This window comes from Pseudodesulfovibrio nedwellii (genome assembly GCF_027923765.1).
GTDB lineage: Bacteria > Desulfobacterota > Desulfovibrionia > Desulfovibrionales > Desulfovibrionaceae > Pseudodesulfovibrio > Pseudodesulfovibrio nedwellii.
Window position 1 is genome coordinate 2,094,556 of record NZ_AP026709.1, and the last position, 57,063, is coordinate 2,151,618.

General features: G+C 51.6%; 59 protein-coding genes (2 of these 59 cut by a window edge). 32 read left to right on the top strand and 27 right to left on the bottom strand.

The features are described 5' to 3' along the window. Positions 1-863 carry the 5' portion of an FAD-binding oxidoreductase gene (locus tag SYK_RS09805; RefSeq protein ID WP_281760080.1) on the bottom strand. Its footprint begins 526 nt before the window's first position, so the window shows 863 of its 1,389 coding nt (coding positions 1-863); the start codon lies at positions 861-863; its stop codon lies beyond the left edge, outside the window. A gap of 1,329 nt (positions 864-2,192) precedes the next feature. Next, positions 2,193-3,392 (bottom strand): Gfo/Idh/MocA family protein, encoded by a 1,200-nt coding sequence (locus SYK_RS09810; protein ID WP_281760081.1) that lies wholly within the window; start codon positions 3,390-3,392, stop codon positions 2,193-2,195. Between SYK_RS09810 and SYK_RS09815 the strand changes: the two genes are divergently transcribed. The 8 genes from SYK_RS09815 to smpB all read left to right on the top strand — a co-directional run bounded on the left by SYK_RS09815 (position 3,391) and on the right by smpB (position 10,073). Then, positions 3,391-3,783: a YraN family protein gene (locus SYK_RS09815; protein ID WP_281760082.1), complete on the top strand. Its 393-nt coding sequence runs from the start codon at positions 3,391-3,393 to the stop codon at positions 3,781-3,783. The two genes, SYK_RS09810 and SYK_RS09815, sit on opposite strands and share 2 nt — an antisense overlap. Beyond that, complete coding sequence (gene rsmI / locus SYK_RS09820; RefSeq protein ID WP_281760083.1) at positions 3,780-4,607, top strand: 16S rRNA (cytidine(1402)-2'-O)-methyltransferase; 828 nt, start codon at positions 3,780-3,782, stop codon at positions 4,605-4,607. The genes SYK_RS09815 and rsmI overlap by 4 nt, the downstream gene beginning before the upstream one ends. 419 nt (positions 4,608-5,026) lie before the next feature. Continuing rightward, complete coding sequence (bioB, locus tag SYK_RS09825; RefSeq protein ID WP_281760084.1) at positions 5,027-6,088, top strand: biotin synthase BioB; 1,062 nt, start codon at positions 5,027-5,029, stop codon at positions 6,086-6,088. 6 nt (positions 6,089-6,094) lie between these two features. Then, on the top strand, positions 6,095-6,646 hold the full coding sequence (locus tag SYK_RS09830; protein WP_281760085.1) for a biotin transporter BioY: 552 nt from the start codon (positions 6,095-6,097) through the stop codon (positions 6,644-6,646). 9 nt (positions 6,647-6,655) lie between these two features. Then, positions 6,656-7,444, top strand: coding sequence for a PTS system mannose/fructose/sorbose family transporter subunit IID (locus SYK_RS09835; protein WP_281760086.1), 789 nt, complete (start codon positions 6,656-6,658; stop codon positions 7,442-7,444). A gap of 49 nt (positions 7,445-7,493) precedes the next feature. Continuing rightward, positions 7,494-7,799: an HPr family phosphocarrier protein gene (locus SYK_RS09840; RefSeq protein WP_281760087.1), complete on the top strand. Its 306-nt coding sequence runs from the start codon at positions 7,494-7,496 to the stop codon at positions 7,797-7,799. Continuing rightward, positions 7,800-9,584, top strand: a complete 1,785-nt coding sequence (gene ptsP / locus SYK_RS09845; RefSeq protein WP_281760088.1) for a phosphoenolpyruvate--protein phosphotransferase — start codon at positions 7,800-7,802, stop codon at positions 9,582-9,584. A gap of 9 nt (positions 9,585-9,593) precedes the next feature. After that, entirely contained in the window at positions 9,594-10,073 is a 480-nt protein-coding gene (gene smpB, locus SYK_RS09850) for an SsrA-binding protein SmpB (RefSeq protein ID WP_281760089.1), read from the top strand. A 225-nt stretch (positions 10,074-10,298) separates the two neighbouring features. On the opposite strand, the gene SYK_RS09855 is transcribed toward smpB, so the two are convergent. From SYK_RS09855 to ffh, 8 genes are all read right to left on the bottom strand, one after another. Next, on the bottom strand, positions 10,299-10,940 hold the full coding sequence (locus SYK_RS09855) for a hypothetical protein (protein WP_281760090.1): 642 nt from the start codon (positions 10,938-10,940) through the stop codon (positions 10,299-10,301). A gap of 140 nt (positions 10,941-11,080) precedes the next feature. Continuing rightward, positions 11,081-11,722, bottom strand: coding sequence for a ribonuclease HII (gene rnhB, locus SYK_RS09860; RefSeq protein WP_281760091.1), 642 nt, complete (start codon positions 11,720-11,722; stop codon positions 11,081-11,083). Between the two features lie 631 nt (positions 11,723-12,353). Next, complete coding sequence (gene rplS, locus SYK_RS09865; RefSeq protein WP_281760092.1) at positions 12,354-12,704, bottom strand: 50S ribosomal protein L19; 351 nt, start codon at positions 12,702-12,704, stop codon at positions 12,354-12,356. A gap of 17 nt (positions 12,705-12,721) precedes the next feature. After that, positions 12,722-14,017, bottom strand: coding sequence for a tRNA (guanosine(37)-N1)-methyltransferase TrmD (gene trmD / locus SYK_RS09870; protein ID WP_281760093.1), 1,296 nt, complete (start codon positions 14,015-14,017; stop codon positions 12,722-12,724). Continuing rightward, entirely contained in the window at positions 14,014-14,619 is a 606-nt protein-coding gene (gene rimM / locus SYK_RS09875; protein WP_281760094.1) for a ribosome maturation factor RimM, read from the bottom strand. The genes trmD and rimM overlap by 4 nt, the downstream gene beginning before the upstream one ends. A gap of 13 nt (positions 14,620-14,632) precedes the next feature. Next, positions 14,633-14,866, bottom strand: a complete 234-nt coding sequence (locus SYK_RS09880; RefSeq protein ID WP_281760095.1) for a KH domain-containing protein — start codon at positions 14,864-14,866, stop codon at positions 14,633-14,635. 114 nt (positions 14,867-14,980) lie between these two features. Continuing rightward, positions 14,981-15,220 (bottom strand): 30S ribosomal protein S16, encoded by a 240-nt coding sequence (gene rpsP / locus SYK_RS09885; RefSeq protein ID WP_281760096.1) that lies wholly within the window; start codon positions 15,218-15,220, stop codon positions 14,981-14,983. A gap of 87 nt (positions 15,221-15,307) precedes the next feature. Further along, on the bottom strand, positions 15,308-16,846 hold the full coding sequence (ffh, locus tag SYK_RS09890) for a signal recognition particle protein (protein WP_281760097.1): 1,539 nt from the start codon (positions 16,844-16,846) through the stop codon (positions 15,308-15,310). A gap of 240 nt (positions 16,847-17,086) precedes the next feature. Between ffh and SYK_RS09895 the strand changes: the two genes are divergently transcribed. The 4 genes from SYK_RS09895 (at position 17,087) to SYK_RS09910 (ending at position 21,423) form a co-directional block, all read left to right on the top strand. Continuing rightward, complete coding sequence (locus SYK_RS09895; protein ID WP_281760098.1) at positions 17,087-17,893, top strand: hypothetical protein; 807 nt, start codon at positions 17,087-17,089, stop codon at positions 17,891-17,893. A gap of 139 nt (positions 17,894-18,032) precedes the next feature. Continuing rightward, positions 18,033-18,725 carry a potassium channel family protein gene (locus tag SYK_RS09900; RefSeq protein WP_281760099.1) on the top strand — a complete coding sequence of 231 codons (693 nt, stop codon included), beginning with the start codon at positions 18,033-18,035 and terminating at the stop codon, positions 18,723-18,725. A gap of 8 nt (positions 18,726-18,733) precedes the next feature. Continuing rightward, the gene (locus SYK_RS09905; RefSeq protein WP_281760100.1) at positions 18,734-20,353 is read left to right on the top strand and encodes a cation:proton antiporter domain-containing protein; all 1,620 of its coding nucleotides are present in this window, start codon (positions 18,734-18,736) and stop codon (positions 20,351-20,353) included. A 92-nt stretch (positions 20,354-20,445) separates the two neighbouring features. Next, positions 20,446-21,423: a 4Fe-4S binding protein gene (locus SYK_RS09910; RefSeq protein WP_281760101.1), complete on the top strand. Its 978-nt coding sequence runs from the start codon at positions 20,446-20,448 to the stop codon at positions 21,421-21,423. Positions 21,424-21,436: 13 nt separating this feature from the next. Here SYK_RS09910 and SYK_RS09915 read toward each other — a convergent pair whose 3' ends face one another. Beyond that, positions 21,437-21,772 carry a TraR/DksA family transcriptional regulator gene (locus tag SYK_RS09915; RefSeq protein WP_281760102.1) on the bottom strand — a complete coding sequence of 112 codons (336 nt, stop codon included), beginning with the start codon at positions 21,770-21,772 and terminating at the stop codon, positions 21,437-21,439. Continuing rightward, positions 21,772-22,929 (bottom strand): pyridoxal phosphate-dependent aminotransferase, encoded by a 1,158-nt coding sequence (locus SYK_RS09920; RefSeq protein WP_281760103.1) that lies wholly within the window; start codon positions 22,927-22,929, stop codon positions 21,772-21,774. The genes SYK_RS09915 and SYK_RS09920 overlap by 1 nt, the downstream gene beginning before the upstream one ends. A 52-nt stretch (positions 22,930-22,981) precedes the next feature. On the opposite strand from SYK_RS09920, the gene SYK_RS09925 reads away from it, so the two are divergent. The 4 genes from SYK_RS09925 to SYK_RS09940 all read left to right on the top strand — a co-directional run bounded on the left by SYK_RS09925 (position 22,982) and on the right by SYK_RS09940 (position 26,763). Further along, positions 22,982-23,731: an SDR family NAD(P)-dependent oxidoreductase gene (locus tag SYK_RS09925; protein ID WP_281760104.1), complete on the top strand. Its 750-nt coding sequence runs from the start codon at positions 22,982-22,984 to the stop codon at positions 23,729-23,731. Positions 23,732-23,809: 78 nt separating this feature from the next. Then, the gene (locus SYK_RS09930; protein ID WP_281760105.1) at positions 23,810-24,361 is read left to right on the top strand and encodes a hypothetical protein; all 552 of its coding nucleotides are present in this window, start codon (positions 23,810-23,812) and stop codon (positions 24,359-24,361) included. A gap of 6 nt (positions 24,362-24,367) precedes the next feature. Continuing rightward, entirely contained in the window at positions 24,368-25,312 is a 945-nt protein-coding gene (locus SYK_RS09935) for a phosphotransferase enzyme family protein (RefSeq protein ID WP_281760106.1), read from the top strand. Next, positions 25,309-26,763, top strand: a complete 1,455-nt coding sequence (locus SYK_RS09940) for a protein adenylyltransferase SelO (RefSeq protein ID WP_281760107.1) — start codon at positions 25,309-25,311, stop codon at positions 26,761-26,763. The genes SYK_RS09935 and SYK_RS09940 overlap by 4 nt, the downstream gene beginning before the upstream one ends. Positions 26,764-26,952: 189 nt before the next feature. On the opposite strand, the gene SYK_RS09945 is transcribed toward SYK_RS09940, so the two are convergent. From SYK_RS09945 to ahbB, 6 genes are all read right to left on the bottom strand, one after another. After that, positions 26,953-28,323, bottom strand: coding sequence for a hypothetical protein (locus SYK_RS09945; RefSeq protein WP_281760108.1), 1,371 nt, complete (start codon positions 28,321-28,323; stop codon positions 26,953-26,955). Positions 28,324-28,397: 74 nt separating this feature from the next. Continuing rightward, on the bottom strand, positions 28,398-28,808 hold the full coding sequence (locus tag SYK_RS09950) for a cytochrome c3 family protein (RefSeq protein ID WP_281760109.1): 411 nt from the start codon (positions 28,806-28,808) through the stop codon (positions 28,398-28,400). A gap of 169 nt (positions 28,809-28,977) precedes the next feature. Next, positions 28,978-29,724 carry a precorrin-3B C(17)-methyltransferase gene (gene cobJ, locus SYK_RS09955; RefSeq protein WP_281760110.1) on the bottom strand — a complete coding sequence of 249 codons (747 nt, stop codon included), beginning with the start codon at positions 29,722-29,724 and terminating at the stop codon, positions 28,978-28,980. Next, entirely contained in the window at positions 29,717-30,745 is a 1,029-nt protein-coding gene (locus SYK_RS09960) for a cobalt-precorrin 5A hydrolase (protein WP_281760111.1), read from the bottom strand. Before SYK_RS09960 ends, cobJ begins: the two co-directional genes overlap by 8 nt. A gap of 157 nt (positions 30,746-30,902) precedes the next feature. Beyond that, positions 30,903-32,162 (bottom strand): glutamate-1-semialdehyde 2,1-aminomutase, encoded by a 1,260-nt coding sequence (gene hemL, locus SYK_RS09965; RefSeq protein ID WP_281760112.1) that lies wholly within the window; start codon positions 32,160-32,162, stop codon positions 30,903-30,905. A gap of 28 nt (positions 32,163-32,190) precedes the next feature. Next, positions 32,191-32,667: a siroheme decarboxylase subunit beta gene (gene ahbB / locus SYK_RS09970; RefSeq protein WP_281760113.1), complete on the bottom strand. Its 477-nt coding sequence runs from the start codon at positions 32,665-32,667 to the stop codon at positions 32,191-32,193. Between the two features lie 141 nt (positions 32,668-32,808). On the opposite strand from ahbB, the gene SYK_RS09975 reads away from it, so the two are divergent. The 5 genes from SYK_RS09975 to SYK_RS09995 all read left to right on the top strand — a co-directional run bounded on the left by SYK_RS09975 (position 32,809) and on the right by SYK_RS09995 (position 37,735). Then, positions 32,809-33,801, top strand: coding sequence for an NAD(P)H-dependent glycerol-3-phosphate dehydrogenase (locus SYK_RS09975; RefSeq protein ID WP_281760114.1), 993 nt, complete (start codon positions 32,809-32,811; stop codon positions 33,799-33,801). 13 nt (positions 33,802-33,814) lie between these two features. Beyond that, entirely contained in the window at positions 33,815-34,093 is a 279-nt protein-coding gene (locus SYK_RS09980) for a hypothetical protein (protein ID WP_281760115.1), read from the top strand. 12 nt (positions 34,094-34,105) lie between these two features. Further along, the gene (locus SYK_RS09985; RefSeq protein ID WP_281760116.1) at positions 34,106-35,608 is read left to right on the top strand and encodes an SDR family oxidoreductase; all 1,503 of its coding nucleotides are present in this window, start codon (positions 34,106-34,108) and stop codon (positions 35,606-35,608) included. 7 nt (positions 35,609-35,615) lie between these two features. Then, positions 35,616-36,692: a cobalt-precorrin-5B (C(1))-methyltransferase CbiD gene (gene cbiD / locus SYK_RS09990; RefSeq protein WP_281760117.1), complete on the top strand. Its 1,077-nt coding sequence runs from the start codon at positions 35,616-35,618 to the stop codon at positions 36,690-36,692. 134 nt (positions 36,693-36,826) lie between these two features. Then, the gene (locus SYK_RS09995) at positions 36,827-37,735 is read left to right on the top strand and encodes a glycosyltransferase family 2 protein (protein WP_281760118.1); all 909 of its coding nucleotides are present in this window, start codon (positions 36,827-36,829) and stop codon (positions 37,733-37,735) included. A 71-nt stretch (positions 37,736-37,806) separates the two neighbouring features. On the opposite strand, the gene fsa is transcribed toward SYK_RS09995, so the two are convergent. Further along, entirely contained in the window at positions 37,807-38,454 is a 648-nt protein-coding gene (fsa, locus tag SYK_RS10000; protein ID WP_281760119.1) for a fructose-6-phosphate aldolase, read from the bottom strand. A 152-nt stretch (positions 38,455-38,606) separates the two neighbouring features. On the opposite strand from fsa, the gene cbiE reads away from it, so the two are divergent. The 6 genes from cbiE to SYK_RS10030 all read left to right on the top strand — a co-directional run bounded on the left by cbiE (position 38,607) and on the right by SYK_RS10030 (position 44,354). Further along, entirely contained in the window at positions 38,607-39,851 is a 1,245-nt protein-coding gene (cbiE, locus tag SYK_RS10005; RefSeq protein ID WP_281760120.1) for a precorrin-6y C5,15-methyltransferase (decarboxylating) subunit CbiE, read from the top strand. A 56-nt stretch (positions 39,852-39,907) separates the two neighbouring features. Next, complete coding sequence (locus tag SYK_RS10010; protein WP_281760121.1) at positions 39,908-41,182, top strand: MFS transporter; 1,275 nt, start codon at positions 39,908-39,910, stop codon at positions 41,180-41,182. A gap of 10 nt (positions 41,183-41,192) precedes the next feature. Then, entirely contained in the window at positions 41,193-41,750 is a 558-nt protein-coding gene (gene amrA / locus SYK_RS10015; RefSeq protein ID WP_281760122.1) for an AmmeMemoRadiSam system protein A, read from the top strand. Positions 41,751-41,925: 175 nt separating this feature from the next. After that, a complete protein-coding gene (locus SYK_RS10020) occupies positions 41,926-42,624 on the top strand; it encodes a flagellar brake protein (protein WP_281760123.1) in 699 nt (232 codons plus the stop codon). A 15-nt stretch (positions 42,625-42,639) separates the two neighbouring features. Then, positions 42,640-43,845 carry an HD-GYP domain-containing protein gene (locus SYK_RS10025; RefSeq protein WP_281760124.1) on the top strand — a complete coding sequence of 402 codons (1,206 nt, stop codon included), beginning with the start codon at positions 42,640-42,642 and terminating at the stop codon, positions 43,843-43,845. 56 nt (positions 43,846-43,901) lie between these two features. Beyond that, the gene (locus SYK_RS10030) at positions 43,902-44,354 is read left to right on the top strand and encodes a hypothetical protein (protein WP_281760125.1); all 453 of its coding nucleotides are present in this window, start codon (positions 43,902-43,904) and stop codon (positions 44,352-44,354) included. Here the strand turns inward: SYK_RS10030 and SYK_RS10035 are convergent, their stop codons facing one another. Further along, positions 44,355-44,627, bottom strand: a complete 273-nt coding sequence (locus tag SYK_RS10035; protein ID WP_281760126.1) for a cysteine-rich small domain-containing protein — start codon at positions 44,625-44,627, stop codon at positions 44,355-44,357. Positions 44,628-44,858: 231 nt separating this feature from the next. Between SYK_RS10035 and SYK_RS10040 the strand changes: the two genes are divergently transcribed. The 3 genes from SYK_RS10040 to SYK_RS10050 are packed head-to-tail and all read left to right on the top strand — an operon-like array spanning position 44,859 to position 47,602. Next, positions 44,859-46,148: a multiheme c-type cytochrome gene (locus SYK_RS10040; RefSeq protein WP_281760127.1), complete on the top strand. Its 1,290-nt coding sequence runs from the start codon at positions 44,859-44,861 to the stop codon at positions 46,146-46,148. 9 nt (positions 46,149-46,157) lie between these two features. Next, a complete protein-coding gene (locus SYK_RS10045) occupies positions 46,158-46,805 on the top strand; it encodes a hypothetical protein (protein ID WP_281760128.1) in 648 nt (215 codons plus the stop codon). Further along, a complete protein-coding gene (locus tag SYK_RS10050) occupies positions 46,802-47,602 on the top strand; it encodes a formate dehydrogenase subunit gamma (protein WP_281760129.1) in 801 nt (266 codons plus the stop codon). The genes SYK_RS10045 and SYK_RS10050 overlap by 4 nt, the downstream gene beginning before the upstream one ends. A 48-nt stretch (positions 47,603-47,650) precedes the next feature. On the opposite strand, the gene SYK_RS10055 is transcribed toward SYK_RS10050, so the two are convergent. From SYK_RS10055 to cobM, 4 genes are all read right to left on the bottom strand, one after another. Beyond that, entirely contained in the window at positions 47,651-48,322 is a 672-nt protein-coding gene (locus SYK_RS10055; RefSeq protein ID WP_281760130.1) for a M15 family metallopeptidase, read from the bottom strand. Positions 48,323-48,386: 64 nt separating this feature from the next. Further along, on the bottom strand, positions 48,387-48,785 hold the full coding sequence (locus SYK_RS10060) for a secondary thiamine-phosphate synthase enzyme YjbQ (RefSeq protein ID WP_281760131.1): 399 nt from the start codon (positions 48,783-48,785) through the stop codon (positions 48,387-48,389). Positions 48,786-48,797: 12 nt separating this feature from the next. Then, on the bottom strand, positions 48,798-50,432 hold the full coding sequence (locus SYK_RS10065) for a sensor domain-containing diguanylate cyclase (RefSeq protein ID WP_281760132.1): 1,635 nt from the start codon (positions 50,430-50,432) through the stop codon (positions 48,798-48,800). A 134-nt stretch (positions 50,433-50,566) separates the two neighbouring features. Continuing rightward, positions 50,567-51,334 carry a precorrin-4 C(11)-methyltransferase gene (gene cobM, locus SYK_RS10070; RefSeq protein WP_281760133.1) on the bottom strand — a complete coding sequence of 256 codons (768 nt, stop codon included), beginning with the start codon at positions 51,332-51,334 and terminating at the stop codon, positions 50,567-50,569. A 191-nt stretch (positions 51,335-51,525) separates the two neighbouring features. Between cobM and SYK_RS10075 the strand changes: the two genes are divergently transcribed. After that, positions 51,526-54,351: an FAD-binding and (Fe-S)-binding domain-containing protein gene (locus SYK_RS10075; RefSeq protein ID WP_281760134.1), complete on the top strand. Its 2,826-nt coding sequence runs from the start codon at positions 51,526-51,528 to the stop codon at positions 54,349-54,351. Between the two features lie 221 nt (positions 54,352-54,572). On the opposite strand, the gene SYK_RS10080 is transcribed toward SYK_RS10075, so the two are convergent. After that, positions 54,573-55,115: a 3'-5' exonuclease gene (locus SYK_RS10080; RefSeq protein WP_353618216.1), complete on the bottom strand. Its 543-nt coding sequence runs from the start codon at positions 55,113-55,115 to the stop codon at positions 54,573-54,575. 6 nt (positions 55,116-55,121) lie between these two features. Then, positions 55,122-55,826 (bottom strand): phosphoribosylglycinamide formyltransferase, encoded by a 705-nt coding sequence (purN, locus tag SYK_RS10085; RefSeq protein ID WP_281760135.1) that lies wholly within the window; start codon positions 55,824-55,826, stop codon positions 55,122-55,124. Between the two features lie 209 nt (positions 55,827-56,035). On the opposite strand from purN, the gene SYK_RS10090 reads away from it, so the two are divergent. Then, positions 56,036-56,782, top strand: coding sequence for a substrate-binding periplasmic protein (locus SYK_RS10090; protein ID WP_281760136.1), 747 nt, complete (start codon positions 56,036-56,038; stop codon positions 56,780-56,782). Between the two features lie 64 nt (positions 56,783-56,846). On the opposite strand, the gene cobA is transcribed toward SYK_RS10090, so the two are convergent. Next, positions 56,847-57,063 carry the 3' portion of a uroporphyrinogen-III C-methyltransferase gene (cobA, locus tag SYK_RS10095; RefSeq protein ID WP_281760137.1) on the bottom strand. The gene runs 1,292 nt beyond the window's last position, so the window shows 217 of its 1,509 coding nt (coding positions 1,293-1,509); its start codon lies off the right edge, out of view — the gene reads right to left on this strand; it ends in the stop codon at positions 56,847-56,849.

Genomic DNA, 57,063 nt, shown 5'->3' on the forward strand with positions numbered 1-57,063 from the left:
CCGTCCACCATCAATAACAGTGCGGCTTGGGCATCATCTGCCAGCGGGATATCGTCGCCCATGCGAATGGCCTGAATAGTGGGGCCATCCATGAATTCACAGGCCGCAGGCAGAACTCCCGCTCGAAACACAGCTTTGGCCCCTTCCATGGATGAAGCCAAATCAAAAAAACCAACCAGCACCGAGGCCGAAGCTTCGGGCAAGGGAATAAGTTTGACCGTCAGTTCCGTGAACAATCCAAGCGTACCATTGCTTCCAGCAAAAAGGCGTTTCAGGTCCAACCCGACAACATCCTTATGGGAACGGCCACCCATATGCAGCACTCTGCCACCCGGAAGGACCGCTTCAATTCCAAGCACCCAATCTCGCGTCACACCGTATTTCACGGCTTTGAGGCCTCCGGCGCAGGTTGCGATATTCCCGCCAATAGTGGAAATTTTCACACTGGCCGGGTCCGGCGGATAGAAAAGTTGCTTTGCCGCACAGGCAGCTTGAAGATCAGCCGTCACCACACCAGGTTGGACCACAGCCACGAAGTCGTCTTCATTCACGTCCAGAATTTGATTCATACGCAACATGGACACGACCACACCGCCGAGACTCGGTACGGCGCTTCCTACACGACCAGTGCCACGTGCGCGACCATAAATCGGCATACGCTCGACATCGGCCCACTTGAGAAATTCCTGCACCTGCTCACGAGTTTCAGGCCTGACAACAGCCCACGGCATGGCTCGTTCGCCGCTGGCGTCAGCAGAGAAAACAGCAAGGCCTTCGGGAGATAGGACGCATCCGTCATGAGGGAAGAGGTCGGACAAAAAAGCCTGATGAGCTTTGGTCAGGGATGGGGCGTATTTGGACATGGAATGAACCTACGAGGGTGATGGGGGGGTGTCAATCTGCTTTGAATAACGGTTTTAAGAATGAAGAAAAGATAAGGAAAGAAGAGAGGGACTTCTTTTTTGGTGGGTGTTGCGTGCTTTCGCAGTGAAAATGCAAACGGTATTATTGCAAAGATTTCGCCTTTACGGCGACCTGCTTTTTTTGAGGCGAAAAAAAGGAGGCAAAAAACACCTTTTCGGTGTGAGCCTGATAACGGACCCAAGAGCCTGTACGCGGCTCCACTGCCCGACAGGATTGTCTGTGGCACAGACTCGGTCGGGCTACGTTTCGCCGCGCGGGACAGGCTCTAAGGCCCGTTATCAATTGTTCGTCGATGTAAGGGGCTTCTCAGCGTAGGTGCTCATTTTTTATTCTAGGCTCTTTGATAACCATAAACGATTTTTATTTGAAAGAGTTGGCTGCTGACGGTGGGAAAAAACAATGAGAAAAGAAGAAAGAGGGACTTCATTTTTTGGTGGGCGTTGCGTGCATCCGCAGTGAAAATGCAAACGGTATTATTGTAAAGGTTTCGCCTTTATGGCGACCTGCTTTTTTTGAGGCGAAAAAAAGGAGGCAAAAAACGCCTTTTCGGTGTGAGCCTGATAGCGGACCCAAGAGCCTGTACGCGGCTACACTGCCCGATAGGATTGTCTGTGATACAGACTCGATCGGGCTACGCTCCGCCGCGCAGGACAGGCTCTAAGGCCCGTTATCAATTGCTCGTCGTTGTAAGGAATTTCTCGTTGTAGGTGTTAATTTTTGATTCTAAGCTCTCCGATAACCATACATAACTTTAAACTTCTACATTTCATCGCTATAAATTTGTTCTCGGTAAAGATGCCCATTTTGATTAAGGCTCTTCGTTATCCATAAAGGGCCTTGGGGTGCTCCAACACCCCAACACCGCTCTCCCTCCGAAGCCGATTTCTTCCCCTCCCAACCAGACGAAGACGAAACCCAGCCCTTGATTGGCGGCCTAGAAGCTGACCAATCGAAGGAGGCGACTCTTATAAGAGAGTCAGGTAATTTGTCTTAAAATGAGGGATAAAGGGAGAGGCAGAGCTTATACTTTTAATCGGATGGAGCCGACTCGATTGGATCAGATTCTTACCGCCGATCATGGGGGCGGCTCAGCCAAAAAGATCCGCCGCCCGCGCAGGGCAGGGCATGGAAAACGTTGGGTGCTTCAGCACCCAACAATGACTCTCGCCAAAGGCGCATCTTCAAAGAAAAGGCCGCATGAAAGCGGCCATCATTACTTCTTATCTCCCGTCGGGGTTTAAACCCCGACTGCTTCAACTCAAAAAGAATTACGTCATATCAATCCATGCGGTGTCATTCTTCGAACTCTCAAGACAAACCTCCATAAACCTCACTCCACGCACCCCATCCTCCCCGGTAGGGAAATCGACAGCCTCACCATCAACCAACGTGTTGCAAAATGAGGTATAAATATTAGCAAACGCCAACAACCATCCCTCGGGATGCCCCGGCGGCGTATGCGAATACGCCATCGCCCCCGGCGTCAAATCAGGAGTACCGCGCCGAATCTTCCGAGCCGACTCACCAAGCGGCATATGATGCAAAATATCCGGGTCTTCCTGAAACCATTCCAAGCCGCCAGTTTCACCAAAAACACGAATTTTCAACCCATTGACCATGCCGGTGGCGGCCTGCGAGTACCAATACATACCCCGCGCACCAGTATCATATTCAGTCAAAATGGTGCCGTTATCGTCGAGCAATCGCCCTTCCACCAATGAATCCAATCGAGCGGCCAATCGCGTAACCTTCAAACCGGTCACGTGCGGCACGAGATATTCAATATGGGAACCGACATCGCCAAGCGATAAGGTTCCTCCGCTCCGCACCGGATCAGCCCGCCATTCTGCTTGGATGTGCCCGGTTGTTTCCAACATCTCAGCCAGCCACCCCTGCGGATATTCACAGTTGATGAATCGGACCGCACCAATGTCACCACGCAAAATCATCTCCCGCATCTGCCGAACCATGGGATAACCGGCATAGGTATAAGATACGCCAAGAAACACCCCCCTGTCGCGGGCAAGCTCCACCAACTCCTCGGCCTGCGCCGAAGTATGGGTAAACGGCTTGTCGCACATGACATGTATACCGTTTTCAAGACACGCCTTCACGTTGGGATAGTGCGCTTCGTTTGAAGTAACCACCACCGCAAAATCAATATCGCCGGCTTCCAACCGAGATAATTCCTCTGGCGTGGCGTACAAGCGATCTTCCGCCACCCCAAGCTCTGCACCAAGCGTCCGCGTCTTTTCCAGATCACGGGAAAAACATCCGGCCACCAATTTTGCCTGCCCGTTCAAGGCCAACGCGGTCCGATGGACTTCTCCAACAAAGGCTCCGGGGCCACCACCTATCATTGCGTATTTAAGCATAATATTATCTCCAGCAACGACTGTACACCATGTTTCACTGCCGGGGAAGCATTCTGGCAAGTCATCACGCCCTGTGCTATCAATCCCACCCATGGGGCTTTTATCAAAACTTCTGCCATCAAAACGGACTGGCAATCTGGGCGAAAGCGCAGCGGCGCGGTATCTTGAGACCAAAGGGTTTCGCGTGCTGGAACGGAACTGGCGATATCGTCAGTGGGAACTGGACCTCATTTGCCGGGACCGGGACACCATCGTTTTCGTAGAGGTAAAAACACGAAAAGCCAATTCCATGGCATCCCCGGCAGACGGATTGACCCGCAAAAAGCAGGCCCGACTGGTCAAAGCGGCCAGTCATTACCTGACACAAAACGACCTGTGGGATGATCCTTGTCGATTTGATCTGGCCGCAGTGGTGGATACGGGGTCATCCATGGATGTTGAACATTGTGAAAATGCATTTGACCTAAGCGGAATGGGAATATGAACGATACCGGTACACTCTGGGTGATAGCCACCCCACTGGGCAACACAGGCGATCTGTCGCCACGCGCACGGCATATACTGACCGAAGCGGACGTCATTCTAGCCGAAGACACACGCCGAGCCGGCCTGCTGTTCAAACGGCTAGAACTGGAACGACATGGTAGGCTCATGTCCTTTTTCGAGCACAACGAAGACAAAAAAATACCCCGAGTACTCGATTTGCTGGAAGACGGCCTTGAAGTGGCCCTCATCTCCGACGCAGGGACTCCGCTGTTATCCGACCCCGGTTTCACACTGGTTCGAGCATGCCGTGATAACGACATCCGAGTTTCTCCAGTGCCGGGACCAAGCGCACCTGTGGTGGCATTGTCCGCCAGCGGCCTGCCGCCCTTGCCCTATACCTTTCTCGGATTCCCTCCACGCAAAAAGAGCCACACCGAAAAGCTTTTTGAAACCCACCGAGACACCGGGGCCACATTGGTCTTTTTTGAACGCAAATCCCGACTCACCGGGACACTGTCTATCGCCTTTGAAATACTGGGCGACCGCGAATTCTGCGTGGCACGGGAACTGACCAAGGAATATGAAGAATTTATCCGGGGCACGCTTGGCTCCATCAAGAATATGGACCTTGACCTGCGCGGCGAACTGACCGTCATCATCGCGCCGCCCTCGGAAACAGGCCGTACTGATGAAACAAAGATCGCCGACCTGCTTGCGGAAGAATCCGAAAACGGTGGCAAGCCCAAAGAAATCGCCAGAAGAGTGGCTGACCGGGCGACAGGTTGGACTGCCAAAGAGGTATATGCCGCCATGCGCGACTAAAAAATATGCTCGATAAAAGCGGAAGGCCGGAAGCGGGGATAATCCCGGCTTCCGGCCTTCTGATTTTTCAAGAGAACGTCAACGCATCAATCATCTACGATGAAAAGCGTCTCTCCTGAAAAAGCAGTAGAAGGTAGCGTCGTCATCACACAAGACGGGGTACCGTTTGCAGAAACGAGCTGTGCAACGGCGCAAGAAAGAATTTTTTTTCAAAAAGTGTGCTGAAAACGCGTGTTCCATGCCCATAAAGAATGCGACCAAGACGAAGGGCAGGATCAAACCAAAAAAGAATAATTCCAAATACATAAACAATACCTCCTCAAATTTCCAACCAAGATTCTATCCCTTTTTTGCGTTGGGTCAACACCCTTTTCAAATTCTATTTTTCACATAATCAAAAGTGCAGTTTTTCACTCAACTTGACTTCTCCCTGTGCCTGTCACACAAACAGCGTGCTGGCCGCGAAAAACAGTGTGCGGTCAACGATTCCAGCCAAAGGCATCCTCATGAGTTTAAAAGTCATATGCCGCAAAGTCCTTGACGGACACCCCCTTGCGGATTCCGATATTCGATACATCGTTACCCTTCCCTCTGACAGACTGGGTGAATTGCTGACCTGCGCCCACGCTATAAGAACAGCCCGATTCGGCACACAGGTCAGCCTGTGCGCCATCATCAATGCCAAATCCGGCACATGCTCGGAAGACTGCTCTTTTTGCGCTCAATCCGGTCATCACGGCGGCAAAAGCCCCGAATACCCTCTGCTCCCAGCTAATGAGATCGCCACAGCGGCGGGCTCTGCCCAAAAGAATGGCGTCACCCGATTCGGCATCGTTGCCAGTGGCAAGTTGGTCGGCGAACGCGACTTGGCCGGATTTACCGAAGCGGTCAGAAAAGTGGCCGCACTCGGCATGGCTCCAGACCTCTCTCCGGGCATTTTAAAACCAGCCCAATTAAAAGCATTGAAAAATGCGGGGTTGAAAGGTTATCATCACAATCTAGAAACATCGGCTTCGTTCTTTCCACAAATGTGCACAACACACGAATACGCTGAGGACGTGGCCGCTGTTCAGGCAGGAGTCGAGGCCGGACTTTATGTCTGCTCCGGTGGTATTTTCGGCATTGGAGAGTCGTGGGACGACCGGGTTGAACTTGCCCTGTTGTTGAATGAACTGGGAGTGCATTCCGTACCGATCAACTTTTTGCACCCCATCGCAGGGACTCCGCTTGAAAAGAGGAAACCTCTGGCCCCGGAAGAAGCCCTCAAGCTCGTGGCCCTATACAGGTTCCTGTTACCGGACAGCGCCCTGCGCATCTGCGGTGGCCGATTGACCGTGTTTGGGGAAAATCGCAAGGCCGAACTGCTCGGTTCCGGCGTGAACGGTCTGATGGTCGGCGACTATCTGACTGTTAAAGGTGGCAACGTGGCATCTGACCTTGAGGATATTGACCATGCCGGTTTACAACCGGAAACAGAGTAATCCGCGATGACGAACGATTCTCTCATGGACCTTCACCAGCTTGTCTGGACCGCGCTGATGGCCGCGCTGATCGGCGCAGGGGCATACCTTGTCGTGCCCATCGGCCCGGTACCTGTTTCCATGCAGCCCTTTTTCATTTTTCTAGCCGGATATATACTCGGCCCCAAACGCGGTGTGTTGGCTGTCGGCCTTTATCTGCTGGCCGGAACCATCGGACTGCCAGTGTTTTCCGGCGGCAAATCCGGCCTTGGCCATCTGATCGGCCCCACGGGCGGATACCTGTTCGGCTTCGTTATCTCTGCATGGATGTGCGGCATGGCCCGTAAAACCAGCCCGAACCTGCATTGGGTCATGGGACTCATCTGGGGATTGGGAGCGCTTCTGGCCGTCTATTCCACTGGTGCAGCGTGGCTCAAATTCGCTTTGGATTTAAGCTGGCATAAAGCATTTCTGGCCGGAGTCGCTCCATTTATTCCATGGGATGCCATCAAAATCGTGGCCGCCGTGGCCTGCTGCAAATATCTTATCCGTTTGAACCTTCTGCCGGGGCAACGTTAGCCACTCATTATGCACGTCAAAGGATTCCCCCTCCACACGGACTCAAAGTCCATGGCCTTCGTACGCAGCTTCATGCGCTGCTATCTGGCTGGTGCAGGGTTCAATACACGTGGCATGCAGAACATCGGCCTCATGTACGCCATGCAACCGGGACTTACGGCTATTCATACTGACCCCAAAAAACTCAGGGACGCCCTGAAACGGTATGTACGCCACTATCAATCCCACCCCTTTTGGACGCCATGCCTGGTCGGCATCCTGCTCAACGTGGAGCAGGCCATTGCTACCGACCATTTCCCGCCCAAAATGCTAACCAAAGTCAAAGACACTACGGCGTATTCCCTGTCCGCCATCGGCGACTCAGTTTTTGCCGGAAGTCTACTCATTTTTTGGGCGATGCTGTCCATCTGCTTACTCCTCAGCGGCAACCCGCACTTTGCTTTTGCCATTGGACTATTTTTTCTCGCAGCGTTGCAGATATTCCGCATCTACACATTCACCTGCGGCGTGCGTCAGGGATTCAAATTTCTGAAACAACTCAAACAGTGGGATCTGATCAACTGGGGGCGTCGAGTTAAATATGCCAATGCCATACTTCTACTCTGGCTCTGGACACTCATCTGGCCACGCCCTTATCAATGGTGGGAACTATTACTCGGCGTCAGTGCTTTGCTCATATTTGGCCGTTTCGTGCGGACGGGATTGTTGTCCCGCGTGCTGGCCGTGGCCGTATTCGTCGGCCTCGTCGATCTCTTCACCTGGATCAACGAATCGGGCTGGACTGGATTTGCCTTGTGATTTTTCTTTCAATCAGACATAAAAACGGTTTGAATAGGTAGGTATATATATGACGGACGAAAACACTACAACAGACTCGGCCACAGAAGATTTTATCTCCCGACAAGTGATTGTCGCCAGTGAAAACGGGCTGCACGCTCGTCCTGCCGGTAGAGTTGCTCAGGTGGCACAGTCCTTTGAATCTGCTATCACGCTGATCCATCAGGATCAGGAGGCGGATGCCAAGTCCATTCTCGACATACTCACCCTGGCCGCCGAACCGGGCCACGTGCTCGAACTGCGAGCAACAGGATCAGATGCCGAAGAGGCGCTTACGCGGCTCGAACAACTGTTCAAAAACAAATTCGAGGGATAAATGGCTGGCGCGATTATCACAGGCATACCGGTTGCCACAGGCATAGCCATTGGCAAGGCCTATTTCGTTAACCGGAACCACATGGCACACCTGCCCCGGCAGACGGTGGCAGCGGCTTTGGTGCCTGATGAAATCCTCCGCCTCAAAGAAGCTTTCGCCACTGTCGAAAACGAACTGACTGTCATCCGAGAACAGGTTCCCGAAGAGCTGAAGAGCCACGGTTCTCTCATAGACACCCATTTAATGATGCTCAAGGACCCCAAGCTGTCTAGCGCAGCCGAAGGATACATCAAATCACTCGGCCTAAACGCGGCATGGGCTCTCGAAAAAGCCGTGGCTGATCAAGAAGCGGCATTCGGGGCCATCCACGATGAATATATCCGTGAGCGTATGCAGGACGTACGAGTGGTGGCTGACAGAGTTCAGACCAAACTCATGGGTGTTGAAAATGACCTGACCGCCATTTCTGGTCGTGCCATCATCATGGCCCATGACCTGACACCGGCCGACACCGTCGAGTTGCAAGTGGACAAAATCATGGCCTTTGCCACTGTTCGCGGCGGCAAGACCTCGCACACAGGCATCATGGCCCGCTCTCTGGCTATCCCTGCTCTGGTAGGTGTGGACAAGCTTGAAGACTCTGTACGTGACGGCGATCTGGTCATCATCGATGGTCTGGCCGGAAAAATCATCGTCAATCCCACCGAATCGGAACTCGAAGATTACAACGAACGGGCCGCCAAGTTCGAAACGTACTCCCGCAAGATCAAACGCCAATGCCATCTCCCGGCAGAAACTTTTGACGGTTCGCGCGTTCAGGTACTGTCCAACATCGAATTGGTGGAAGAAGTGGCCGCTGTTCTGGACAACGGAGGCGAAGGCGTCGGCCTGTATCGCACAGAATACGCCTATCTCAACAGGACCGAGCTGCCCACGGAAGAAGAGTTGACCGAAAAATATATAGACCTCGCTTCCATCATGTATCCGCGAAAGGTGGTCTTCCGCACACTGGACCTTGGATCAGACAAATTTATCGCTTCTTTCGGTGAGCTGAACGAAGCAAACCCGGCCATGGGACTCCGCGCCATCCGTTTCTGCCTCAAAAATCCGCAGCTGTTCAAAACCCAACTTCGGGCCATCCTGCGGGCTTCGGCGTACGGCAACGTCTCCATGATGTTCCCCATGATTTCAGGGGTCAAGGAAGTGCGTCAGGCCAAGGCGTGGCTTGCTCAAGCCAAGGCGGAATTGCGCCGTGAAGGTCTCGACTACAACCCGAATATGCCCGTGGGCACCATGATCGAACTGCCGGCAGCCGTCATGATCGCCGACTTTTTGGCACACGAGGTCGATTTCTTTTCCATCGGCACCAACGACCTCATTCAGTATTCCATCGGCGTGGACAGAACAAACCGGCATGTGTCCTACTTGTACCAGCCGCTCCATCCCGCCACCCTGCGCGCCATCAAATTGGTGGTTGACGCCGCCCATCAGGCCGGCATAGAAGTGTCGCTCTGTGGCGAGGTGGCATCCGACCCGTTCTGTGTACCTATCTTACTCGGCATGGGCATCGATTCCATTTCAATGACCCCGCAGGCCATTCCCGGTATCAAACGGATTATCCGGCAGATCAACATGCACGATTGTCGTATTCTCTTGAAAGACGTGCTGGAATGCCGCACTGTCAGCCGCATCAACAATCTAGTAATGGACAATGTTTTCAAACACTTTCCAGAGGAAGTATCCTTTTTCTCGTCCCTGCTGGAAAACGACGAGCTGCCTTCCTAGGCGAATCACATGGCAAAAAAGAAAAAAAGAAAAATCTCCGCGAATACGATCGGCACCAATAAACAGGCCCGTCGGTTATACGAAATCCTCGAGACCTTCGAGGCTGGCATCTCTCTGGTTGGGAGCGAAGTCAAATCGTTGCGTGCCGGACAGGTCTCGTTCAAGGACGGCTACGTCCAATTCCGTGACGCCTCCGCCTATCTGATAGGCATCCACATCGCGCCCTATGACAAAACCGGTGTATATGATCAACACGACCCGGAACGTCCTCGCCAATTGTTACTGCACAAGCAAGAAATCGTCATGCTGAAGGCCAAGACTGAGCAAAAAGGACTCTCCGTAATTCCCATGAAGATGTATTTCAGTCGCGGCAAGGTCAAAGTGCAGATTGGTCTGGGCCGAGGCAAAAACGTCCATTCCAAGAAGCAGGATCTCAAAGACCGCGATATTTCCCGCGACACAGCCCGCCAGTTGGCAGCGTACAAATAAGATTGTGAAGCCGCCTTTGGCGGAATTATTTGATGATTTTGTCTCCGACGGCTTAAGGCCGAGGGCCTTAAGAATCCCATGTCGCCTTCGGCGAATTTTTTATAATAAGAAAGCCTCGATAGTATAAATGCTATCGAGGCTTTCTTGATTTAAAAAATAATAACCCTTCGCCGAAGGCGACACAAAAAGTTGAGGAGATTCTTAAGAACCCTTTTCAAAGGGTTCTTAAGCCGCCGGAGGCATCTTCCTCTTCTTCCCCAACGACTTCACACGAACAGGCCGTGACCGTCTTTTCGCTCCAACGCCGACAGCCCGACCAGTATAACCGGACGTGGATGTTGGTACAGTAGTCCCTGTCAAACTGGTCGCCTGACTTGAAACCGATTGAATCACCTGCGGAACAAACCGTTCGGAAAAGCCCGCTACAAAAGTCCAGAACATCAATTTTGCCATGTCAGGAGCACTTTCGGGGTATGATTCCCTTACATAGCTGACCAAATCATAATCCCGAAGCCCAATAAAAGGAGGGAGACAGAATTTGGGAAAAATCGCAATAGTAAGAATCTCTGTCATAAAAAGTACGTAAAGAACCAACGCAAATATGCCCCCGAACAATGGTATAATAAATACCGACGTCCAAGACTCCGACAACAGACATAGTTCTTCATCACTGATACCCTGCAATCGTTGTTGGATGCTCACAAAGCCACCGATAACACCACAACCGAAAGCAAGAGGCGTTAAGAGCACTATGTGATCAGACCACATTGCAGTCCCGAGCGTCACAACTGGCAAAGCCAACGCCAATCCCGTCGCAACGACAAGCACTTTAGACACAGTGACTATTCTTTTTTGACGATCGTTCATCGCCCCTCCCTGTCTCTGACCCAAGATTTCACCGCATATATAGAACGCAATATACCATGCCATGCAACTCGAAACAACGAGCAGCATGGCAAATATAACACGCTTAAAAAGTCGATAAAAAAAGACGGGAAAAGAACGGGTTAAAACAGGCTGGCTTGCTCTTGAATTTTTGGCTCGGGCTTCACGCCCCGAAAGGTCAGACGGTGCTGTCGGCACGGGCCGAATTTCTGAATAGCGGCCATGTGGTCTTTGGTGCCGTATCCCATATGCTTGGAGATGCCATAGCCCGGATACCGTTTAGCGAGTTGAACCATGAGTCGATCACGAAATGTTTTTGCCATGATGGATGCAGCCGAAATGGCCGGAATCTTACCATCACCCTTGATGACGTATTCCTGCGGGATATCGCACTGCAAGGCATAGGGAGGAATAGTCTTGTTACCGTCAATCTGAAGGAATTTTGGCTCGGCTTTCATGCCGCGCACGGCTCGCCCCATGGCCTGAAAGGTCGCCTGCAAAATATTGATATCGTCGATTTCCGGTGCCCACGCCACTCCCACGGCCCAAGCCACGGCCTGTTCACGGATAAGATCATACAGCACTTCGCGCTTGGCGGCTGTAAGCTGTTTGGAGTCCGTCATTCCTGGCAGGTCATACTCCGCAGGCAAAATACACGCCCCGGCCACGACAGGACCAGCCAGACAACCTCGTCCAGCCTCATCCACACCCGCAATCTCGGTAGCGGTAAATCCATCAACAGAAAACAACGTCACCTGACTCATGAAATCCTCCGCGCCATTTGTGCCTCAAACCTGATTAATTCAAAAGGATAGTAATATCTTGCCTAGATTGGTAAAAGAAGGAAAAGGATCATATAATGCCACGCCCACTCTATTTTCTCTTTTACATAATATTCACAGCAATCATTTTCCACACTGTTTGTATCCCATTTGGGAAATGGACTCTCTATCTTTTTATACCGTCTTGGCTAGTGGGCTGGTTTCTTATTATAGGTATTGTTTGTGAAAACAAACACTCAAGTTTCCAAACAACTTTGATCAAAGGGTGTCGCGCAGGCTGGCACTTTTTCAAAACGTGGTCGCTCTATATTGGCATTATGATCGCGATTTCAACTATTCTAGCGATTGTCAGCAAACTATCTTCATACCATTAGACAACTATTACTTTTATTGAGAACAAACGACGCAACAATCAAATCCAACCTCACAATCCACGAAAGCCCGGAGTGTCAAAAGACACTCCGGGCATATATATCGCAACAAAATCACGATAATTTTTTGGAGAAGTGGGTGAGTGTGTCGATGCGAACGAAATTCAGGGCCGCCGCGTATTCTTATACGCAAGGATCTGAATTTCGAGAGCAGCGGCGCAAACGCCCGCTTATCCGAAAAATTATTCCCAGATCTGTTTGGACTTGATGCGTGCAGCCTTACCGCGCAGGTTACGCAGGTAGTAAATGCGGCTACGACGAACTTTACCCTCGGAGACCACTTCGACGCGGTCGATGAAGGGGGAGTTCATGGGGAACACACGCTCGACACCGATACCGTCGGAAATCTTACGAACGGTGAAGGTAGCGTTAGTGGTACCACGACGACGACGAAGAACTGCACCCTGGAAAACCTGGATACGTTCTTTCTCACCCTCGATGATACGGTAGTGAACCTTGACGGTGTCACCGGCCTTAAAAGCGGGCATATCCAAACGAATGTGTTCGGCTTCAATTTTCTTGATGATGTCCATGATAATCTCCTAAATTCTTAGTACTCATCTGCGACAAGCCGGTCGACAATAATAGCAACCGCACTTCGAACCGACAGATGGTTGTAGTCATCCAAATACCTAACGGGGCGTAACACGCCTTCGGTTTTGGAGAGGACTTCTTCCGCCAAACCGTGTCCAGTTCCAAAAATCAATAAAACCGGAGAGTTGGCAAGCCATCCCTGCAACTCTTTATACGTCATTGCAGGCTCAGCCTTCTTACGACGATCCAGCCGTGCTGAAGTAGCCGCGAGGCGGGGACATTGCCCTGTTTGTGCCTCGATGTCAAGGACAGCAGCGTCGATGTCGTCAAAAACCTTTACCTTGGAAAAGGCTTCGGCTCGGTCAGGATTTGCCAGACTACCGGCACCATCTTTCCAGTGACCAAGAAGCTTGTCAGCCAAGGCCTTCTGATCATCGATGGGCGTTGTTGCATAGAAGCCACCCAGACCATAACTACGGGTCACCCGTGCCATGTCGTGCAGGTCGAGATTGGTCACGGAAACCGCCACCTTCTCACCGAACTTATTGACCACGGGATAATGGCACAACGCGATATACAGATTACGCCCCAGACGGGTACGCGGCTGTTCTCGCAAAAAATCTATGTCTTCCACTGTCAACCGAGCTTCGGGCAGCATGTCCGGGCGATCACTCAACGTGGTAGACAGGCTGCATTCACGCCGCCAGTCGGCAATTTTGCCATGGTCACCGCTCCGCAAAACGTCCGGCACTTTCAATCCTTCGTGATCGTCAGGACGAGTGTAGTGCGGATATTCCAACAAACCAGCGGAGAAGGACTCTTCTTCGCCTGAGTCTTCATGCCCCATGAAACCGGGCAACAGACGTGACACAGCTTCCAAAAGGCAGACAGCGCCGGCCTCACCACCGTTGAGCACGAAATCGCCCACCGAGACCAGCTCGATAGGATACAAATCAAGCAGACGCTCATCTATACCTTCATACCGGCCACTGATGAGGGTTATATCCTTTTCCTGCGACAACTCGCGGGCCATGGCCTGATCCAGCGGCTTGCCTCGCGGCGACAGCATCATGATGCAGCCTTTGGACTCGATTGAATCCAATGCCTTGATCATGGGGTCGAGCTTAAGCAGCATACCGGGACCGCCGCCAAAAGGACGATCATCCACAGACTTGTGGACTCCTCCAGCGAACTGACGCACGTCCACATAATCAAGATTGACCAGTCCACCCTCTACAGCCTTACCCATGAGGCCACTTGAAAGCGGGGAATCGAAATAGTGCGGGAATATGGAAACCAGATGGTAGTTCATGACTGCTTTGGCTTTTTATTACGGGGAGGACGGCGTTTTTTCTTCTTTTTCGGCGGCTCGGGATTCAAATACAAATCCAACAACCCTTCTGGAGGCTCAATAGTAATGAGTTCTTCATCAAGGTCGATGTCGAGCACGAACTCAGGCACGGCAGGAAGCAGGATTTCCGTCCCGGCATCATTGACGATAACCCAGGTATCCTGCTCTCCAGTCTCGTAATACCCCTTAAGCTCGCCCACATCTGCACCGTCAGTAAGGACAACGCGACACCCTATCATCTGATAGAAATAATGTTCATCGCCATCCAACTCAGGCAAATCTTCCTCGCGCACGAGAACAGTCCGACCACGAAGGGCATCTGCCTGATCGCGATCGGTCACGCCTTGAGCCGTGAGCAGGACAAGTCCTTTGTGCTCACGCCAGGAACCAACGGTAATGGGCTTCGGGGATTTATTACCATCCTGAAGGTACAGAGCGTCAATCGCACCGAAAATGGACGGGGAGTCTGCATAACTCTTTATGCAGAACTCCCCTCGAATTCCGTGCGGCTTGACCACCCCACCCACAGGGATAAACCCCTTGGCGGACTGCTTAATGGTCATCGATTTACCGAAACTACTCGAGAATCTCCAAGACGGAGCGTTTCCGAGCCTTGGTGGATGCGGCACCCAACAAAGTACGCATGGCGCGGGCCGTACGGCCCTGCTTGCCAATAACTTTGCCGAGATCTTCCTTGGCCACCTTGAGCTCGATTACCGAGGTCTGTTCGCCTTCGATTTCCGAAACATGCACTTCGTCCGGGTTGTCCACCAGGGACTTGGCAATGTACTCAATCATCTCTTTCAACATGACGTCACCTCCGGGGCTGACACGTCGTCGCGTGTCATGAACTTGAGCTGCCAAATGTAAACCGGACCATGCAGGCAAGGGTCAACAGACCCACCTGCGTGTTGAAGCACGAGGCTACTTGCCGGCCTTTTTCAGCAGAGAACGAACGGTGTTGCTGGGCTGTGCGCCCTTTTCCAACCACTTCTCAATTTTTTCCATGTCGAGCACGATTTCGTTGGGCTCGACCATCGGATTAAAATGCCCGAGGAATTCAACGGGACGTCCATCACGACGGGCAGCAGAGTCGAGAGCCACCACGCGGTAGAAGGGACGCTTCTTGGAACCCATCCGGGTCAGTCTGATTTTCATTGCCATGAGCTTATTCTCCCAATAATTGATTAATACGTTTTTGCCGAGTTTATGGCAAGTTAATATAGATTAAAGACGGGTAGTCTTCATTTCCTATTTTTTCTTCTTCTTCTTTTTTTTACTTTTCTTGTTCAATTTCTTCTTGTTGCGCGCCTTCAGAGTCTTCTTGGAAAGGGAGCGCTTGCCGCCTTCTTCCATATCCATACCTGGCATTCCGGGCATTCCCGGCATCCCGGGCATTCCGCCCATGCCGCCCAATGCATCCATGTCTGGCATTTTACCGCCACCCAGACCGGGCAAATTGGGCAGACCGAACTTACCCTTCTTCTTTTTGCCGCCGCCCATCATGGACTGCATGACCTTGCTCATCTGCTTAAAGTTCTTGATGAGCGAATTCACGTCGGCAACCTTAACACCGGAACCCTTGGCAATACGTTCCTTACGGCTCGCATTGATGAGCTTCGGCTGACGGCGCTCTTTCAAGGTCATGGAAGAGATAATCGCTTCAGTGCGTTTCATCTCATCTTCGGGCATCACATTGTCGCCCATCTGCTTCATGATATTCCCCATACCGGGAATCATCTTGAGTAGACCTTCCATGGAACCAAGCTTCTTGAGCTTGCGCATATGACCAAGAAAATCTTCAAAATCGAACTCAGCCTTGGCCATCTTTTCGGCCATGACCTTGGCTTCTTCCTCGTCGATTTCACCTTGTGCCTTCTCGATGAGCGTCATCATGTCGCCCATGCCAAGGATACGAGAGGCTATACGGTCAGGATGGAAGAGTTCCAGCTCGGAGAGCTTTTCACCCACACCAACGAACTTGACCGACTTGCCGGTCACGGTCTTGATGGACAGGGCTGCACCGCCTCGGGCATCACCGTCCATCTTGGTCAAAATCACACCGGAAATCTCAAGCTTCTGATTGAAGCTTTCGGCAACCGTGACCGCATCCTGACCTGTCATGGCATCTGCCACGAACAAAATTTCCTGTGGCTGACATTCCTTCTTGATATTGACAAGCTCGCCCATCAGCTCTTCGTCAATATGCAATCGACCAGCGGTATCGAAGAGGATAAGATCGCAACCCAACTCTTCGGCCTTAACCAGAGCATCCTTGCAAATATCCACCGGATTCATGTCTGTGGTGGATGGATACACAGGCACATCAAGCTGTCTGGCCAATGTATTCAACTGATCAATTGCAGCCGGACGATAAACGTCCGCAGGTACAAGGTACGGCTTCTTGCCGTGCTGCTTACGCAGGAACATCGCCAGCTTACCGGAGCTGGTGGTCTTACCGGAACCCTGCAAGCCAACCATCATCAACTTCAGCGGCTTGGCCTTGATGTCCAACCCCTGTTGTTCGCCACCCAGAAGTTCAATCAACTCCTCGTTGACGATCTTGATAATTTGCTGACCGGGATCCAATCCCTTCATGACCTCGTCGCCGAGGGCTCGCTCCTTGACTTGGTCAACGAACTGCTTGACTACTTTGAAGTTAACGTCAGCTTCGAGAAGCGCAAGACGCACTTCACGCAGACCTTCCTTGATGTTATTTTCATCAAGGGTCTTCTGGCCGCTAAACTTCGAAAAAGTGTTGCCAAGTCTTTCTTGCAGGCTCTCGAACAACTGTCCTATCTCCCGGAATTATCTCGTTTTCCAATTATCTATCACGCGCAAAACTCCCGTCCAGCGCGGGCAAAGAGGTGGTTTGGTAAGCCAGATCCCGGATATAGTCAAGCTCGGCGAAGAGTGGCGGACGGAGATCAAGCCGTCTAAAACGGCGTATTCCACTGAGTAAAAAGCCATGCCAACCATACTTATTGACTTGTCTTCCCCCTTGGAGAATATTGGCGTGAGGAGTGTCTCATGCATTTTCCCCGTATTTTCATCATCATACTTATTCTGGTTTCGTTTACCACGACCCCACACACAGCGCACGCCGACTACCTGACCATCAGGGTACCGGCATATTCTGACGGCATCCACAGCTACTTCGTCGACCTTTTGACCACTGCATTATCAAAGGCCGGACACCTGGCGGCCATCGAACAAGTTTCGGACATTCCTCACCTGCGAGAACGAACCATGCTGGAAACCGGAGAACTCAGCGTTCTTTGGCTCGTCCGCTCGCAAAAAAGAGACAAACGCTATTTTCCTGTCCCTGTGAAGCTGACCAACGGCATGATCGGAAAACGTGTCCTCCTAGTCCCCCGCGATCAAAAAGAAGACTACAAAGACGTCAAGACCCTTCGAGACTTCAAGGAGCTTGGCAAGATCGGTGGATTCGGTACCCAATGGTTTGATGTCGGCGTATGGAAAGCCAATGACCTTCCTTATCTGGAAGTCACGCAATGGAGGCTCCTTTACCGCATGGTCGCAGACGAATCACGAGGTGTAGACTACTTTTCCAGAGGAATAAATGAAGTCATGGATGAAGTTGAGAACCATTCTGAACTTGTCATCGAACCGCACATTATGCTCGTTTATAATCGTGATTTCATTTTTTATGTCAGCCCAACCCGCCCCCAATTGGCAGAAACTCTTCGCTCGGCCCTTGAAGAAGCCAGAGACTCCGGCCTGGTGGACCAACTCATCAAAAAGCATTGGGGCAAAACCTTTGAATTACTCCAACCCGAAACCCGTACGATCATCCCCCTGCATTCTCCGCAATAGGCCGCGCCATTGCAACGAGGACTGTTTTGTGCAAATAATCCATTGCAGTATGGAACAAAAATCAAATTCATCTTTTTGGAGCGTGGCCTTCACTCACTTTGTCCCCTGTTTTTTTGTAGGGGTCTTTCTACTTTACCTGTTGAACGGCATCCTCCCGGAGGATGTTATTGTCGCTCTGGCCAAGGGCATGTTCAGTCTGGAAGATGTAATTATCGCCGTCCTGAACGGCACGCTCACAGCGGGCATTGTCTGGCTTTTCCATAGGGACAGAAATCGACGCCTCAAACGAGTGGGGGATCGTTCGCAACACCCCGTCGAAAAGAAAATGTTGCGACACGCCACCCTTGTAGGATTCATCGGAGGAGCGCTTGATGTGTTGCTTCTGCTCCACGCCGAAGGCGTTATCCTTATCACCATAATTGTCGTCGTTATTCTTGGTTTACACCTCAAAGCATTCAATCATCATATTGTCAGGATGCTCAAACCAGGCAACATCGCAACCTGGAATGAAGTATCCGAACTTATGCGAATCTACATGACCATGCTTGCCGGTTTCACTCTGCTCAACGCCACGCTGGAAGGTGCACACCTCCTCCTCGGAAGCGCTCCACCATTTGGATTCATGGTGAACGGCGGCGACATTTTTCTCAATTCATTCTATTATACGGTGGTCACCATGACCACACTAGGATTCGGTGACATTGTACCACAAACCTGGGATGGCAAATTGATGCTGATTTTCCAGTGTCTTGTCAGCTACATAATGTTTGCACTCATGGTCGGTATCATCACACGCGGCGTCGTCCGAGTCCGCGATAAAGACGAATACTAGGAGCTGCCATGCACCTTGACCCGCTCATCATTTTTTTCGCCTTCGGCTTCGGCTACCTGGCAAGTCGGGTCGGTCTGCCTCCATTGGTGGGATATCTTGTCGCGGGGTTTGCGCTCTCAACGCAGGGATATACTTCTGGACCGATCATTCAGGAAATAGCCGATATAGGTGTGACCATCCTACTCTTCACCATCGGCCTCAAACTCAAAATCAGAAATCTCCTCAAACCCGAAGTCTGGGCCGGAGCCTCTCTGCACATGCTCATCACCGTGGCCATCTTCTCGGCAGGGTTGATGGGGCTGGCCGCAACAGGCATGACATTTTTTGCAGGACTGAACCTGAAAACAGCGTTACTGATCGCCTTTGCACTCAGCTTTTCCTCCACAGTCTTCGCTGTAAAAATACTTGAAGAAAGCGGTCGTTCCTCCTCGCTCAACGGCAGAACAGCCATCGGCGTTTTGATCATTCAAGATATTTTCGCAGTGCTTTTTCTTACCTTTTCCACAGGCAAAATTCCGTCAATATGGGCGATTGTCGTTATCGGCGCACTGCCCATAGCCCGTTGGCTGTTCATGCGCATACTCAATCGTATAGGACATGGAGAACTGCAGGTTCTATTCGGGTTTTTCCTGGCTTTCGTGGCCGGAGCATGGGCCTTTAATATTGTAGGGCTGAAGGCGGACCTCGGCGCGCTCATCATGGGCATGCTGCTCGCACCACACGCAAGGGCCAGCGACCTTGCATCATCCCTCTATTCCATCAAGGATTTCCTGCTGGTCGGGTTCTTCCTTGAAATCGGACTGGCCGGACTACCTTCGCTCGCCACGTTAAATGCAGCACTTTTGCTCGTCATGGTCATCCCCATCAAGGTGGCACTGTTCTTCTTCCTGTTCTCCAGATTCCGTATGAAAGCACGGACAAGTCTCATCACTACCCTGAATCTGGCCAACTACAGCGAATTCGGTCTGATCGTCGGAGGGTTGGCTGTTGCCAATGGCTGGCTCGAACGCGACTGGCTCCTCGCTATTGCCGTAGCCCTGTCCATCTCGTTCGTCATAGCCTCGCCTTTCAACAAGATAGCTGACACCATTTTCGAAAAAGTACGCCTTCTCCTGAAACAATTTGAAACCGAGGAACGCCACCCGGATGAAGAACAATACGATGCCGGGACCTGGCAGATCGTCGTTCTAGGGATGGGACGTGTTGGAACCGGTGCATACGACTATTTCACTGAAAAATTCGGTCCTGTGGTGCTTGGTATTGATTTCAATGCGGACACCGTGGACACCTTATTAGAAAATGGAAAGCACGTTGGTCTCGCCGACGTTTCTGACCCGGATTTCTGGCACAAACTTCCTACGTCAGGAGCAATGGTCAGGCTGGTTGTTCTAACCATGCCCAACCTCGCTTCTCAGCTCTATGTCGTAAAAAAGCTCAAAGAACGTGGTTTCCCTGGACAAATCGCGGCTATGGCGACCTATGACGATGAAGTTGATGTCCTCCGCGAGGCCGGTGTCAGCACATCATTCAACGTTTTCGCCGAAGCCGGCTTTGGTCTCGGTTCTCATATATGCAAAGAAATGGATATATCAGATATAAAATCGATGAAACCGGAAGACAAAGCCTGATCACTCCGTCCCGCGTACATGTGCAACCTGTGCACACGGTTGCCGTCACGCCCGACATTGGATAGAGGTCCTTGAAACCAGACAGGCACTTCATGAAAAATATATCTCCGATTCGTTTCCGTCTTATTGTTCAGACCGCATTCACACTCTTTTGCATCTATGTCGGATTCCGCTTTGCCGCATTCCTCGCATGGGCAAACGGATTGTCCGACACGTTTGTCCCCAAACCGGGTGCCGTGGAAGGATTCCTGCCCATCAGCGCCCTGCTCGGCTTTCGCCGATTCATAACGACTGGAGAGTGGGACAGCATCCATCCAGCGGGGTTATCCATTTTCATCGCTGCCCTGCTCATGGCATTTCTTTTTCGCAAAGGCTTCTGCGGCTATGTCTGTCCCATCGGTTTCGTTTCCAATCTCCTCGAACGTGCCGGACGCAGGATAAACCTTTCCAAAACTCCGCCCAAATGGATCAACATACCGTTAACCGGCATTAAATATCTGCTGCTCGGCGGATTTTGCTTCGCCATATTTTCCATGGACGCCCGCTCGCTGGAGGCATTCATCACCGGACCGTACAACATGGTGTCCGACGCGAAAATGCTCGCATTCTTCACCAGTCCGTCCGCCCTGTCACTGACCGTCATCGGGGTGCTTGCCCTACTGAGCCTCATCGTCCGCAATTTCTGGTGCCGTTACCTCTGTCCATATGGCGCACTTCTCGGCCTGTTCGCATGGATCGGCCCGATCCATGTCAAACGCAACACTACCACCTGCATTGATTGCGGAAAATGCACGGCACATTGCCCTGCCGGTATCAGAGTACAGGACAAAAAAATGGTTCGATCACCCGAATGTATTGGTTGCGCACAATGTATAGCAGAATGCCCAGTGGACGGCTGCCTATCCTTTTCCGTGGCTGGCCGGAAGGGCATACCATGGTTAACCGTAGGCATCGGTACCGTAGCAGTCCTGATGCTTGTGTGGACGTGGGCAAAAACCACCGGGCACTGGGACAGCGAAATGCCGTCCTTCATGCTCAAGCGAATCTACACGATGGCTTTTGGAGCGTAAAACTATCGAAAGATTACTCCGCGCAATCCACGCAGAGTTCTGTTTCAGGCATGGCCTTGAGCCGAGCCATGGGGATCGGCTCCTCACATTCGACACACAAACCAAAATCCTCGTCTTCGTCCACCCGTCTCAGGGCTTCCTTCAAACGGACCAGCCGGACCTTGCTCTTTGAGTGCTGGGCTTCGGCCACGGACTGATTGACTATATTGTCCATGCGGGAAATACGTCCGATGGCGTTGTCCGGGGCCACTGGTTTAAGCAATTCCTTGAGTCGAGGAATCTCCATTTTCAAGGCTTCGATTTCTGCCTGAGCGTACACCTTGAACTCCTGCTTTTGTGCATCAGTCATTATCCCAACCCCCTTAATCTGTTCATGGCGTCCTCAAGGGCATCCATTTCCTTGGCAAAACAAAAGCGAACCAACGTCTCCCCTACTGGGCCGGAATAAAAAGCGGAACCAGGCACACAGGCCACGCCAGTCTTTTCCAACAGATGCAAAGCACGCTCCTTGGCCGTCTTCCCCGGCAATGAAGTCACATCCGCCAGCGTATAATACGCGCCATCCGGTACGTGAGGCGTCAGGCCGATATCTCGCAAGGTGTCGCAAAACATATCCCGTTTCATCTGGTGGTCATCTGATATACCCTGATAATATTCCGGCCCCAATTCTTCCAGTCCTCTGGCCGCACCAATCTGCAAAGGAGCAGGCGCACAGATATAGACCAAATCACTAAAATGGCCGATAGGCAAAGCCCATTCCGGGTCGCAGATGGCATACCCAAGCCTCCAGCCGGTGATGGCAAAGACTTTGGACAAACCTGAAATGGTAATCGTCCGCCGAGCCATGCCCGAAATAGTCGCAGGACTGATGTGTTCATGGCCGTCGAACACGAAATGCTCATATATCTCATCGGTAAAAACAAAAATATCATGAGACTCGGCAAAATCGGCAATGAGTTCCAATTCCTTACGGGAAAACACCTTGCCCGCAGGGTTGGATGGGGTATTCAAAATCATGGCGCGGGTCTTTGATGTTACGGCCTGCTCCAAATCTTCGGCGGTAAACTCCCAATTCGGCGGCTCCAGAATAATAGATACCGGCTTAATACCAAGCGAAGCCATGGTCACTATATGATAGCCATAGTATGGCTCGAAAACGATGACTTCGTCGCCCTCGTTGAGCAGGGCAAGACAGGCTGCGTAAAATGCGCCCGTGGCTCCGGCGGAAGAGACCACCTGATTCTCCGGGTTCACATCCATGCCGGTATATCGTTTCTGCTTGGCAGCTATAGCTTCACGAAACCGAGGCAACCCATCGAAGCGGGTATAAATATTGGTGCCCGCCTTCATGGCTTCCTCTGCCCCCTTGATGACCACATCCGGCACGGGCAAGTCACACACACCCTGTGCCAGGTTCACGCCGGACACTCGCGCGCATTCCAGCGTCATATTCCTGATTTCGGATTGGGCCACCAACGGTCTTCGCTTGCTCACTTTCAACGTCATGGGGTATTCTCTTCCTCATCCTCTGAATTTTTTACATGAAGGCACACTGTATATGACTTCACTCAGGAATAAAACCCTTGTCCTGACAGGCGCATCCATGGGTATCGGCGCTGCCCTTGCCCGTGAACTGGCATATGATGGCGTCAACCTCGTCCTTGGAGCGCGCACCGAATCAAAACTGACAAAAGCCCGCGATGCATGCCGTGCTCTTGGCGTCAAAGCGGAATGTCTGGCGGGTGATGTATCCTCCTCCAACGTAGCTCAGGAGTTGGTCCAAACAGCCCATGAACTCGGCAACTTTCACGGTTTCATCCATGCCGCTGGTGTTCTCGCACCCGGCCCCACGGTTTGGGAAACCACCAAAACCCGATTCCGCGAAGTCATGAACGCTTCCGTAGGCGCCGGGCATCAACTCATTCGCCATGCCACGCCTCTTCTTCTTAAACGTGGTGAAGGGTTGGCCGTTTTTTTCGGCTCCGGTGCGGCGGAACGCGCCCAACCCGGCATTGGGGCATATTGTACAGCCAAAGCCGCCGAAGAACATCTGGCCCGTCAATTGGCCGCTGAAGCTCCGGTCATTACCACGGTCATCTGGCGACCGGGTATCGTGGAAACACGTATGCAAAAAGATGCCAGAAACTCCACAGGAGGTGGTGCGGACCAACTCAAATCAGTCTTCAAACCGTGGAAAAAAGATGGATTGCTCATGACACCCAAACAATCTGCACGAGGGCTAGTCGACTTCCTTCATAATAATCCACGGCGCTACCACGGCAAAGTCGCGGATATCCGAAACATCTGAGGTTTTGTTGACGGAAACCCCCGGACCCCATATATCCTGATAGAGGAATCCAATCCATTATCAGTACAAGGAGATACCATGAAAAAATGTGCATACGCCTTCTGTCTGCTTTTCATCCTCGGCCTGCTGACTGCCTGTGGCGGTGATGACGTTGCCGACGATCCGAACCTATCTTCAGAGGCAAAGACCATTGTCGAAGAACTCGGTGGTCCTTTCTCCGATACGGAATTCAAAAAATTTCTCACAGACCTTCCGGATATCCCGAGTATGACCGCCCAGTCCCAGCAGGACATGGGAGAGGTCAGCGGCGCAGCCTTGTCTGCCAAGATTCTGGCCGAAGTCAAAAGCAAAGGGTGGAATGAAGAACGGTTCATGTACATATACAGCCATTCCATGGCCATGGTGAATGTGGAACAAATCAACATCATGAACGAACAAGTCAAAAAGCAGATGGAAGACATGCCGGAAGAGCAAAAGAAAATGATGGAACAGATGTTGAACAAACAGATGGGCGGACAGATGGAAGCGTACAAGGCTGAAGTCGATAAACAAGTGCCAGCCTCTGAACAGGCTATCATTCGGGACAACATGGAAGCCCTGTACGCCGCATTCGGCCTTCCTCAGGAATAATTCATAATGATTGAACGACTCACCTTGTGGGGGTTGGCTCCAGGCCGACACATTCCTGACATAGAATTGCCCGGCAGCCCCCAACGGTGCATGGGGCGTGCTCCGGTGGAAGACGATACAGGACGAGTATGGGTGCTGGAGCATCTTCACCCCGGCCAGTTTGACCACCGAGAACGAATCGGTCGCGCCTTGTCTTTCCTCGAAGGCACGGGGTTCCCGGTACCAGCCTACCTCCCGGATCTCAACGGACGTTTTGTGGCCGAACATGAAAACGATTATTATCAACTCTCTCCATTCGTTCCCGGTACTCCTCTGCCACAACCGGAATTCATCGAAGACAAAGAACGAGGCCACAATCTCGGTGCCGTCCTTGCGGCATTGCATACCGCCGGTGCAAACATCCGGGAATTCGACACAGAACCGCCGTTTATTCTGGAAAACTACATTAACGAACTCATGGCGAAGCTTGCACCGCGCCAACCAAAAATCCATGATGCATTGCTCCCGGCTATAGACTCGCTAGTCCCTCTTTTCGAAGCATGGGAGGACCTCCCCAAAGCGCTGTGTCACGGAGATTTCCACCCGCTCAACACCATTTGGCGCGACCAGTCCGTTGCCGCAGTCATTGATTGGGAATTCATTGGCATCCGGCCCGCACTGTTCGATGTGGCCAACTGCCTCGGTTGTATCGGCATTGAAGACCCTCTGGCCCTCGTTCGCGGCCTGACTCCAACCCTCTTGTCGACACTCCAGAAAACCGGCTGCCTCGAAAAAACAAACTTTGCCCTCTTACCGGAACTCATTCTTGGTATGCGGTTTGCGTGGATGTCTGAATGGCTCAGACGAAACGATACCGAAATGATTAACATTGAAATCGACTATATACGTCTATTTTCCAACTCCATAGATTCCCTCCTTCCCGCCTGGAAAAACCTCTTGGGGCAATCATGATTTTCGACAACACCTATACTCGACTCCCAAATCGATTCTTTCAACGGATCAACCCCGTTGTCGTCGAAAAACCCAGTCTTATTCGCATGAACACCTCACTGGCGAAGAAACTCGGTCTTCCCCTCCCCGATAACCACATCCAACTAGCCGAACTTTTTTCCGGCAATGTGCTCATGGACGGTATGGAACCCATTGCACAAGCCTATGCAGGCCACCAGTTCGGAAACTTCGTGCATCAACTGGGAGATGGTCGGGCCGTGCTCTTGGGGGAAGCAATCACCAAGCAGGGAACACGATTCGACATCCAACTCAAAGGGTCCGGTCAAACTCAATTTTCACGAAGTGGCGATGGCCGTTCTCCTCTGGGGCCGGTCATCCGAGAATATGTGATATCCGAGGCCATGCACACCCTCGGCATCCCCACCACCCGCGCTTTGGCAATGGTCGCCACCGGAGAAACCGTTCACAGAGAAACGACGTTGCCCGGAGCGATCCTGACACGTGTGGCTGCCAGTTTTATCAGGGTTGGGACTTTTGAATATTTCGCCGCAAGGAACGACGAAGAAGCACTCAGAAAACTGGCAGACTACACCATTCAACGTCATTATCCCGAAGTTGAAAAAGCAGACAATCCATATGCGACATTTTTCAATGCCGTCTGTCATGCTCAGGCAGAGCTGCTGGCCCGGTGGATGTGCGTCGGGTTCATTCACGGAGTCATGAATACCGACAATACCACTATTTCCGGCGAAACCATCGACTACGGCCCATGCGCTTTCATGGACCAATACAACCCGGCTCAGGTCTTCAGCTCCATCGACCATCAGGGGCGATATGCTTATAATCAACAGCCTCTCATAGCCCAATGGAACATGGGTTGCTTGGGCGGTTGCCTCATCCCACTTCTGCACACGGACGAACAAACCGCCCACAACCTCGGCGAAGATATCCTCGCCTCATTCACGCCGTCTTTTGCTCACTATTACCGTACTGGCATGTGCGCCAAGATCGGCCTTTCAAAAGAAAGCGATCATGGATTCGCTCATGCCAAACGGCTACTCGAAATAATGCATCAGGACCATGTGGATTTCACGGAATCATTCCGCATTCTGGGAGATTCGATCACGGATTCAGCACAATTTAAGGCACTCTTTTCCTCACGTGAAACAATCATACAATGGATTACAGACTGGCGAGAATTGCTCAATCAGGACCCTCGGAGTGCGGAAAAAACCAGCCACGCCATGCATGCAACCAACCCCGCAATCATTCCACGTAACCATCGCGTCGAAGAAGCTATCCGGGCAGCAGAAGATCATGGAGATTTTGCCCCCACTCACAAACTGATCGAAGTATTGAGTACACCATACGCAGACCAACCGAACCATCAGGAATATCGCTCCCCGCCAGAACCGTCGGAACGAGTTCAACAAACCTTTTGTGGAACCTGATCCCACAAGAAAAGAACATCTCTCAATTTTAAAAATACTGATTGTTGATTTAAAATCAGAACAGAAAACCGCCTTTGGCGGATGGGATCGAACACGCAGGACTCTGTCCTGCGCCTGTCGGCGCAATGGGTTTAACAAAAAAAAACCGACCCAAGGGTCGGCTTTTCATGTATTCGTATAAAAAAAGGATCAATCGTCAAGTTCGCTCGCCAAGGCGACAATCTCTTCACGAATTATGCGTGCGGCCTCTTCCGGGACCATCTGAGCTATTTCGTCACGCAATCGTTTTTCCAAATCTTCAACACGCGATTCAAGCATGGCGACCTTGTCTTGCAATTCAGCCATTGACGCCTCGCCTGCCTCGGAACGGACATCCACGAGAAGCTGATCTACGTCCACATCATCGGACACGTCATGCCCTGCGTCAGGCGGCATGATTTCAGCTGCCAGAACATCGTCCAAGTCAGCATCCAGATCGGGAATATCCATGTCTTCGTCTGTTTCAACATCCACGACATCGGACACATCAACTTCAACATTGTCCAGCAAACTGTCCACATCTTCGATGGCGTCGTCTTCCAACGCTTCCAAACCGGTCAATTCGCTGTCAGCCTCTTCGGCAGGTTTTTCGATCTTGCGAATGTCGGCAAACACATTCCCGGCCACAATCGCACTACTGTCTTCCTGTTCGGGGTCCGGCTCGGGCTCATCCATAATGGATTCGATATCAGCCTCAGGCACCGCCTGCTCCACCGGGACTTCCGGTGCAGATTCTTCGGCCAAGGCAACGTCCATCATGTCTTCGGGTTCTGGAGAAATTTCTTCAACTTCAGATTCGGACACAGCCTCAATTGCAGGCTCTTCCGTTTCCTCAAGAATCATATCTTCAGCCATATCTTCGGCGAAATCATCAGGGAGCTCTTCCATCACATCAGAAGACATTTCCTCAACGTCCGGTTCGGAAACAGCATCCTCTTCAGCTTCGAGGGCTTCTTCTTCCAACAGATCATCAAGTTCCAGAATATCGTCATCCGAATCATCCACTTCCGCCACAAGGTCGTCCAATTCGATGGCGTCCTCATCGGCTTCGGATTCAGGCTCCGGCTCGGGGTCATTGACCTCGGCGATATCGTCCACCAAGGCTTCAACCTCAGCGGCACTCTCGTCCGTCACTTCCTCAACAACATCGTCGAGCACCAGCGGTTCATCCTCATCATCTTCAATGATATCATCCAGCACGATCAACTCGTCAACTTCATCGGCACTGGCGGCAGATGCTGCCACGGCGTCGAGATCAATGACTTCATCCGCTTCTTCGGCAATATCATCCAGCACGATAGGGTCGTCCTCCGCAACATCGTCGAGCATAACTGGCCCGTCGTCGCTGTCAGTGGAAACGTCGTCATCCAGATCGTCAGCAAAAAGATCTTCAAGCTCCTGCTCGAAATCAGCATCCACGGAATCTGGATCCAGCCCTTCATTTTCGGGCGCGGTATCGTTCAAGACGTCGCTTATATCAACATTCTTGTCGTTGGGGGAAGGCGGGGGAGCCGGGGTCATATGTACCTCCTGAGAGAAGGTTTAAAAAAAAGGGGAGCTGTCTTCAACAGCCCCCCTCGAATTACCCTAGCGTTTTACTTCTTGGGGTGACAGGCCTTACAGCTAACGGGGGCTGCCTTGCCGGCCTTCTTTTCTACCTTGTGGCAGCCAAGACAGGAAGCCTTGGACTTCTTGTTATGGAAAGCCTGGTAGAAGCCCTTCGGGTCTTTCTTGGCGGCTTTGCTGGCGTCCATGTGACAGCCTTCAGTGGCACAGCCCTTGACTGCTTCCTTGGACTCGGCCTTATGGTGACACACCATACAGTCGATACCGAGCTCAGAATGCTTCTTGTGCGGGAATTCGACAGCTGTTTTAGTTGCCTTGACGCCCTCGGGAGCCGTCATGGTGATCTGGTCGGGAGCTGCATTGCCAGCAATAACTGCGGGCAGCGCGAAAACACATACCAGAGCGACAACCATAAGGCTGATGATCAGTGATTTCTTCATTTACCTAGTTCCTCCTGTTGCATAAAAAAATAAACAGTCACACTCTCTACTTAGCGGGATAAATGATGTATCCCCCCCCTGTCAAGCGAGGGAATGCTAGCGTAGACCCCCGCTTTTACCTGATAAAGGTCCTTCAAGGCAAGGGGCTTTTGTTACTTTTCTCACGACATCAAATGTCATATTTTTGATGATACCCACGCGGAGTCAATAATCGGCCTCCCGTAATCCTTGTTGCTGAATTGCCCACAATGAGTACGGTTTGCATATCAACGGCCTCAACATCCACGCTGCTTAAGGTCACGGCCTTCACTGACTGTCCCTGCCTGTAAGCCTTCCCCACAACACCGACAGGTGTCTCAGGCCCACGGAATTCACCAATAATATCAAGAGCTTTTTGCAAATGATCATGCCGTTTTCTGGAACGGGGATTATAGATGGCAATAACGAAATCAGCACCGGCAGCAGCGGCCAGTCGCTTCTCGATAAGTTCCCAAGGTGTGAGCAAATCACTCAAGCTGATGGAAGCAAAATCGTGCATGAGCGGTGCACCAAGCAGCGCCGAAGCCGCATTGAAAGCAGCCACTCCGGGGATGATTTCAAAGGGAATTTTCTCGAGTAATCCTTCGGCTTCAAGAATTTCCAGGATCAATCCGGCCATGGCATAAATACCGGCGTCGCCGCTGCACACCATGACGGTTTTTTTGCCTGAACGAGCGCACTCCACAGCAGCCTTGACCCGTTCAACCTCGCCCATCATACCGGTGGACACGACTTCCTTGCCTTCAAGTAATTCAGGCGGCGTCAGTTCAATGTATCCCTTATATCCGGCAATTACGTCCGCTTCCTCAAGAGCCTTTCTGGCCGCAGGAGTAAGCAAACTTTCATCACCCGGTCCCAAACTGACTGCCTTAATCACCTTTGGCCCTCGCAACAGCCAGCGTCACGGTGCTGGTCTTTTCCTTGGTCACAACCAGCTCACCGCCATGCGTCGCCAGCAGGGCCGAAGCCTCGGCCACGGAAGGGACATTCATGTGTGCTAATACCATATCGGACGGCGTAGGCACATCGATGGATGCTAGCTGTTTGGTAGAATAAAAAACAGGATCAACGCCAAAATCATGGGCTGCTTCCAGCAATCCGGCCTCATGACGTTTGGCTTCAACCGACCCCAGAGAAGCAATACTCTTCAAAGCAAGCCCCTTCGCCTTGAATACCGCATGTACGTGATCGAGAATCTCCTCTTTGGACACGTCAAGGCGACATCCAACCCCCAAATGCAGCATACGTGGATGCAGACAAAGTGCCCCTTGCGGACAATCGTCATGCCATGTCACCCAGATACCGGGACGATTCTTATCCCAGTCGGCAGGGTCGCTTATCCCTTCAAAACTCATATCCCACGCCAAGCCAAGCCAGTCCTCAGGATCATGCAGTTGGACTGTCATTCCTTCCAAAAGGGCAATATTCACGAATTTGACGCGGCTGATGTCGTTGATAACCAATCCTCGAGACTGAGCGAGCATATCTATGGACAAAACGCCGACAGAATCGGTGGCTGTAGTAATGACCGGCTGTCCATCAAGAACACGAGCACATCGTGTGGACAATTCATTGGCACCACCCAAATGTCCGGCCAGCAAACTGATGGCGTACTGTCCTTCCTGATCAAGACAGACCACGGCAGGGTCAGTCTCCTTGCTTTGCAGGTGTGGCGCGATGCAGCGCACCGCAATACCTGCGGCGGCAACAAACACATGAGCATCAAATGTATTGAAGGTTGCTGAAATCAGTTCGGACAAAGAGTCGAACGGAGCAGCTCCTTCGGCCTCAAGACGTCGGGACGCGTAAACGGTCCCGCCCAGCTTGGCAGCCAGACGGCTGACAATAGTATGCCCTTTGCTGGTCAGGGCGTAATATGCAATTTTCTTTACAGACATCCTCTCTGTTTATCAGCATCACGCCTGATTCGAAAGTGAAAAATGCGATGAATACCCCCTCAAAAAGAGAAGAATTACCTTCTTTTTTCCTAACAAAAACGGGTCGGTACACAAACATGTGTACCGACCCGTCGAGATTATCATTTGAAAGGACTGTCTAGAATTCAACCTTGCGAGCCGCCTCCAACGTCTTTTCAAAATCTTCATCCGTATGAGCAAAGGAAGTAAAGGCACACTCGAAACCAGCCGGAGCCAGATATACACCTTGAGCAAGCATTTGCTGCCAGTAGGTTGCATAGGCCTCAGAATCACACTGGCCGGATTCGATCATATTGGTCACCGGCTTGTCTGAAAAATACATGGTAAAAGCGGAACCGATCTGTACCAAATGTACAGGCTTGCCCTTACCCTCGACGATGGATGCCAACTCTTCGGTAAAAGCCGTGGTCCGGGCTTCCAGAGCAGCGTAGTCACATTCAGCCAAACGGTTCAAGGTTGCCAGTCCTGCGGCCATGGCGACCGGGTTGCCAGACAGTGTACCTGCCTGAAAAACGCCGCCCACGGGGGCCATATGTTCCATGATCTCACGCTTGCCGCCAAAACAGCCCACAGGGAAACCGCCGCCGATGATCTTGCCAAGGGTGGTCAAGTCAGGAGTGATGCCGTAGCATTCCTGCGCTCCACCGCGAGCCAGCCTGAAGCCGGTGATAACTTCATCAAAAATAAGAACCGCGCCATACTGGGTGCACACATCACGCAAACCCTGAAGGAAACCGTTTTTGGGTTTGACCAAGCCCATGTTACCTGCGGCAGGCTCCACGATGATACAGGCTATCTCGTCGCCGGACTCTTCGAAAAGGGCCTTGACCGCATCGAGATCATTGTACTGAGCGAGCAACGTGTGCTTTGTCACCTCTTCAGGGACACCGGGAGTGCCGGGAACAACAGCTGCGGCAGAACCGGCAGCAGCCAAGAATGCGTCAGCATGACCGTGATAGTTGCCGATGAACTTCACGAACTTGTTGCGGCCAGTGTAGCCTCGCGCCAAACGCAAGGCAGACATGGTGGCCTCAGTACCGGAGGAAACCATGCGCATCATGTCCATGGAAGGAACAAGTTTGTTGATGGCCTCGGCCAGAGCGACCTCGCCGAAACAGGGTGCGCCGTAGCTGGAACCTTGATCAATGGCCTTGTGCGCAGCCTCGGAGACAGCAGGGTCCTGATGACCAAGAATCTGCGGTCCCCAGGAAAAAACGTAATCAATGTATTTGCGACCATCTACATCATACAGATACGCACCCTTCGCGTTCTCGATGAAGACAGGTTCAGCATTGACATACCTGCAAGCGCGCAGTGGTGAATTGACACCGCCAGGCATAAGGGTCTTGGCCTTGGCGTAGAGTTCTTTTGAGTTCATTGCAGCCTCGAATAGTGTATCGAATTATTTATTTGAAATAGACCATGGAGGTCTTCTTAAGCTCTTTGAGTGACTTCAACACGCAGTTGTCATCAATACCGATGATCTGCTCCAGTTCGGCCACTACTTCATTGGCATGACCGGGGCGTTCGCCATGAACCATCGTATATAAATTATACGTCCACTCCGGGTAGGTACGTCGAATGTAACAATGAGAAATCTCGGAGCGGGCCGCGCAGATCTCACCAATTTCGTCACTCCGCTCCTCCGGCACACGCCATGCCACCATGGCGTTGTGGCCGTAGCCCGCCTTCTGATGTCTGAGCGTAGCCCCGAAGCGACGAATGATCTTGCGCTCCTTGAGGTCGGCCAAAAGGTTGATAACGTCCTGCTCGTCCACGCCCACTGCCTCGGCAATAGTCTTGAACGGCTGCTCGGTGTCCGGCAAATCCTTGCCTGCCAGAGCGAGTATCCTTTCTTCGGTCTCGGTGAATTGTATAGCCATGGGAGGGTCTATACATCCGGCTGAAACAGGATGCAACCATGTGCACGATTTCATCTCACTGCCCCCCGGATTGAGGACTTGCCACCAACTCCCGCCGCACGTATGCTAAAAGACTGTATAAAGCACGAAAGGAGTCCTTGCATGAAAATAGCAGTTCTGGGCGCAGGCGCCTGGGGAACAACCCTGGCCGACATGCTCGCAAAGAACGATGTAAACACCACTTTGTGGGCACGTGAGCCTGAAGTGGTGGCCAATATCCGTGAAAAAAGAGAAAACGCGACATTCCTGCCGGGCGTTCCCTTGTCCGAAAAGCTCAACATCGAATCCGACCCTGAAACAGCTTTTGCCGGGGCCGACTACTTTTTGGTCGTCATCCCCAGTCAATTCATCCGGCCCGCCCTTGAAGGGTTCCGGGATATCCTGCCGATGAATCCGGTAATCGTCTGTGCTTCAAAAGGCATCGAGCTAAACTCTCTGGCCCCCATGTCCCGAGTGGTCGCCGAAGCACTTGAAGGTAAACGTCCCCGTTACGCGTCGCTGTCCGGGCCATCCTTTGCCGCCGAGGTCTCCGCCGACATGCCCACATCCGTTTCTCTGGGCTGTGAAGACCATGAGCTTGGCCGTGAATTGCAGGAAGCCTTTTCCACCCCATTTTTCCGCGTTTATTTCACACCTGACTATCGTGGTGTGGAACTGGGCGGTGCGGTCAAAAACGTTATCGCTATTGCCGCAGGCATGGCCGATGGTCTCAATTTCGGTCATGATGCCAGAGCCGCACTCATCACCCGAGGACTGGCCGAACTGAGCCGCCTTGGAGAAGCCATGGGTGGGCAGGAACGTACCTTCATGGGACTGTCCGGCATGGGCGATCTCGTGTTGACCTGTACCGGCGACCTTTCCCGCAACCGGCAGGTGGGCCTGAAACTCGGTCAGGGCCAGAAACTCGACAACATCATCAGCGAGATGAAAGCCGTGGCCGAAGGCGTCAAAACCACCAAATCCTTGTACGACCTTTCCAAAAAACTCAATGTGGAATTGCCCATTACAGACCAAGTGTATAAGATACTCTATGAAGACAAAGACCCGGCTCAGGCCACTCGTGACTTGATGAACCGGGATTTGAAAGACGAATAAACAGGGAGTCGCCATGCGCCAGCTCGTTCTCACCGTGAGTCTCATCATTTTGACACTCGCCCTGCTCATGTTCTCAGGATGTTCCAGAGCATGGTATCATTCGGACCTCAGCGGCACAGCGGCTGACGAACAATTCGCCAAGGACTCGGACGACTGCAAGCTCAATGCAATGGACATGTATCCGCTGGATAAGCACATGCAGTCCCAAGGCTATGAGAAGTGCCTGCAAGAAAAGGGCTGGATGCACCAGCGCGACTACGACGGAATCCGCTTCGAAACCAAACCCAGATAATCGGGGGACACCATGACTCACGGTCCGATTCTGGTTCTCGGCTCCACCGGCTATGTTGGCGGACGGCTTGTCCCACTCCTTTTGGAAAAAGGATTTACCGTGCGCGCCGCTGGCCGGAGCGTGGAAAAGATCAAGGCTCGGTCGTGGGGTAACAACCCTAATGTCGAGGCTGTCCAAGCGGATATGCATGATGCGGACAGTCTGAGTCGAGCCGCCGAAGGTTGCACCGCAGCCTTCTATCTGGTCCACTCCATGAGCAGCCCCGGCCGGGATTTTGCGGAGCAAGAGCGCGACGCGGCTTACAACATGGTCACGGCAGCGCAACACGCGGACCTATCACGCATCATCTATCTGGGCGGTCTTGGTGAAGACCATGAAGATCATCCGCTGTCCAAACATCTTCGCTCCCGCGCCGAGGTAAGCCGTATTCTCGCTCTTGGCCCGGCCAAAGTGACAACCCTGCGCGCCGCACAAATCGTCGGGTCTGGTTCCTCTTCATTCGAACTAGTGCGGTATCTTGCGGACCGACTCCCGTTCATGATCACCCCCAAATGGGTACGGACCAGGACCCAACCCATTTCCATACGGAATGTACTCGGCTACTTGGTCGGCTGTTTGGAAAATGATGAGACAGCAGGACTGACATTGGATATTGGTGGACCGGACATCCTCTCCTATCAGGAACTATTTCAGTTGTACGCTGAAGTAGCCGGTATTCCAAAACGACGCATTTATCCATTCCCCTTTCTCTCGCCGCGCCTTTCATCTTTCTGGGTGTCCATGATCACCCCCATGCCCATGACCCTGTCCAGATCACTGATTGAAGGATTGCGTAACGAAGTTATTTGTCGGGACGACCGCATCCGCACACTGGTCCCGCAAGAACTTGTGTCCTGCCATGAGGCCATTCGTCTGGCTTTGGACAAGACCGAACACCAAAAAGTGGAGACCTGTCTTTTTGACGTGGGCAGTGCGTGCATGCCGGAATGGGCATCGGAAAACGACCCCAAGTATGCTGGCGGCACCCGATTTGAAATGGGCTACAAAGCCCGACTTCAGGGCGATCCGGCAAAAGTATGGGATGTGGTGACACGCATCGGCGGCGAACAGGGATGGTATTACGGCGACCCGCTCTGGCGACTGCGAGGATTTATCGACCGTGTTCTGGCTGGGCCGGGACTGAAACGCGGCAGACCGCATGGCAACGGCACCCCGCGTGTGGGTGACGCCCTCGATTTCTGGCGGGTTTTGGCCAGTGACGAAGGCCGCAGACTGTTACTTCTGGCTGAAATGCGTCTGCCCGGAGAGGCCCTGCTGGATTTCAAATTCGATTCGCAATGGGGCAATGCCGTAGACTTGTCCATGACCGCCAAATTCCTCCCCAAGGGACTGACCGGCATTCTCTATTGGTATGCCATGTACCCCTTCCATGTGGTCTTGTTCAAAAATATTCTCAAAAATATTTCCGACCTGGCGGGAACCCACCTTTACGAACCGCCACGCCGAGTCGACTAGGATCAGAATGGCCGAAAAACTTCGTACAGGACGAACCACCGGATCGTGCGCTTCGGCAGCGGCCATGGCGGGAGTCCTCTTCCTTTTGACTCGGGCACAACCCGACTCGGTGAACATCCCCCTGCCCCCCGGCGGCACGCTGACTGTCCCTATTGAGCGATACAATCCCGAGGGGGAAACCGTGCGAGTTACCGTCATCAAAGACGGTGGCGACGACCCTGACGCAACCCACGGATGCGAAATTCAAGCTGTTGTCTCCGTCGACACAATGACCCACGGCGAACTGTCTGTGGACGTTGATGGGGGAAGAGGAGTAGGCCGCGTCACCCTGCCGGGTCTGCCCGTTAATGTAGGCAAAGCAGCCATCAATCCCGAACCGCTCCGCCAGATTGAGAAAGCTATACTCACAGCCGCCCCTTCTCTGACACACGGCCAAATCTCAGTTTTGATCGAAGTCCCGGAAGGGAAGGATATCGCCCACAAGACCATGAACGCCCGACTGGGCATCGTCGACGGCATTTCCATCCTCGGCACACAGGGAATCGTCAAACCATTTTCCCATGATTCATGGCGCGCCACAGTCGCAGAAGGGTTGGATGTGGCCAAGGCGCAGGGATTGGATTACGCAATTTTCACCACGGGGAGACGGTCTGAACGACTCTATCTGGAGCACAGCCCGACCACCCCGGAGTTGGCACTGATTCAGGCTGCGGACTTCTTCGAATTTTCCATGCAGGCCGCAGCAAAACGCGGCTTTACGCATGTCACATGGAGCATGTTTTTCGGCAAATTGGTCAAACAAGCGCAAGGACTTCCTTATACCCATGCCAAAACACATCCGGTTGACTTCGACCGACTGGCCGACTGGTGCGAAGAAGCAGGAGTCGCCGCGCCCTATCTTCCGACCATCCGAGAAGCCAACACCGCCGTGCAGGTCCTCGGCATGTTGATTGATGATCCGGCGCGGCCCGCCCTCATCAATATTCTTGTCAATGAAGCGAAACGAAACGCAGAGGCCTTTGCGGACAACCGAATATCCGTCAACTACCAGATCTATAATTTTGACGGTTCCACATTGCGATAACTCAACCCATTCACTACAAAAAAACTCTTTTTTTACAATTGCCTCGGTAAAGAAAGCATCCTCATCTTCCGATAGGACCATAGGGGAGACGTGTACGGTTTCGCACACGATGTTCAACTTTGGTCGAGCGCCCCATGGGAGACTCTGGCTCTGCACCACGTATCCGTGCGTCAGGGCTGAAATATCAGCATAAAGGGGCGCGCATGCCAAGGGTGTCTATTGTCATACCCAACTATAACTATGGCCGATTTGCCGACAGACTTTTCGGCTCCATAGCCGCACAATCCATGCCGCTTGGAGACATGGAAATATTCTTTGTTGACGACGGCAGCAATGACGATTCGCTAGAGCGAGCAACTCACTGGGCGACACACATTCCCTGTGAACGATTTGAAATCATCTCATTGTCCCGAATCGGCAAACCCGGCCCGGTACGAAACCATGGGCTGGCACTCGCAACAGGCGAATACCTGTTCTGCATGGACCCGGACGACACCCTGCACCCAGAGTATCTGGCTCGATGCGTCAACACGCTTGAGAACACACCAAAAATTGACCTGATCTATACGGATTACCGGGAAAACACGCTTGATGGTTCCCGAGAGGTTGGACTTCCCAAATTCAATCAGGGATTGTTGCGCATACAAAACATCCTGCCGAGCACTGCCCTCTACCGGCGTGAAGTTTGGGACGCAGGCATTCGTTACCGCGACAACACCGAATATGAAGACTGGGATTATTGGATACAATGCCTGATGGCGGGAGCCAATTTTATTCGCCTCCCTGAAGTTCTCTATAATTATGAAATTCACACTTCAAATTTCTCCCATCATGCACAAAAAAACGATGGACATGCCAAGGCGCAAATCGTTTTGAACAACGTATCTTTTTTCCACCCCCTCGTTCAGGAATGGGCAAAGGATTACATGCGGGGAAGACTCCATTCACAGGCCTTTCAACGAGGCCACATCCCAAGCCCGAAAGATGTACGAGCCTTGCTAAAAACCGTGGAACAAAAAGTTTTCAAGGCGTCGGGATTCTAATCCGAATACCAATAAAAAAAGGGCTGTGTGATTTCACACAGCCCTTTTTTTATATCAGATGGAATAGTTCATCATTCGTTCTGAAAAGCTTCCCAGTCGGCCAAAAATGTAGCCAACCCCTTATCCGTCAAGGGATGTTGCATCAACTGCATGATAGTAGCGTATGGCAAAGTAACCACGTCCGCACCGATCAACCCGGATTCAATGACGTGCATGGGATGTCGCACGGATGCCACCAAAATTTTTGTCGCAAAGCTGTAGTTGTCGAATATAGTCCGCATCTGATCCACGCTTTCCATACCGGACTGTCCCAGCCCATCAAGCCTGCCCACAAACGGTGAAACATAGGTAGCTCCGAGCTTGGCTGCCAACAATGCCTGTGACGGAGAAAAAACCAACGTGACGTTGGTCTTGATTTCACGTTCACGCAATTCCTTGAGTGCCTTCATTCCCTCGGGAATCATGGGGATTTTCACCACCACATTAGGGCCAAATGAGACAAGGTCCTTAGCTTCCTTAATCATTTCTTCGTGAGTAGTACCTATGACTTCAAGCGAAACAGGACCATCAACGGCATCACATATAAGCGAAGCCTGTTCGCGCCAATCGCCACCCTCGCGAGACATGAGCGTAGGGTTAGTGGTCACGCCGTCAAGCAAACCGAGTTCATTGACTTCGCGTATCTGGTCCAAATTGGCCGTATCCAGAAAGAATTCCATGTGTCCTCCTTATGAGACCGGTACAGGATAATCCTCGTATTGATTATGCCGTGCATAGCATACTCGAAAAAGAGTGGAAACCTTCCGCAAACGTTTTCGATTCCACAACCATTCTCCTTTCACCTTTCTTCGGTTTCGTTTACATTAGCCGCATGTCGATCATGGAACCCATCAAAATACTCGGACTTTCACCCGGCGCACTCGAAATTTCGAACGCTGCCAGAAAGACTCTAGCCACTGCCAATCTGGTCGTCGGCGGCAAGCGATTGCTTGCAGCCTGTCAAGACGCAATATCACCCAAAAATTGTGCAACACTACCTATCACAGGCCCTCTGCCGCCAATTATCGACACGATCCGCAAAGCAGCGAAAGTCGGTGACTCCGTGGTGGTACTCGCAGATGGGGACCCGCTCTTTTTCGGCATCGGCAAACGATTGGGTGAAGACCTTGGTCGAGAAAACATCGTTGTTGAACCGAATATTTCCACAATGCAACTGGCTGCAGCCCGACTCAAATTGCCATGGCAGAAAATGGATTTTGTCTCCCTGCATGGACGCGACGATTTTGCGCCACTCTATGCCGCGCTGGTCAGAGCCGATCTCATCGCAGTTTTTACCGACAAGGAAAACACTCCCGCAGAAATCGCACGAGCTTTACTCGAACGCGGTGCCGACTGCTTTGCCATGACTGTCCTTGAAGATCTCGGCTCACCAGAGGAACAAATTCGTCCATTGGCCCTCCCTGACACATGGGGCATGGAATTCTCAGATCTCAACCTCGTTATACTGGAACGCTTGTACCCACCGGAGATCGAGTTAACGCTCGGCATCCCTGATCATTTCTATCTGCATCAGAAAAACCTGATCACCAAATTGCCTGTACGGGCCACTGGCCTTGCCCATCTTAATGTCGAACCGGACTCCACGGTCTGGGACCTCGGCGCAGGTTGTGGTTCAGTTTCTATCGAGGCATCTCATTTAGCCCGACGTGGCCGTGTTTTTGCCGTAGAGAGACACAAAACTCGTGCGGCCATGATCCGCGAAAACATCCGTCGTACCGGCGCATGGCTGGTCGACACGGTGCTTGGCGCAATGCCCGACTCTCTCGAAGGACTGCCTGAACCGGACCGCATTTTCATCGGCGGAGGACTGGGGGGCGAATCAAATCAGAAGACATCCCTGCTTGCCGTTGCCTGCGACCGGCTCAAACCACGAGGGCGCATGGTTGTCCATTGCATCCTGCTCGACTCCCTGCATGAGGCAAAAGACCATTTCCAAAAACTCGGTTGGCATTTCGGCGTGACCCAGCTTCAAGCCTCGGCCACCGACTCTCTGGCCGGAGACCTTCGCTTCAAAGCGCAAAATCCTGTTTTCGTTTTATGGGCTGAAAAACCCTAGAAGCTGCCAAAGCATAATTATTGGCAGCCCACACACCATAGAGTACCATGAACCACATGCCTGCCAATAAAGACCATCACCCCCTTCGAGCCTTGCGTGCATGGGCTCTTTACGACTGGGCCAACTCGGGATTCGCCGCATTGGTGCAAACCTTTGTGTTCGCGGCCTATTTCACCAAAGCCGTCGCCGAGAACGAAACCTTGGGCATTGCTCAATGGGGCAACATGATGGGCGTGGCGGGCTTGATCATTGGCATTGGCGGGCCGATACTCGGAGCCGTGGCCGACCGTTCTGGTAGACGCAAACCGTGGCTCGGTCTGTTCACCGGCGTATGTATCACAGCCACGTTTCTACTCTGGTTCGTCCAGCCGAACGCTTCATACGTCTGGCTTGGTCTTTTTCTGGCCGGAATCGGCACTATCGGCAGCGAATACGCAATGGTTTTCTACAACGCCATGCTCCCGGATCTGGCAGAACCCAAAATCATTGGCCGCTGGTCCGGCTGGGGTTGGGGGCTGGGATACGCAGGTGGTCTGATCCTGCTCATCATCGCACTCTATGGATTCGTACAACCGCCGGGCTGGTTCAGCGTCCCTCGCGAAGGAGCCATGCACATCCGGGCAGTCATGCCACTGACAGCACTTTGGTATCTAATATTCTGCCTACCCATATTTCTCTACTCCCCAGACAAACCGTCCACGGGAGTTCCGCTTAAAAAAGCGATAACAGGGGCATTTTCCCAATTACACGACTCCATCAAACATGTCCGCGACTACCGAGGCATCGCCATCTTCCTGCTGGCCCGCATGTTCTACAACGACGGCCTGACCACCATGTTCGCCTTTGGCGGCATCTACGCGGCTGCAACCTTCGGTATGTCCGCGTCCGAAGTCATTCTCTTCGGCATTGGATTGAATGTCACCGCAGGCTTGGGGGCAGCGTCCTTTGCATGGCTCGACGATTGGCTCGGACCACGCAAAACTATTCTTTTCTCCTTGATCGGACTCGTGATTCCGGGCGCAGCCATTCTGCTCGTCACAGACAAAACCCTGTTCTGGATTTTCGGGCTGGCCATTGGTATATTCGTGGGACCAGTGCAGGCATCAAGCCGGTCCTATTTGGCCCACGCGGCTCCCGCCAAACTGCGCACCGAAATGTTCGGTCTGCTCGCACTTTCCGGCAAGCTGACATCGTTCATCGGGCCGTTTCTGGTGGGTTGGCTGACTCTCGCCTCCGGCAATCAACGTGTGGGTATGGGGGCTGTCATCGGACTGTTTGTCCTTGGCCTGATCGGCATGCTGTTTGTGCCTCCCGTGAAAAACACAAAATGAGGAAAAAGCCATGTCCAACTTCCGCTTTGACCTGACTGAAGAAGAAAAAAGCTATCTCAAAGAACTTGTTGTTCAGTCCATTTCTTCCGGCCTCAACCCGAATGGGGAAACCGACGGTCCGACAGAACCGCCAACCGACACCCTCAAGGAACAATTGGGAGCCTTTGTCACGCTCAAACTTGGTGGCCAACTACGCGGATGCATCGGCAATGTTCAAGGCAGCGGAGAACTGTATCGAACCGTCTGGAGCATGGCCCATAGCGCGGCCTTTGAAGACCCTCGATTCCCACCTGTAACCAGCCATGAATTCGACGCCCTCGATTATGAAATATCCATCCTGAGTCCCGTCGAAATATGCCCCAACCCCAAATTAGTGGAAATTGGTCGACACGGATTAATCATGTCCAGCGGAAGGCGGTCCGGCCTGCTCCTGCCTCAGGTTCCCGTAGAATGGGACTGGGATCGGGAAACATTCCTAGCCCAAACCTGCGTCAAAGCAGGATTACCACAAAACGCCTGGAAGGACGAAAATACAACACTTTTTTGGTTTGAAGCTGTCGTCTTCTAAACAGATTAAACCGATCTTTTCCATTTTCATACACAAAGTATTATCCGCAAACGGGACTTTCTCCTATCGACATGGTAAGGATAGATCAGATATATTTCCTTCTATGATGAGTAATATTGCCTACAAAACGAAATACTGTTCATCCATCACTCCGAAGATCAGGTAGCATCGTATCATGACCAAAAAAATCATCACCCCCGAGAACAACACCCTTGCGCCAGCCGACGCCAAGGTTGTGGTCATTCCCGGCGTCAAGATGAGCATCTCTTTGGGAAAAGAGGTTGTGATCCGAATTCCGGGAACCGAACAATCATATCGAGGCAAGATCGTGGGTTTCGATCCCTACGAATATGTGATTGCCAATGTCCGCTTACCCTCCCGCATCCGCCAAGAACTCGCCTTCGGCGGCCAAATCGTGCTGAAATACATCCACAAAGGTACGGTTTACGGCTTCAAGACGACGGTGCACAACGCCATCACTTCGCCAACGTCCCTCATCTTCTTCGACTACCCCAGCACCATCGAAAAAATCGAACTGAGGCGCAAGGAACGCGCCAGGTGCAGCATTGACGGCGCATTGCATTCTTCGGATGGAGCGCATGATTGTCTGGTCGTCAATGTCAGCGAGACCGGATGCAAGATTTCGGCGCGGGCCGGGAATCGGGATACGATATCCACAACACAGGTGGACGACACCCTGTTCGTTGTCATGAATCTTGGAGCGGACGGCACTCTCAAACTCCCTATAGTGGTGCGAAATATGAAACGGGAAAAGGGCATCCTCACCCTTGGTGCGATGTTCTTGGACATCACCAAAGAGGAAGAAAAGCGCATCGTGAAATACTTGGCCAGGGTTCAAAGACACACTCGCTAACCAAACACAAAAACCATGATAAAAAAAATTCCAATCAACGAACTGAAACAGGGAATGGAGGTAGTGGAGCTTTCTTCGGAAATGTGGAAGCACCTGCCGTATCTGTATGCTCATCCGGGGATCATCTCATCCGTGGAAGAAGTCGCTCGTATCAAGGCTGAAGGGTATCAACAGGTTTTCGTCAAAACCGAAAATTCCGACGGCCAATCTGACGAGGAACGGCTCGACCACCTTATTCGCCAGCGCGAAGAGACGCCTTTAAGCACGCCGCGCACACCCTTTTCAGAAGCTATCAAGACCGCCAGCGTCACCTATGAAAGTGCCATGACCTACGCCATGCGGATCGTCAACGATGCAAAATTGGGCCGAAAAATTGATTATGACACAGCCGTGGAAACCGCCAGCGCCATTGTGGACTCAGCCGTCAGCAACCCGGACACGTTGGTCTGCCTGTCAAAACTGTCTTCCTTTGACAATTATACTTACACCCACTGCATAAACGTGGCCGCCATCGCCGTGGTCTTCGGTGAATTCATCGGCATGTCCCGCGATGACCTCATCCTGCTCGGTACCGCAGGCATGATGCATGATCTAGGCAAGACAACCGTTCCAAGTCGGATCGTCAACAAACCCGGCAGACTCACCAAATTTGAATGTGAAGAGATGAAACGGCACCCTGTGTATGGACGCACGATTCTGAGCAAAAACAGAGCAATTCCATCCAAGGTGCTCGTCGCGGTCCGGGCGCACCACGAAAAATTCAACGGCACCGGATATCCAGACGGATTAACACGCAAAGACATCCCGGCCTTTGCCCGCATCCTGTGTCTGGCCGACATTTACGATGCTCTGACCAGTGACCGCTGTTACAAACACGCCATCCTGCCCAACAAAGCCTTGGGAATCATGTATGGCATGCGTGACCAGGATTTCGACCCTACGGAAATCCAATTGTTCATCAAATGTCTGGGGATATTCCCATCTGGAAGCTTTGTCCGTTTGAATACCGGCAATTATGCGCTGGTCTTCGAATCCAATGCGCAACAACCGCTTTACCCAAAAATCAAGGTCATCATGGACAAACAAATGCGCCCTATTAAAGCTTGGGACATTGACCTCTCGACCCAAAACCCCGAAGCTCCCGACTCCGTAGAAATCACCGAATGTGCCGACCCCTCAGATTATCGTCAAAATCTCATGGAATTCATGCTGCCTCAATGATACTAAAGAGACGATATGTACACACAGACTGACATCCACTTCTCTCAGGAAACATCATGATAGATACTCAAGTATGGGTCGTCATACTCAGCCTTACCTTTCTGCTCTATGCCATCAAATGGTTCATCAGTCGCAAACGAAGCGTCAAGGTCTACCGCATCAGCCCTCAGTCGCTCCAACGGTCCAAAGAAGTGCTGATGGCCGTCCTTCCTCTGATTGAGGATGAAAATGATTTCCCACTTGATCGATCAAAAATCCCCTATTCCAAGGAAGACATAAAAAGTGCGGCCAAAATTTTGGCCTATTATTTTTGGAGAAAGAAACGCCACGACGAATTGCAACGCATCAAGAATTGCTTTGTCTCAATTTCCCGATTTCAGGATTCCAATCAAGACCTTGAAACCCAGGAACGAACAGCTGCCAGAGAAAGAAAACAACTGAAGCGTGAGTTGGACTTTTACATGACCCACTCTCCTTTCAATGCAACCAAATCCAGAAAACAGCCCTGATTATTCCTTTGGTGAGCATTCGCTCCGAATCTCGACAAACCGCTCTTTCAGTTTGCCAACAATATAATCGTACCCTTCATATGTATGCGGAATCAGACAGGTGGTGCAATCCTTTACGCCGCTTTCAGACCGTCGGTAATTCCCACCACACTCTTCAAAAAAATACAGCGGACAATAGCAAAAAAGGCAATTGAACTTTTCCGGTCTGCTCGTCTTATGACAAGGGAAATACTTACATTCCGAGTTGTTGAAGAATCTATAACTATTTTTCATGACGTCACATCCGATTAAATTTTAGGCCCATGGTGGGAGACATATAGCATACGCTCAAGGGGGGATTCTTCGCAAGATACTCTAAATCTCAGATTCTTTACAAACACGTAACCGACAACAAAAACATCGGCTTTCCTCTCGCGCCACCATTATAATCCTCTTTTTTTAACATTTTCATTATGCAGAGAGAATAGGGATAATCCCTGTTAAATTTCAGATGAGGAGAAAGTGATGCGAAGAGCAAGTGTTTTATTCATCAGCATGACGTTCTTTGCCATGCTACTGGTCGGATGCACAACCGGTGAACCGGTCTTCGATGTAAAAAAAATTACGTCACAGCCCAAGAATTTCGTTGGTTCGGAAACCTGCAAAACGTGCCACCTTGAGCACTACGATTCATGGAAGGTCACCAATCATAGCCGCATGGCTCAGGATGTCACAGTCAACGCCGACGCCTTTATCGTGGATATCAATCTGGATAATATCAAAGCAGACTTCAAACTGCTCGAAGACAAGGGTAAACTCAAACTGCCTCTGAATGACATCTACTTCCCGAACAAAGAAGACATCAAGTACACTATCGGCAACGAATGGAAGCAACGTTACATTATCGAAAAAAATGGCATTCTCTATATTTCACCCATCCAATTCAACACCGAGACCGGACGTTGGGTCAACTACCACGAAAAAGACTGGGAAAAACGTCCTTGGCTGCTCAAATGCGGAGGCTGTCATACTACCGGCACCAAACTCGACCTGGAATATCCTGCCAACAGCACCTTCACCGAACCGGGTGTTGGCTGTGAGGCCTGTCATGGAGCCGGCTCCTGGCATGTTGCGCTGCCAAAAACAGCTGTGTTCGAAAAACGTGAGACCATTCTCAACCCGGCCAAAATGCCTCGCGGCACTTCGGTGCAGGTCTGCGGAAGCTGTCACAACCGAGGCAAATCCACCATGGCCAAAGGTTCAAGCTGGCCCGTGGGCTACACTCCTGGCAAGGCTCTGGAGCCGTATTATACATCCACATCATACGCTGCGGGCGACAAGAAACACATGTACCCCAACGAATTCTCCAAAGGCCACCACCAGCAGTACATCGATTGGCTCAAGTCAGAACACCGCCGTGAAGGTGTGACCTGCACATCCTGCCATTCCGTACACCAACTCGGCATGCCCTCAACCCGCTTCCAAACCAAGGCCGCAGGGTCGGCTTCCTGTCTGGGCTGTCATAAACAACAGAACAGCAACATGGCACATGCCATCCACTCATTCGCCAACTGTGTGGGATGTCATATGCCTCGTATCGCCAAAAGTGCAGAATCCAGCGATATTCACAGCCACGTCTTCAAGACGTTGCTCCCGTCAGGAACTCTAGAAAATCCCGAAATCCCGAACTCCTGTCAGAATTGTCACCACCACAAGGATGCCAATCTGGCCGAACTGCAAAAGCAATTTGAGTTGTTGGCTTCAATGCCCAAACCCGAGGGCAAGGTTGTGGAGTCTGTGAACGCCTACAAATAGGAGGCGATCATGCAACGGATAATCATAATCATAGCCCTGCTCCTTGTGGGAGGCGTTATGGCTTCACCCTGTATGGCTCAGGAGGAAGTCGCCGGTTCCAACCGATATCTACTCAACGAGATGAGCACGGGATATTACGAAGAATATGAAGTCATACCGGGACGAGACAGCCCATTCCTGCAATGGGATGAGCCACGGGACACCATCCGAACCGGCGGCAGGGGACGCTCTGCCACATATCAGGCAGATTCCCACGCAGGTGTGCCTAATTATTGGCGACACAGGTGCAGCTCATGCCACAAAAAAGAAGCGCACAACAACCGGCATGTGACCAGAAACAACATCGCCTGCCGCCATTGTCATGGAGTTGAGCCCATAGCAGGTATCAACCACTACAACTCGCCGATGAATCCCATTCGCAGGCATGCCTATGTCTGCGCGAAGTGCCATCAGGGCGCAAACGGTTCATTTGCCATGTATCTCGTTCATGAACCGCCCCCTCTGCTCGCAGGTACTGCGGAGAGTTTCCCGGTTCTGTACTGGATTACATGGATAATGGTAGCGATCGCTTTCTTCTCGTTTGCACTTTTCCTGCCACATACCGGCCTATGGATGCTCCGAGAACTATTCACCAGAAAAAAAGGGGGTGACGAATGAGACTCAAACGATTCACCCCAGTCCAAAAGGCGTTTCACGCCATGTTGATGCTGTCATTCCTGGTGCAAGCCGTTACCGGCACGGCCAGAATGTACATTGAAACCAACTGGGGCAGGACTTTGGCCCACCCCTTTGGCGGCTATGAGCAATGCCTGATTGTCCACAAATACGTTGGACTGTTCATGCTCTTCCTCTTCGTCTGCCATCTGGCGTATGTGTTGTTCGTCGTCATGTCCAAAAAAGTCCACAGCGACGACGGTCTATGGTTACAAAAAAAAGACGTACGAGAGTTCTTCACCCACCTGCGCTGGATGTTCGGCGGCGAGGCACCTCGTTTCGAACGTTGGGGATATTGGGAGAAATTCGACTACTGGGCCGTCTTCTGGGGTATGATAATCCTCGGCGTCACAGGGCTCATGCTCTATGCACCTCTTGAGACCTCCCGCCACTTCAAGGGTTGGTCCCTGAATGTGGCCTTATGGGTACACCGTATCGAGGCCTGTCTGGCCATGTTGCATATCTTCGTCATCCACTTTGCCATCGCTCATTTACGAAGGCATAATTTCCCCATGGATCGCGCTATGTTCTGTGGAGACACGGACCTTGAATCTGCAAGCGAAGAACGCCCGGCATGGTTGGCACGACTCAGGACAAATAATGAGTTGAACGAAAAGGCCATTGACGATGTCTCCTCCATCCAAGTGGTCGTAACGTATGCGGTAGGCCTCGGCGCAGTTGCCCTCGGCATCTCCCTCGTCATAGGAGGGCTTATGAACGCCGGACTTGTCAATTGGTAGACACTAACAAAAAAGGCCCGAAGCAAATGCTTCGGGCCTTTTTTGACGTTACTCGCTGTGATACGATTCAATCCATTCCTCCAAATTCGGTGGAACCTTCTGAAAATGCATGTAATCAACCTTTTCTCCAGTCCAATCACCTCCCCATTCCCAACCCTGTTTCTTAAAGGCTTTCACAACCGGCGAGTCCGGCAAAAGGGTTTCAGGATCTGAAGGATCATATGTCGCCCCCGGAGGAAGAATCAAATCGCCCTTGATATAGGGATTCTTTCGAGGATTGATATCAACAGCCAATCCAAAGGCATGCTTGGAGAGATGTCTGGAATCAACGATTGGTCTCCACACATAAGCCGACGTGTTATTGGTATCAGGAGATAGCCCATATAAGGCCTTTTTCTGTATCAAAGGATGGGCGATAGGGAGTACGGATTCAACAGGAAAACGACTTCTTTTAATTCTTTCAAATATCAAGCGGATGTCACCCTCAAGAGCCTTGTGGACGACAACCTGCCCCTGATGCACAACTCCGTCCGGACCATAATATCGGACCGGGACAACAACAAGTCGCTCCTGAATGGATGCAATGACATCGGGAGGCTGATTCGTGTAAATGGCCTCATCACTGGAAAGACTGCTGTCAAAAACAACAGGAGCACACCCAAAAAGCACAGCAAGACTGACGACCGACAGCCATAGCCCTTTTATCAAAAATCGAAACACTAAAATCCCCTTTATATGCAGAGGCTATTTTTGCCGTGCACGATTCTGTTCATCGTCAAAAACATCACGCTCCCGCTAACCACTTAACCCACAATTTGCGTGTTCGTGGCCCGTCGAACTCGCAAAAGTAAATCTTCTGCCATGTCCCAAGCTGGATGTTACCACCCTCGACAATGACGAGCTGATCGCACCCAAACAGGGAAGACTTGATGTGAGCATCGGAATTGCCCTCGGCATGATGATAATCTCCATGATGCGGCACGAGTTTGCGCATATTCACAAGGATATCGCGCACTACGTCCGGGTCTGCACCTTCATTGATGGTAATAGCCCCTGTGGTATGCGGACAATAGAGCATGAGTGCGCCATCAGACCATCCGTTTTCATGAATGACTTTACGAACGGCGGTGGTGATATCCACCATTTCTTCATGGTCATGAGTTTGAACACGCAAGATTTCCACGACAACGCCCCTTTACCCTTCGGATTCCCTGTTGATTTCCACTCTATTACGGCCTTTGTCCTTGGCCTGATACAAGGCCTTGTCGGCCCGGGCCAGCATATCTTCATAGGCGTCCACACCAAAACGAATGTCCCAGGCGTAATGGGCAATACCGATGGAGATGGTGCAGGCCAGCGGGAGTTCATCCGTGTTATAAATATGTGCCGCGACCTCCTGACGAAGACGTTCGGCCAAGACCTGACTTGATTCCAAGTCAGAACCGGGGGCGACCACGGCAAACTCTTCGCCACCATAACGAGCAACGATGTCGGATGAACGAATAACATCCTGAAAAGCCTGTGCTATTTGCTTGAGAACTATATCGCCAACCGCATGTCCATAGGTGTCGTTGATATTCTTAAAATGATCAATATCCATCATGAACAGAGTACACGGCTGTTTGGCACGAATGGCGATATCCACCAAACGCGCGCCCTCCTTCATCAAAAAACGTCTATTGGGCAGCCCTGTCAATTGATCGGTAACAGCAGACGTCTCCAATTCCTGAACAGTTTCATCGACTTTCGCCTGCATGGCACAAAAAGCTTCTACAAGGTTATCAATCTCTTGAGGGGGAGAGTATGGAAAAACATCAAAACACGTCTGATCATATTCTCCACGAGTCATTCGTAATGAGATTTCACTGATACGAGCCAAAGGCTGCGTGATGGAACGAGCCAAACGCAAAAAGACTGGGCTCAAGATGGCTATGGAAATAAAAAAACCACCAATAATCGTCCAAAGGAAAGGATATAACGGGCCGATCGCTTCGCTATAACCAATCTCGGAAACAATGAGCCATGTGCCGTCCTTGGTCCATTGGCTGGCTCCCAAAACCTTAACCCCCCTATAATCACGATACGGTTTGGTCGGTTGTTTCCCGATCAGTCCGGTACGAAGCACGTCAGAATTGTTCTTGATCGTCATGATTGCCGTCGTCTGAATTCTGCCCTGCCTCCGCAACTCCCCCTGATAACGGGATTCGGTCAGCATGTACCCTTCCCGGTTCAAAAGGTACGTTTCTCCAGTCTCGCCAAATCTGAGATTATTCATGAGATCGTCAATTGCCGTCAAACGGGAAGCAAGAAAGACAACACCACCGAAAGAGCCATCCAATCGTTTTACCGGATGAGAAAAAATAATGATGGGCTTTCCAGACGTTCTTCCGATAAGAACATTCGTCACAAAAGCTTCGCCAGCACGGGCCTTAATAAAATATTCCCGATCAGAAACATCTACCATAATTTTGGTCGAAGAAGCCCCAACGGTTTTCCCGTCAGCCCCAGCCATGACCACAGCAGAAATATCCGGATGCGTTTTATCGAAATGTTCAAGAATGGGGTTGATTTTTTCAACTTGGCCATGCCGCACCACATCCAATTCAGCCAAGAATTGTATATTTCTTTCCTGCTCCTGATACCATTCCTCGATGACAATCTTGTGGGATACGGCTTGTTCAAGAAGTCCCTTCTCGACATTTTCCAGAATGGATGCCCGCACAAAAACGATGAGAACAACTGCAGCAAAAAGCAAAGGTACACCGACCATAAGCGTAGAATACAGCCTGATTCGACCACCCACGGAATCCGGCACAAGAAACTGTCGCATATAAAACTCCAATCTGAATCATTCTATAAGACGACATAATCTTGCATTATCCAAAAGAAGTGAGCAACCGCCTTATAAATCAAAACAACAAACGTCTTTCTGACTATTTGTGCCTTAGAAAGAAACTAACCTCTCTATTTACGGTACATATGCTTGAAATTTTCATCGTAAAGCAGGGACTTGGCAGTACCGGCATCCTTGACTCCCTGTCCGGGCAGGATCAGAAAAACTGTCTGACGAACAAAATCATTGGTGCGTGCGGTATGTGCCAACTGACCGAGTTCGGTTTCAACAACCCTTTCTTCAGGCCATCCAACACGGTAGGCCATGACGACCAGCGTTGATTCACCCAACCCTCCAGCCAGCAGTTCTTTCTGGATACCTTCCGGGTTCCCGGCGGACAAATAAATACACATCGCCGAACCGTGTGCCGCCAACTTTCGCAGATCCTCGGATTCCGGCACTGGGGTCTTCCCGGCCAGTCGGGTGAAAATCAAAGTCTGCGTCACTTCCGGCACGGTATACGACTTCATCGCAGCTGCCGCTGCCGCGAATCCAGCGGTCACTCCCGGAACAACGGAATAGCCCACGCCGTCACGATCCAGCAATTCCATCTGCTCTCGAATCGCCCCATACAGGGAAGGATCACCGGTATGCACCCGCGCTACGGAACCACCAGCCCGAACAGTCTCCATCATCAAATCGTGTGTTTCTTCAAGGTTCAAAGGGGCGGAATCTGCGACCTTCGCTCCGACCTTGGCTCCGGCCACGACTTCGGATGGCACCAGTGAGCCAGCATACAATACAAGGTCTGCCTCACAAATAAGTCGCTGTCCCTTAACCGTCAGCAATTCTGGATCGCCCGGACCGGCACCAATAAAATAGACTCTTGTTTCAACCATATATCCTGCCGTCGAATGTTTTTTTGAAGGTTTGTAATGACACTTACACGGTACACACTGGACATATGAAAGCCAAGCCAGAGAAAAGCCACACCATTATAACGTAAACAGTATTGTTTCACCTCTTCATAGTATGCTATTGTTTAAATCCTTCTCACTCGGGGGTTCCCCGAAAACACTAGGAGCACACCATGCTTCCGATGCCGTACGATGAGGTTCACAAAGAAATCCTCAAGCATATCCCCGAAGACCGGGTATACACTGATTCGCTGCGCACCTTGGCCTATGGCACGGACGCGAGCTTTTATCGACTGATCCCCAAAATCGTAGTCGACACTGAAAATGAAGATGAAGTGGTGCATGTTCTCAAGGCGACCAGACGACACAAGGTTGCCGTGACATTCCGTGCAGCCGGGACATCACTGTCAGGACAGGCCATCAGTGATTCCGTCCTCATCCGACTGGGCGAAGGCTGGCGCGACTACGAGATTCTCGACAAGGCCAAAAAAATAGCACTGGAACCGGGAATTATCGGAAGTTACGCCAACCAGATTCTTGCGCCGCACGGCAAGAAAATCGGCCCTGACCCGGCCAGTATCGACACCTGTAAGATTGGTGGTATTGTGGCCAACAATGCCTCGGGCATGTGTTGCGGTGTTGCCGAGAACTCATACAAAACGCTGGACTCAATGCGTATCGTGCTGGCCGACGGTACCATTCTCGACACGGGGAACGAGGTCAGCAAAAAAACTTTTACAAAAAGTCACGGCCAAATTCTCAAAGATATTTCTCACCTCCGTAAAAAGGTACTGGCCGACAAGAAACTGACCGCCCGTATCAAGCGCAAATTCAAAATCAAGAACACCACGGGCTACAGCCTAAACGCCATCGTGGATTTCGAAGACCCGTTCGAAATTCTCCAGCACTTACTGGTCGGTTCCGAAGGCACGCTCGCCTTCATTTCCAAGGTCGTCTACCGGACAGTTGTAGAACACCCGCACAAGGCATCCGCACTCATGCGGTTCCCGGATATCCGATCGGCCTGTGAAGCGGCTACCATCTGCCGCACGCAAAAAGTTTCTGCTGCCGAACTCATGGACCGAGCTGCTCTGGCCTCGGTACAAGACAAGCCCGGTATGCCCGAAGGTTTGACCGAACTCGGCCCGAAAGCCAGTGCATTGCTGGTGGAAGTGCGTGGTCGCACCGAAAAAATCCTCCAAGACAAGATATCCAAGGTGCTTGAAGCAATCAGCGAACTCCCCAAGGTCACACCTCACGAGTTCACTTCGATCCCGGCGGAGTTCAATTCCCTGTGGAATGTCAGGCGTGGTCTATTCCCTGCTGTAGGCGCAGTACGCGATGCCGGGACCACGGTCATTATCGAAGATGTAGCCTTCCCCATCAAAGATCTGGCCCAAGCCACGCTTGATTTACAAAAACTCTTCAAGAAAAACGGTTATGACAAGGCGATCATTTTCGGCCACGCACTGGAAGGGAACCTGCATTTCGTGTTCACACAGGACTTCAACGTCCAGGCAGAAATAGACAGATACGCAGCTTTCATGGACGACGTAACGCACATGGTTGCCGAGGACTACAAAGGCTCGCTCAAGGCCGAACACGGGACCGGCAGAAACATGGCGCATTTCGTTGAACTGGAATGGGGCCGTGAAGCATACGAGCTCATGGAAGAAATCAAGCATATTTTCGATCCTGAAGGGCTGCTCAACCCCGGTGTTATCCTCAACGAAGACCCCGAGGCACACCTCAAGAATCTCAAGCCTCTGCCCGTGGCCAACGACATCATCGACAAATGTATCGAATGTGGTTTCTGTGAACCGATCTGTCCTTCACGCGAACTGACGCTGACGCCACGCCAACGCATCGTGGCCTACCGCGAGATGTCACGCGGTGCACTGGAAGGCGATTCACCAGAAGCCATGGCCGCCTTCAAAAAAAGTTTCGACTATGACGGCGAAGCCACCTGTGCCGCAGATGGTCTGTGTGCAATGCGATGCCCTGTCGCCATCAATACCGGCGAATTCATCAAGGTCTACCGATCATGGGCGCGTGGCACCTGGGAAAAGAAAATAGCTTCGGTCATAGCGAACTCATTTTCCTTCACCACAAAATTCATCCATGCCGACCTCGCCGTAGCAGGTGCAACCCACGATATTCTTGGGGACAAGGTCATGACATCCGTCACCAAAGGATTGCACAAATATTCCGGCAAGCGCATCCCGCAATGGAACGTATCCATGCCCCGCCCCGCCACCAAGCCGACCATGACCGAAACACCTCCCAGCGCGGACAAGGTCGTCTATTTCCCCAGTTGTGTGGCCCGTCATATGGGGCCGGAAAAGAAAGACCCCGACAAGTCCGCATTGCGCGATCATACCTTGAGTGTGCTCGCCAAGGCCGGCTTCGAAGTTATTCACCCAGAGAACATGAACGCACTTTGCTGCGGTCAGCCATGGGAATCCAAGGGGTTCATTGAGCAGGCCGACAACAAGCTGGCAGAATTGGAGCAGGCCCTTCGGGACGCATCAAAGAATGGCAAGTACCCCATCCTCTGCGACACGAGCCCGTGTCTCTACCGCATGCAGGAGCACATCAAAGGATTGAAGCTCTTCGAGCCGGTGGAATTCACACTCACCCATCTCATGGACCGGCTTGACCTGACTCCCGTCAGCAAGCGCGTGGCCCTACACGTTACATGCTCCACTCGCAAAATGGGATTGGCTGAAAAAATGGAAGATTTGACCAAACTCTGCGCCCGCGAAGTCGTGGTTCCCGAAGGAGTGTTCTGTTGTGGTTTTGCTGGTGACAGAGGATTCAACTATCCCGAATTGAACGAAGCCGCGCTCAAAGAGCTTCCCAATCAATTGGATGGCTGCACCATAGGCTATTCAACTTCACGCACCTGTGAAATCGGCTTGTCCGAAAAAGGCGGCATTCCATACAAGAACTTCATGTTCCTGCTCGATGAAGCGAGTTGGCCTAAATCGACTAAATAAGAGGGGAAAAGAAGAAACCGCCTTCGGCGGATATGTCGGGTGATTTCGTCGCCTTCGGCGAAGTTCTATACAAAAAGAACCTTTTACAGCTAGCACACTCGCGAAGCGACATAAAAAGTTTTGGAGAGTCCAGAGAACCTTTTCCAAAAGGTTCTCTGGTCCCGCTGAAAGCGACCCCCGACAGGGCCGCCGGAGGCCTTCCCCTTCTCAGCGTAAATGAATCAGAGAACTTTATCCATGAACTGCGGATTTGCACGCAAGCCGTTGACCGCGATGAGGGCACAGGCCTCAGCATCGGAAGCCGCGTTGTGGTGATTGAGTGTGATACCAAGATAATCGCAGACGCTGGGCAGCTTGTTGGACGACAGCTCCCACGTTGTCCGAGACAGTTGCACGGTACAGAGAAACGGTTGTGCCGGTGCAGCCCTGCCCGATTCCTTGCAACAGGTATGCAGAACCGATTTATCAAACGGAGCGTTGTGTGCCACAATAAAATCCGCATCCTCAAATAACGGCTCCAATTCCGGCCACAAGTCACCGAAACTCGGCTCGTCACATACGTCTTCCCAATGCAACCCGTGCACCCTGACGCAGAACGGGTTGAATTTCTTCCTTGGCGGACGGATGAGACGGTAATCCCGCTCAACGATTTCGCCTTTGTCCACCACGACAATACCCACGGCGCAGGCGGAATCTCGTTTGGGATCAGCGGTTTCGAAATCTATAGCAACAAATCGGACGTCTTCAACAATGTGCATAGGCATAAGCGATTAAAACCCCTCTTCCAAAGGCGGCCAGATCAAGGCGTGCGTCTCAGGTTCAATATCCGCCAAAGGTTGTTGGGCCATGGCCTTGTTTGCAGGTTTCAACCGCACAAACCGTTCGTCAATTTCGAGCCGACCTTCGGCCAGCCACTGCAAGGCCTGAGGGAACACACGATGTTCCATCTTCAAAATACGGGAACCGAGAGCATCGCCACCTTCGCCGGGCAGACAAGGGACAGCGGCCTGAATGATGACCGGACCGTGGTCCATCTGCTCATCCACGAAATGAACGGTACAGCCAGAAATTTTTACACCGTACTCAGCGGCATCGCCCTGCCCGTGTACGCCGGGAAAAGACGGCAATAATGCAGGATGGATGTTGATAACCCGATTCTCGAATGCGCCGAGAAAAACATGGGTCACGATACGCATGAATCCGGCCATAACCACTACACCACCCTTATCAACACCACTTTCCCTGATGGCGTGAACCATATCGGTATCAAAAGCCTCGCGGGAATCGTAGTCGGTGTGCAGAAGCACTCTGGTGGGAATGTCGTGCTTTCTGGCACGTTCAAGACCATACGCATCGGTTTTGTTGGATATGACGAGCTTGATCTCGACATCCAGCACACCGGCTTCGATACGATCTATGATGGATTGCAGATTGGACCCGCTCCCTGACACGAGAACGGCTATGGGCAATGGCATGAATACTCCCTTAAAAATGTATACAGGTGGCGACTGTTGCCCCACGCCCGAACTTGGCTTAATCCGTGCCATTTTTCAAGAGGGGATTTCCAGTGCCAAACCAAATCAAACGAATAACCGCTAAACATTCGTAAAAACATTGATTTTATTTCATCTTCTTGCCACAAAGTAAAAAGAAAAGGCGTATAGATTCACATTTAGGGACATATATGAAAAGAAATGTCTGGCTGTTAGTTGCCATCTTTTGCCTCGCCATAGGCAGCACCCCTGTCCAAGCCGACGGCCCGGTCTTCCTAACAGAAGAAAACCCTCCCTTCAATCACATGTATGCCGGAACTATCTCAGGTATAGCAACGGATGTTCTCCTGAGAATGACGGCGATTGCTCACACCCCCCTCAAGCGTGAAGAAATCCAGATACTGCCTTGGGCCCGAGGGTACCAGAGACTTCAAAATTCTCCCAACGTCATTCTCTACAGTATGGCCAGGACATCAAATCGCGAAGGACTCTTTCAATGGATCGGTCCCATCATGAAAGTCAAAGGCGTTCTCATTGCCCGCAAAAAAGATGGAATCAGAATCAACAACCTCATTAGTGACACGCAACATCGTGTCATAGGGACGATACGCGAAAGCGCCTCAGAACATATACTCCTCTCAAAAGGAGTCTCTACACACTCACTACAACGCTTGCACGACATCAAACTAAATGTTCAAAAACTCATGAGCGGCCGAGTTGACATGGTCGCCATGACGGAAACCACCTTCTGGTATTACGTCAAAGAACTGAAATACGACCCAGAATTGTTCAAAATCGTCCATATCCTCATGGAAAGTTCATTCTACTATGGAGTAAGCAGTGACATGAATCCGACTCTCGTAGACAGACTGCAAAAAGCTTTGGACCAAATCACGGCCTCCGGCGAAAGAGACCGCATAATTTCACACTATCAATAAGAACTGGATACTCATAAAAAAGGGCTCCGACCATATGGTCGGAGCCCTTTTTTATTCAGTAAACCTACTCGGCTTCCTTCACCAATTCCGCCACCAGACCAGGGATGGTGTAATCTTCCGGTTCGATGTCAGGAGTGAAACCAAACCGCTTCACGGTATCAGAGGTGATAGGCCCGATAGAGGCAATCTTCACATCAGGATATTTTTTGAAGGTATCAGGAGAAACCAACTCGAAGAAATTCTCCACGGTGCTGGACGAGGTGAAAGTCACATACTGAATT

What these genes read in the sequence shown, in the direction of transcription:
- SYK_RS09840 (WP_281760087.1), top strand. Translation starts at nt 7,494, where the DNA reads ATGACGGACGAAAACACTACAACAGACTCGGCCACAGAAGATTTTATC.
- ahbB (WP_281760113.1), bottom strand. Translation starts at nt 32,667, where the DNA reads ATGGCTATACAATTCACCGAGACCGAAGAAAGGATACTCGCTCTGGCA.
- SYK_RS09985 (WP_281760116.1), top strand. Translation starts at nt 34,106, where the DNA reads ATGACTCACGGTCCGATTCTGGTTCTCGGCTCCACCGGCTATGTTGGC.
- SYK_RS10020 (WP_281760123.1), top strand. Translation starts at nt 41,926, where the DNA reads ATGACCAAAAAAATCATCACCCCCGAGAACAACACCCTTGCGCCAGCC.
- cobM (WP_281760133.1), bottom strand. Translation starts at nt 51,334, where the DNA reads ATGGTTGAAACAAGAGTCTATTTTATTGGTGCCGGTCCGGGCGATCCA.
- rpsP (WP_281760096.1), bottom strand. Translation starts at nt 15,220, where the DNA reads ATGGCAATGAAAATCAGACTGACCCGGATGGGTTCCAAGAAGCGTCCC.
- SYK_RS09880 (WP_281760095.1), bottom strand. Translation starts at nt 14,866, where the DNA reads ATGTTGAAAGAGATGATTGAGTACATTGCCAAGTCCCTGGTGGACAAC.
- SYK_RS10025 (WP_281760124.1), top strand. Translation starts at nt 42,640, where the DNA reads ATGATAAAAAAAATTCCAATCAACGAACTGAAACAGGGAATGGAGGTA.
- SYK_RS10045 (WP_281760128.1), top strand. Translation starts at nt 46,158, where the DNA reads ATGCAACGGATAATCATAATCATAGCCCTGCTCCTTGTGGGAGGCGTT.
- rnhB (WP_281760091.1), bottom strand. Translation starts at nt 11,722, where the DNA reads ATGAGTCAGGTGACGTTGTTTTCTGTTGATGGATTTACCGCTACCGAG.
- rimM (WP_281760094.1), bottom strand. Translation starts at nt 14,619, where the DNA reads ATGACCATTAAGCAGTCCGCCAAGGGGTTTATCCCTGTGGGTGGGGTG.
- SYK_RS09905 (WP_281760100.1), top strand. Translation starts at nt 18,734, where the DNA reads ATGCACCTTGACCCGCTCATCATTTTTTTCGCCTTCGGCTTCGGCTAC.
- SYK_RS09910 (WP_281760101.1), top strand. Translation starts at nt 20,446, where the DNA reads ATGAAAAATATATCTCCGATTCGTTTCCGTCTTATTGTTCAGACCGCA.
- rsmI (WP_281760083.1), top strand. Translation starts at nt 3,780, where the DNA reads ATGAACGATACCGGTACACTCTGGGTGATAGCCACCCCACTGGGCAAC.
- SYK_RS09815 (WP_281760082.1), top strand. Translation starts at nt 3,391, where the DNA reads ATGGGGCTTTTATCAAAACTTCTGCCATCAAAACGGACTGGCAATCTG.
- SYK_RS10075 (WP_281760134.1), top strand. Translation starts at nt 51,526, where the DNA reads ATGCTTCCGATGCCGTACGATGAGGTTCACAAAGAAATCCTCAAGCAT.
- amrA (WP_281760122.1), top strand. Translation starts at nt 41,193, where the DNA reads ATGTCCAACTTCCGCTTTGACCTGACTGAAGAAGAAAAAAGCTATCTC.
- SYK_RS09940 (WP_281760107.1), top strand. Translation starts at nt 25,309, where the DNA reads ATGATTTTCGACAACACCTATACTCGACTCCCAAATCGATTCTTTCAA.
- SYK_RS10080 (WP_353618216.1), bottom strand. Translation starts at nt 55,115, where the DNA reads ATGCCTATGCACATTGTTGAAGACGTCCGATTTGTTGCTATAGATTTC.
- SYK_RS09930 (WP_281760105.1), top strand. Translation starts at nt 23,810, where the DNA reads ATGAAAAAATGTGCATACGCCTTCTGTCTGCTTTTCATCCTCGGCCTG.
- SYK_RS09950 (WP_281760109.1), bottom strand. Translation starts at nt 28,808, where the DNA reads ATGAAGAAATCACTGATCATCAGCCTTATGGTTGTCGCTCTGGTATGT.
- SYK_RS09810 (WP_281760081.1), bottom strand. Translation starts at nt 3,392, where the DNA reads ATGGGTGGGATTGATAGCACAGGGCGTGATGACTTGCCAGAATGCTTC.
- ptsP (WP_281760088.1), top strand. Translation starts at nt 7,800, where the DNA reads ATGGCTGGCGCGATTATCACAGGCATACCGGTTGCCACAGGCATAGCC.
- SYK_RS09835 (WP_281760086.1), top strand. Translation starts at nt 6,656, where the DNA reads ATGCACGTCAAAGGATTCCCCCTCCACACGGACTCAAAGTCCATGGCC.
- SYK_RS10010 (WP_281760121.1), top strand. Translation starts at nt 39,908, where the DNA reads ATGCCTGCCAATAAAGACCATCACCCCCTTCGAGCCTTGCGTGCATGG.
- hemL (WP_281760112.1), bottom strand. Translation starts at nt 32,162, where the DNA reads ATGAACTCAAAAGAACTCTACGCCAAGGCCAAGACCCTTATGCCTGGC.
- cbiE (WP_281760120.1), top strand. Translation starts at nt 38,607, where the DNA reads ATGTCGATCATGGAACCCATCAAAATACTCGGACTTTCACCCGGCGCA.
- SYK_RS09830 (WP_281760085.1), top strand. Translation starts at nt 6,095, where the DNA reads ATGACGAACGATTCTCTCATGGACCTTCACCAGCTTGTCTGGACCGCG.
- SYK_RS10030 (WP_281760125.1), top strand. Translation starts at nt 43,902, where the DNA reads ATGATAGATACTCAAGTATGGGTCGTCATACTCAGCCTTACCTTTCTG.
- SYK_RS10050 (WP_281760129.1), top strand. Translation starts at nt 46,802, where the DNA reads ATGAGACTCAAACGATTCACCCCAGTCCAAAAGGCGTTTCACGCCATG.
- fsa (WP_281760119.1), bottom strand. Translation starts at nt 38,454, where the DNA reads ATGGAATTCTTTCTGGATACGGCCAATTTGGACCAGATACGCGAAGTC.
- rplS (WP_281760092.1), bottom strand. Translation starts at nt 12,704, where the DNA reads ATGGACATCATCAAGAAAATTGAAGCCGAACACATTCGTTTGGATATG.
- SYK_RS10040 (WP_281760127.1), top strand. Translation starts at nt 44,859, where the DNA reads ATGCGAAGAGCAAGTGTTTTATTCATCAGCATGACGTTCTTTGCCATG.
- SYK_RS09975 (WP_281760114.1), top strand. Translation starts at nt 32,809, where the DNA reads ATGAAAATAGCAGTTCTGGGCGCAGGCGCCTGGGGAACAACCCTGGCC.
- smpB (WP_281760089.1), top strand. Translation starts at nt 9,594, where the DNA reads ATGGCAAAAAAGAAAAAAAGAAAAATCTCCGCGAATACGATCGGCACC.
- SYK_RS09945 (WP_281760108.1), bottom strand. Translation starts at nt 28,323, where the DNA reads ATGACCCCGGCTCCCCCGCCTTCCCCCAACGACAAGAATGTTGATATA.
- SYK_RS10035 (WP_281760126.1), bottom strand. Translation starts at nt 44,627, where the DNA reads ATGAAAAATAGTTATAGATTCTTCAACAACTCGGAATGTAAGTATTTC.
- SYK_RS10090 (WP_281760136.1), top strand. Translation starts at nt 56,036, where the DNA reads ATGAAAAGAAATGTCTGGCTGTTAGTTGCCATCTTTTGCCTCGCCATA.
- SYK_RS10065 (WP_281760132.1), bottom strand. Translation starts at nt 50,432, where the DNA reads ATGCGACAGTTTCTTGTGCCGGATTCCGTGGGTGGTCGAATCAGGCTG.
- SYK_RS09895 (WP_281760098.1), top strand. Translation starts at nt 17,087, where the DNA reads ATGCATTTTCCCCGTATTTTCATCATCATACTTATTCTGGTTTCGTTT.
- cbiD (WP_281760117.1), top strand. Translation starts at nt 35,616, where the DNA reads ATGGCCGAAAAACTTCGTACAGGACGAACCACCGGATCGTGCGCTTCG.
- SYK_RS09980 (WP_281760115.1), top strand. Translation starts at nt 33,815, where the DNA reads ATGCGCCAGCTCGTTCTCACCGTGAGTCTCATCATTTTGACACTCGCC.
- SYK_RS09925 (WP_281760104.1), top strand. Translation starts at nt 22,982, where the DNA reads ATGACTTCACTCAGGAATAAAACCCTTGTCCTGACAGGCGCATCCATG.
- SYK_RS09915 (WP_281760102.1), bottom strand. Translation starts at nt 21,772, where the DNA reads ATGACTGATGCACAAAAGCAGGAGTTCAAGGTGTACGCTCAGGCAGAA.
- trmD (WP_281760093.1), bottom strand. Translation starts at nt 14,017, where the DNA reads ATGAACTACCATCTGGTTTCCATATTCCCGCACTATTTCGATTCCCCG.
- SYK_RS09995 (WP_281760118.1), top strand. Translation starts at nt 36,827, where the DNA reads ATGGGAGACTCTGGCTCTGCACCACGTATCCGTGCGTCAGGGCTGAAA.
- SYK_RS09920 (WP_281760103.1), bottom strand. Translation starts at nt 22,929, where the DNA reads ATGACGTTGAAAGTGAGCAAGCGAAGACCGTTGGTGGCCCAATCCGAA.
- SYK_RS09960 (WP_281760111.1), bottom strand. Translation starts at nt 30,745, where the DNA reads ATGTCTGTAAAGAAAATTGCATATTACGCCCTGACCAGCAAAGGGCAT.
- SYK_RS09855 (WP_281760090.1), bottom strand. Translation starts at nt 10,940, where the DNA reads ATGAACGATCGTCAAAAAAGAATAGTCACTGTGTCTAAAGTGCTTGTC.
- purN (WP_281760135.1), bottom strand. Translation starts at nt 55,826, where the DNA reads ATGCCATTGCCCATAGCCGTTCTCGTGTCAGGGAGCGGGTCCAATCTG.
- SYK_RS09935 (WP_281760106.1), top strand. Translation starts at nt 24,368, where the DNA reads ATGATTGAACGACTCACCTTGTGGGGGTTGGCTCCAGGCCGACACATT.